Here is a 57,671-nt window from a genome sequence, read left to right as displayed (position 1 = left end):
CGCCGTCGACCGCGACCTGCGCACACGCATGGACGACGGCGTCGACCTGCTCAGCGATCTGTATCGCCCGGTCGGGGCCGACGGATCACTGCCGACCATCGTGGTGCGCGGTCCCTACGGGCGGCGCGGGCTGCTGGGCGGTGCCGCCCGAGCCCTGGCCTACGAGGGATTGACCGTGCTGTTCCAGAGCAGCCGCGGCACGTGGGGGTCACAGGGGGTGTTCACCCCGCAGATCGATGAGCAGCGCGACGGGATCGCGACGATGCGGTGGGTGCGACAGCAGCCGTGGTTCACCGGGCACCTGGCCACGTTCGGGGAAAGCTATATGGGCTACACGCAGTGGGCCGTGCTGGGCAGGATGCTGCGCGAAGACCCAGAGAACGCTCCCGAGGCCGCGGTGCTGCAGATCACCATGCCCGACTTCGGCGCCATCAGCTGGGACAACGGCGCCCTGTCGCTGCGCAACGCCCTGGGCTGGAGCCGGATGATGGACCGTATGGCCAAGGGCGGCTTGGCGATTCTGGGCATGATGCTGCCCGACCCGAAGCTCGAGAAGGCGTTCGACGTGCTGCCGCTGAGCGCGGGCGATTCGGCAGTGACGGGGCATCCCATCCACTGGTATCAGGACTGGGTGCGGCACGAGAGGCTCACCGACGAGTATTGGACGGCGCAGTCGCACACCGCCTCGGTGCCCGATGTGCGCATCCCGATCCTGATGGTCACCGGGTGGTACGACATCTTTCTGCCGTGGCAGCTGCGCAACTATGCCGCCCTGGTCGAGGCCGGCAACCCGCCGCGGCTGACGGTGGGGCCGTGGGGACACACCTCGCCGGGCAAGGCTGCCCCGGCGCACAACGACACCGTGGCGTTCTTGAAAGAGACCTTCACCGGTGCGCCCTCAGAGCGCGTCGCGCCGGTGCGCGCCTTTCAGACCGGGGCCGAGCAGTGGCACGATCTGGCGGTCTGGCCGCCGACAGGGGCGGCCGCTCAGGAGTGGCAGCTGCACTCTCCCGGTGGATTGTCGACGGATGCCGCAGCGCCGGGCATCACGCCGTACACCTACGATCCCGACCATCCGACACCCGCGGTGGGCGGGCCGAGCCTGCTGCCGAAGACCGCGCCGCTCGACAACGCCGCGCACGAGAAGCGCACCGACGTCGCCGTGTTCCGTTCCGAGGTGCTGACAGCGCCGCTGGATGTCGCCGGTGAGCCGGTCGCGCAGATCCGCATCCGCTCCTCGGCGCCGAGCTTCGACGTGTTCGTGCGTCTCACCGATGTGCACCCCGATGGCCGCTCGATGACCGTGTGCGACGGCATCCGCCGTGTCGGCTCGATCGGCACCGTCGAGAGCGATCCCGAGCCCGATGCCGACGGGTTCCGGCTCGTCGATGTGTCTCTGTGGCCGACGTTCCACCGGTTCGCTCCCGGTCACCGGGTGGGTGTGCAGGTCAGCTCGGGAGTACACCCGCGCTACGCGCGAAATCCCGGCACCGGCGAGGCCGCCTTCGAGGCGGCATCCACTCTCGTCGCCCATCAGCAGATCGCGCACGGGCCCGACGCGTCGCGCATCGTGTTGCCGGTGTGGGATCGGAAACCGGAGGAATAATGATGAACCCACCCGTGCCCACCCTCGAGCCCGCATTCGAGGTGGTCGCCGACCTCGGCCCGCTCGAAGACCATGGGATGACGCGTGCCGGCCATCGGCGGATCATCCCGGTGACGGGCGGCACCATCACCGGGATGTTCGAGGGCGAGATCCTGCAAGGCGGTGCTGACTGGCAGGTCGTGCGCGCCGACGGCTCGATCGAGATCGACGGGCGCTACAGCGCCCGCGGCGCCGATGGGTCATTCCTGTTCCTGCACGCGGTCGGCGTGCGCAGTGGTGACCCCGAGGTGCTCGAGGCGCTGCTGCGGGGGGATGACGTCGACCCGGGCGACTACTACTTTCGCGCGGTTGTGACGCTGGAGTCGGCGGCGCATCCCGAGTTCGAGAGGTCGCTGTATCTCGCCTCCTACATTCGCGAGGCGAATCGCGTGCGCTACGTCGCGTATCGCGTGACGTGATCAGGCGGACCGCGGCACGCTGTCTTGCGTGCCGCGGTTAGGGAGCGATCGCCAGGTCAGCCTCTGCGAGCTGGTCGCGAGTGAGGTGGTCGACGGGATCGCCGACGATGTACTGGATGTCGATCGAACGGATCTCACAGCGCTGCAACGGCGTCGCGAACGACGCGTGCTGCTTCTTCCGGGCTTACCGTGATGATTCCCTGATGCCCCAGGTCGTTCACCCATGCCGCGCCTGTGGGCACCTCGGCGAACGAAACCTTCGCAACGCTCGTGTACTGCCCGTGGCGGGCGTAGAGCCGCGCCGCTTCAACGTCGATGCGGCCGGACTCGGCAAGCGCCCAGAGGTCGTATAGGTCGCGTGATGCGTGCCTGTCGGTCCACGCGGCCAGCTTTGCCGCGACGAACGCCGCCGGGGTTAGCACGCGCATTCTCGCCGGCGGCGCATCGCTGTAGCGCTGCTCGATGTCGGTGACTTCCGTAGGCCACGCGGGATAGCCCTCTGCTGAGAGCAGCTGGACCCGAACGCGCGCGCGTCTCACCGCGAGCACCGAGGGGTTGGGGTGCCGACTATCGCCCAAGGGCGGAGTGAACGTCGGCTGACCGAAGCTGCGCAGGAACTGCCGCTCGATCGCCTTCTGGATCGAGGCGCCGATCTTGCCCCGGTCTCCGAGGGCAATGAGGTCGATGTCCTCGGACAGCCTGAGATCGGGAAGGAGCGTTCGAGAGAGGGCCGTGCCTCCGAAGAACACGACGCTGTCGGTGCTGAGCGTCGCGATCGCAGCCAGCGCGTGCGAAATTACGTGGTCTCGGACGACCTGCCCCGCTGGAACGCCGAACCGCGCGATGACGGCGTCGCGCTCGTCGTCGTCCAGGATGCCCGGCACAAGCGCGCGCTCACCCAACGGACAGACGATCCCGCTCGAGTTCGCGCAGCGTTCGCCGGACCGCGTCGTTGGCTCGCCCCCATAGGCCGACGACGTATTCGAATTCCTTGGCGTCGACCTGGCCCCGAAGTGATCGCGCGGCGGCGATCGCCTCGTCAGGCATGCGGCCCTGCTTTGGCTTCATCAGCAGGTCGTACATGGTCTGCGCTGGGGTGGTCACCAGGCCCTCGCCGAGCTCGGTCTCTTCGAGGGTCGCGTTCAGCTTTGTCAACTCCCGTGGGACGAGGTGCAGCGTGCCGCCCCGATCGAGCTCGACCGGCGCCCGCCCTGCTTCCGGCACCGCGACCGTGGTGACACCGATCGCGCGTGGAATCGCCGCCCAGTATCGTGCTGCGCCGATGCCCATGAGCACCGCGTTGCGGTTCCCGAACCGTGCTGTCGCGACGGCGAGACCGGCCGCCTCGAGCGTCGGATTCCATGTCCGGCCGTCCTGCCCGCCGGGGGGCACCGTGTAAACGCCCTGGCCCAGCCGGGTGACCGCACCCTGCTCGGCGAGTGCGTTGAGTGTGCGCCAGATGTTGCTTCCCAACTCGCGCAGCTCGGCGTAGCGTGCGGTGCGCATCGGAGCCCGCTCGATCGCGCGGATCAGGTCAACATCAGTGCGCATTCGCGTTCCCTCGACAACTTATTGAGTTTAAGTATACTCCCAACGTATATTGAAACTAAGTAAATGACGATGACGGTGTCATGCCTTGTAAACGCTGGGATCGTGGCTCTTCGGGGTGCGTCTCATATTGTGGTGTCGATTCCTGCCAGCGTCGCCCCGCGAGCGCGAGCGCGAGCTCATCCGGCGGGCGATGCCGTCGATCGCGCGTGTCGGCGTTCGAGTTCGTGGCTCACCGGCCGCTGGACGTCGGCTGGTTCCATACGTGGCGGTAGTCCTCGACGAACTGCCGGAAGGTCGTTGCCGGGTCGCCGGTCAGCCGCCGGATCGAGCGATTGGGAAACGCGGAGACGTTCAACCGGACGACGCGGTAGATCATCTTCTGCACGTCGATGTAGTCCCGCGGCCATCCTTCGGCCACGAGCTTGTCGAGGTACTCTCGTTCACTCGGCCGCGCGTACACGATCTCGCGGCCCAGAACATCGCTCATGATCGCGGCCACATTGCGGTAGCTGAGCGACTGCTCGCCCGACAGCGTGTACGCCTTACCGATGTGTCCGGGTTCGGTGAAGACGGTCGCCGCAACACGGCCGATGTCGCGCGCATCGATGAACGCGGTGCGGGAGCGACCGGCTGGCACGACGATGTGGCCGGTGCGACGGATTTCGTCGCCGTATGTCGCTGAGAGGTTCTGCATGAAGAAGTTCGGCCGCAGGAACGTGAATGGTGCGTGTCGCTCGCGCAGGTACTGTTCGACAGCGTGGTGAGGCGTGCGCCGGTTCGCCTGCACTCCCTGCAGCGACAGGAACACGATCTGACGGATTCCGCGGTCAAGCGCCGCGTCGATCACCGGGAACAGGTGCGTCTGCACGTCCTCAATTGCCGGCGGCCGCATCAGGAACAGTCGATCTGCGCCTTCGAGCGAGGCGCCGATCGCCTCGGGGTCGGCGCCGAACGCGAAGGCGCGTGGTCCGACGCCCGGGGGTAGCGACGGTGCGGCGTCGCTGTCGCGCACCGCAGCGATGACTTCGGTGCCGCGCGCGGCGAGGTGCGTGACCACCGCCGCACCAACGGTTCCGGTGGCACCGGTGACGAACACTGCGCCCATCTCAGAATCCTGCCTTCCTCATCAATCGGGTGAGGGTGGTGAGCTCGTCGTCGTCGAGGCCGTTGAACCGTGGTGCGATCACGCGAATGAAGGACTGTTCGAACATGGCGAGGCGTGCGGTCGCGTCGGGTGTGAGCGTCAGCACCCGCGACCTTGCGTCACTGGGGTGAGGAGTCTGCTCGACGAGGCGTTCGCGGCGCAGTCCGTCGACCAGCTGTGTCACGGCGCCCGGCGTGACCGCCAGTGCAGAAGCGAGCGCCCCCGGCGTCGTGGGGGTCGGGTCGTGGGCGATGAGGAACAGTGCTTCGCGCTGCGTCGACGTCAGGGCAGTCCCTTCGAAGGGGGCCGAGCCGACCTCGGCCCGTGCGCCGGCGAGCACGCGGGTCCATCGCACGAGCTGCTCGACAACAGCAGCGACACGGTCGTAGCGTCGTGCGCCCATCTCAGTCGCTCACGAAAGGAAGTTGGCGCACGAACGAGAGGTCGTCGACCTGCGTGAGGATGAAGTCGGCAAGATCGTCGCGGCTGATCTGCGTGCCTGTCCCGACGCCGACCCAACCGACCCGGTACACGCCGTCTCCCGGGGACTCGGTGAGCCGAGGCCCGCGCACCACGGTCCAGTCGAGGGTCGTCTCCTCCAGCACGGCGAGGTGTCTCTCCGCATCCGCGAGCACGTGACCCGACAGCGTCTTCAGCAAGAAGCGGATGACCTTGTCCGCCGCCTTCGGCTGATCGAAGCCCTCGGCTCGCAGCCCGCCGCCGGACAGCGTCACGATCCGGCGCACGCCATGCCTCTTCATCGCCTCGACGATCAGTCGGGTGCCGTCTGCCTGCAGCGTCGCGGGGGAGCCTTTGACGTGCCCGAAGACCGCGAGAACGGCGTCAGCTCCGGCGACAGTATGGTCGACGGATGCCTGATCCAGGACATCACCGCGGATCACTGTGAGCTGGTCCGAGGTGACTGACAGCTTCGCGGGGTCGCGAACGAGGACGCGCACACGGTGGCCGGCGGCGAGCGCGCGCTGCAGCACGCGTTTGCCCGTCTTGCCCGTGGCGCCGAACAAGGCGATCGTGATCATGTGGGTAGTTTAGTCACTAAACGATTCGAAAGGCCGAAGTTGCTGCGACGACCTCGACGCGACGGCGGGAGTCGAACCCGCTGCACGACCGGTTATGAGCCGGTGTCCGGGACCGCCCGGGTCGCCGCGATGAGCCCAGGCTACGCACGAGCGCAGGCGGTGCGAGCGAACGTGACTTCCCGTGAACCGCGGTGACCTTGCATGACGTGCGACGGCCACGATGCGGCATCCCATCGTGAGACGGCTCTCATTTGCGGTGTCGCCCATTGACGCCGGTTCAGGTTGCTCTTAGCGTTCCCTCTGGTGTCTCTCAGTTCCGCACAACGGAGTGGGAAGACCGGCACCGCTCCTCGAAGAGAAGGCAGATCTGTGTACAAACGGATACTGGCCACGGTCGGCGCGCTGGCGCTGACGATCCCGGCTACCGCCGCGATGGCCTCGACTGATCCCGATTCCGATCCGGCAGCGCGATTCACCTCGACGTCGCCCACGCACACCACCGACTACACGCCGGTGGGCGCCGACCCCTCGCGTCGTGTCAGCGTCATCGTGCAGATGACCGGCGACCCGGTCGCCGTCGTGCAGGCAGACAAGGGCCGCGACCTGACCACGAACGAGCGCTCATCGATCAAGAGCAAGCTCAAGAAGGCCCAGGATGCCGTGACCGGCACCATCCGGTCGAAGGGCGGCAAGGTCGAAGCGCAGATGCAGTCGGCGTACAACGGCATCCAGGTGAACATCCCGGCAGGGCATGTCGATGACCTCGAAGCGCTGCCCGGCGTCGAGGCCGTGCACCCTGCCCCGACCTACACGATCGACAATGCGGTGTCGGTGCCGTTCCTCGGTGTTCCCGATGTGTGGCAGAACACCGGATACACCGGCAAGCACGTCAAGGTGGCCATCATCGACACCGGCATCGACTACACGCATGCCGACTTCGGCGGCCCGGGCACGGCTGCGGCGTATGCAGCGGCGCACGCTGCCGAGACGCAGCCCGCCGACCCGGCGCTGTTCGGGCCCCGCGCCCCGCGGGTCAAGGGTGGCACCGACCTCGTCGGCGACGCGTACAACGCCAATGACCCGGCATCGGTGCCCCAGCCCGACTCCAACCCGCTCGACTGTCAGGGACACGGCAGTCACGTCGCCGGCACCGCCGCCGGTTCGGGTGTGCTCGCCGACGGCTCGACCTACACCGGTCCCTACAACTCGTCGACGGCATCGAAGAAGTGGACCGTCGGTCCGGGCGTTGCTCCGCAGGCCGATCTTTACGCGATCCGGGTCTTCGGATGCGCGGGATCGACGAGCGTCGTGGTGCCGGCCATCGACTGGGCGGTCGACCACGGCATGGACGTCATCAACATGTCGTTGGGTTCACCGTTCGGGCGCGCCGACGACCCCGATGCCGTCGCCGCGAGCAACGCCGTCGGTGCGGGCGTCGTCGTGGTCACCTCGGCCGGCAACGAAGGCCAGAACCCGTACATGAGTGGCTCACCGGGCGTGGGCGACGGCGTTGTGTCGGTCGCTGCGGTCGACAGCACTGAGACTCTTCCCGGTGCGAAGATCGCCGTCGGTGGCACGACGCTGCAGGCGGTCAACATGCTCAACGCCGACCTCTCGGGGCTGGATTCGCAGAACGTGGTCGTGCTGCAGGATGACCCGGCCACCACCGAGAACGAGGCACTGGGCTGCACGAAGGACGACTACGTCAAGGCCGGCATCACAGCCGGCGCGCACCAGGTCGCCGTCTCGCAGCGCGGCGACTGTGCGCTCGTACTCAAGGCACTCGGAGCCCAGCAGGCAGGGGCATCCAGCACCATCGTCGTGAGCAACGTGGCCGATCTGCCGCCGTATCTCGGTCCGGTGGCGGCTGACCCCGCCAACGGCATTCCCGAAGACGTCACCATCCCGTTCCTCGGTGTCGGAAGCGCCGACGGCCCGGCACTGGCGGCGGCGGACGGACAGACCCTGTCGATCACCCCCGACACGCTGCCGAACCCGACGTTCCGGCAGTACGCCGACTTCACCTCGAGCGGACCTCGCTCGGGCGACAGTGCGGTGGCGCCCGATGTGGCGGCACCGGGCGTGAGTATCGTCTCGGTCGCTGTCGGTTCGGGCAACGGCGCGGCGGCGATGTCGGGGACCTCGATGGCCTCGCCACACGTGACCGGCGTCGCGGCGCTCGCCGTGCAGTCGCACCCGAAGTGGTCGGCTGTCGATGTCGCCTCGCTGCTGAGCAGCACGGCCGACCCGTCGAAGGTCGACGGGCAGGAGAACACCGTCGGCGGCGTCGGACTGGTGGATGCCGCAGCCGTCGTGAAAGCACAGGTGACGGCATCCGGCGACACCTTCCGCACCACCAGCGGGCGTGCGTCGCAGCCGACGCTGAGCTTCGGGTTCGATGACTCGTCGCGCAGCTTCCAGCAGACGCGCACCCTCACGCTGACCAACCACGGCAAGAAGACCGTCACCTACACCGCGAAGACGTCGGCCACGGCCGCCTCGGCGAAGGCGCAGGTGTCGGTGTGGCCGTCGAAGGTCACGGTGCGTGCGGGCCACTCGGCGAAGGTGCGCGTGACGCTGTCGGCACGCGCGAGTGACATCGGTTCGTCGCTGGCCGATGAGTTCTCGTTCTACGAGATCTCGGGCGATGTGGTGTTCTCGAGCTCGTCGTCGACGGTGCGCGTGCCATACCTGCTGGTGCCGCGCGCCGACGCCAACGTGCAGCTGACGAGCAGCCACGTGTTCGGCAAGAACATCGCGAAGAAGGGCGGCACATCGACCATCACCTTGCTGAACCGGCTGGGTGCGCTCGACGCCTCGGCCGACTTCTACACCTGGGGCCTGTCTGACAAGGCCGACCTGGGCAAGAGGGTCGCCGACCCGGGAGTTGATCTGCGGGCCGCCGGCGTGCAGTCGTTCGACACCGGTGACGGCGACACGCTGATGGTGTTCGCCGTCAGCACGTACAAGCGGTGGTCGAACGCGGCCAGCGACGAGTTCGATGTGCTCATCGACACCGACCGAGACGGCACGGCCGACAAGATCGTGTTCGCCGTCGACAACGGCCTGGTCACGCTCGGTGAGGCCGACGGGCGCTCGGCGGTGTTCGTGAACGACATCAAGACGGGTGCTACGACCGGCCCGTACTTCCTGGCACAGGCGCCCACCGACAGCAGCACGATCCTGCTGCCGATGTACGCGAGCGTGCTCGGTGTCGACGGGGCGTTCAGCTACACGGTGCAGTCGGGCTCGGTGGTCGACTCGGCGATCGGCGATGAGTTCTCGGGTGCCGCGGTCTACGACCCGTCGGCTCCGGCGATCTCGAACGGCCAATACGGCGTGATCGCCAAGAACGGCAAGCGCTCGTCGTTCGAGGTGACCCTCGACCGCGCCGCCTACGCGAAGCAGAAGCCGCTGGGCACGATGATCGTCGTGCCCGACAACCAGGCCGGCGCCGATGAGGCGCTGCTGGTTCCGGTCAAGTAAGCACAGCACGTGAAGGGGCGGTCCGCAGACAGCGGGCCGCCCCTTCACGGGTTTTGCCTGCGGCATCCCGTGCCGAGAACGTCCGCGCCCGGGGCGTCAGCCCGGGGCGTCACCCAGCGGGCGTGCCCGTCCCTGTGCACAGCACCGGGGTGTCGGTCGTGCCGAAACGATAGTCGTACTGGGCGCCACCGGCTTCGACCACCACGCGCATTCCGTTCACGAGCGCCTGCGTGTACATCGCGCCCGGCTGCGGGCACCCCAGTGCGCCATTGCGCCACGTCACAGCTTCGGCTGAGACAAGCGTCGGTGCGGCGGCGACCCCGCGATCGGTCAGATCCTGCACGATGGCCGCCCATCGGGCATCCGGAACCGACGTCGGGGTCCCCGGCGGCGTCGTCGGCGAGGGCGACAGTGTCGTGAACGGCGGACGTTGCGGGGTGGATGCCTCGTCAGAGGGTGCAGTCACGGAACCTCCCGAGCATCCGGTCAGAGCCAGCAGGGCGAGTGCGGCGGCAAGTGCTGCGGCGCGTGCGCTCATGAGCGGCTCCTTCGTCTGTTCTCAGGATATGCCGGGTGGCCCGCGGGCGCCGCGCAGGCGGTGGTCAGGAACGCCGTCGGCGCGTCGCTAAAATCAATCCATGACGACGGTCGAACGACGGGGCATCCTTGCGCTCGTCGTCGCCATCGCTCTTCTGTCGTTCGGCCTCGGTGTCTGCGCGCTCGCGTCGGTGGGCTCGTCCTCTCGTCCTGTGGCGGCCGGCGCCGACGGAATGGCCATGCGCCACATCGTCGCAGACGACCGCGACACCATCGCGTGGCTCGGTTCCACGCGCACCACCATCGCCGGCACGGGTCTGAACCCGGCCGGCGATTCTCATCTGGCCACCGTGATCGCTTCGGTGCATGCGCTCGCCGATCTCGTGGCGCCCGAGGCGAACGCGTCGGCCGAGGTGCAGCCGGGTGCCCCGCTGGCGTCACGCGACCTTGAAATGGCGTGGCTGGCGCGCGTGCTGCTCGTGTTGGCGGTCGCCTGGGTCGTGATCGGCATGCTGGCGGCGCGTACGCGATTGGTGCGGCGCCCCGGTGCTGCCGCGGCACGTGCGGCGTGGCTGGCCAGCACCCGGCCGTGGCGCGCGCGAGAGTCGACGCTGGGCATGCTGGCACTCGACCGCTGGCTGCTGCTGATCGTTCCCGTCGCTCTTCTGGTGGCCACCCGTGCCGTGCAGACCTCTTTCTTCGGCTGGGTGCACCTGAGCGTCGTGATCGGTGCGTGGGGGGTGTTCGCCTTGGTGGTGCGGTTGGTCGTCTGGAAGCACTCGCCGTGGCCGGTGATCGCCGCCGTGGGTGGCGTGGTCGTGCTGCGCTGTATCGTCACGCTGATCGGACTGTCGCTGTCGGGACCGGGCGGTTCGTCGCCGGGCCTGTGGGAGAGCGTGCCATGGCGCATCGTGTTCGTCACGGTGGCCATTGCGTTGTTCGTCTGGGTTTTCGTGGCCGCGGGCTGGGCTCTGGCTGCGCAAATCGGCGCGCGGCGCGCGACCGGAGGCGTGCTGGCCGCCGTCGGGGCGGGCCTGGCCGTTCCCGCATTCGTGATCGCACTGGTGGGCACAGGCCGCATGCTGATCGCATGGACGGGACAGCTCGAGTCGCTTCCCTGGGGCCTTGGTCGTATGGCCGACGCCACGGCTCCGCTGCAGATTCCGGATGCCGCAGCCTGGTGGGCTGCCGGCCTCGGTCTGGTGATCGCCCTGGTCGGCGCGGCCCTCGCGCTGCCGGCGCGCGGCCGCGTGACGTCGACCTGAGGTGAGAAGGCCCGCCCCACGCGATCATGCCGGTCCCGTGCGATCAGGCGGCCGCGGCATCCGTGAGCACCGCATCCAGTCCCGCAGTCCAGGGAGCGAGATGGGTGACGAGGGCGTTGTGCCCGTCACTCTCGAACAAGCGCGCATCGTGACCCAGCCGATCCACCGCTGTCCGCGGGTTGCGGTGCTGCCTCCGTCAGGTGACCGGGCTGCGGTGCCGCTGCGCTGCCGCCGTCGCGACGATGTCTGCCCCGAAGGAAGAAATCGGTGAACGCCCCGAGATTTCGGGCAGCCACACGGCTCCGACGGCGGGCGCCCACTCAGGAGAGTCACGCGGGCTTGCCCCGACGGCATGCGCGGCGAAGATGCCCATGCCTCGATCGAGCAAAACGTCGAACGCCTCGACATCCCCGCCGCAATCAGTGCTTGTCCACCACAGGGTCGCCACCGTCCACGACGTGCGAGCTCAGGGTCGAGGGGACCGCGTCGCCGCGATCGCCTTCCGCACCGCTCTCAGCCCTTCAAGGGTCTGGTCGACGTCGTCCTCGTCGACGAAATCGCGCATAGCGGCGAGTATGCCGTCCTGACGCTCACACCGGCGCTTCCCGATAGTCCAGCAGGTCAGCGAGGAGAACCCGACGGTGGGTACGGACCTTCATTGCCATCAAGAAATGTGCGCGACTTGGTATGCTTTGACGATTCCGTGATGAAGTATGTGGTCTTTTCGACCGCTCCATGGGGGTGCGATGGTAGATCGTAAGATGCCGACGTTGGCGCAGAAGCGGTCTGTGGAGACCAGGGACGCATTAATTGAGGGCGCGGCCACGGTGTTCGCCCGGCTGTCGTATGGGGAAGCTCGTCTTCGCGATATCGCCGGGGACTCTGGGATCAGCGAGGGATCGATCTATTTTCACTTCGGGACGAAGGCGGAGATTGCGGGGGCAGTCATCGCCGCTCAGCAGGAGCGAATGACTGCAGTGCTTGCCGGCGTGCGGGGGAGTGCGAAGGCTCCGCGCGCTGGTCTAGAACAACTGCTGCTGTTGCTGACCCGGCTCGCGAAGTTGATCTCCAAGGACCCGGTGGTACAGGGCGGGATTCGCTTGGCGGGTGAGCCGAGCCCGGAGCTCTCGAACAATGTGAGCGAGCCGTACTTCGAATGGGTACGGATCGTGTCCTCCCTGGTCCGCCAAGGCATCGCGGACGGATCGATCCGCGCGGATGTGGACGTCGAGCGGGTGTCTGAGACGATCAACTACCTGTTCGTCGGGGCGCAGGTTCTATCGGGTCTTGCGGATTCGTGGAAGTCATTCCCGGTCCGCCTGAAGAGGGTCATCCCGACTGTTGAGGCGCTCCTTCAGCACTAGCTGCTTTCGGACAACGTGCGACGTCTCTCCCCAGGCAGGGGAGAGGCAGTGTTCTTAGTGGGTCCCGGGAGTGCAATCGGAGATGTTCTAGGGCGCGAATGATCCAGTCGACAGTGACTGCAGAAGGCCTCGTCCGTCCTGACGAGGTCCACAAGGTTCATCAGCAGAACGTCTGGATAACAGGATTCGCTGAACACGGACCATCCGTCGGATCACGTCACCGCGATGCACGTCATCTCTGCCATGGAGGAGACCGTGACACATCGTAAGCCCAGTTCGCGCCTGTCAGCATTGGAGTTGGTTTTCGAACCATACACAGAGAGTGAGCCCCGCCGGATGCTCGCCGTCAGGATCGCGAAGGACGGCAGTCTCCGAGGCAGCGTGGAACAGCTCGTGCTCACCCGTACCGTGTTTTCGGGGCGACTGGCCCCGGCAGCAGTCGCAGGCGGATCGTCGATGACGCGGGAGATCGTGGTCGTGAACGGTGCTTCTGGCGGCATCGCCCGAGTGATCGCCACAACATTAGGAGCCGGCCGCGAACATCGGAGCCTTCGCTTCATCATCAGATACCGCACCGGCTCAGGTCGCTTTCTTCCAATATCCGGGCCGTGTGGAGCTTGCCGGTTGGTTTCATGATCCGCGCTAGCACCAGCTGCCGGCACAGGCGGCGCCTCAGTGGGTCGTAATGGCGCGCCTGGTGTCTGTGATGAACCAGGTGACGGCCGCAATGAGTGCCCACAGGGCAGCGACCACGATGCCGAATTCGGCGGAGACGTGCATTATGCCGGAATCGTCGAAGTCGATGAACGGCATCTCGAGGCTCGGGTAGTAAAATTTGGCGCCTTCCAGGGGCAGGAAGCGGGCGAGGTTGCCGATGGGTGCGAGGGGGCTGTTGATGGACTTGGCGAGTCCGCCGGTGGCGTTCAGTAGTGCGGGACCGATGACCAGCAGCACGGCGACGGTGAGGATCGTGGATACGGTGCGTCGGGCGAGACCTGCGATTCCTGCGCTCATGACCGCGATTAGCAGCAGGAACACAAGGGCCTTGACGATGGTGAGGGCCCCCGCGGAGAGCATATGCGCGGTGGGCGGGTAGCCGCGGCCCGCGTAGATGACAGCGTAGAGTACGGCAGCGAGGATCATGCCAGGAAGAGCGATGCTCATGCCCAAGAGCACGGTGTTAATGAGTTTGGCCAGGACGACCTGCCACCGCCGGGGCGCCGAGATATAAGTGGTGGCGGCGGTCCCGGTGTGGAACTCGCCGGCGATCAGGATCGCTGCGATAGCACCGAGCAGCAGCGCGACGCCGGCGACACCATCGGTGATCGCGTAGGAGAACTCGTTGGCTAGCGCCTGAGCCGGAGTGGACCCCCGGTACGTGAGTTCACCTGAGGCAGCGCGGATCGCACCGTTGCCGATCAGAATAAGAACGGCGATGACGACAATCCACCGAATCGATGGCAAGCTCCACCCCTTGCGCCATTCAGAGGCGAGCAGCCGCGCCACGGTGACGCGATATGGTGCGGGCTGGTACGTCGATGTAGCCGGCGTGGTCGATGCCGCCACGAACGCCGTCTGCATCGGTGAGCGGGGTCGCGGGGAGCGGCTGGACGTGGGGGTGACGCCACGTCGCACAAATGAGAAGATGGCGATGGGCACGATCGCAGCGCACCACGCGGCGAGTACGAGTAGCGCGCCCCAGTACGGCAGGTCCGTCGTGCCGACGGTGACCGTCCCGTCTTCGAGGCGGGTGCTGAACAGGGCGGTCATGGCCGTGCCGGGTAAGAGCCGGGAAGCCCAGAGGCCGGCACCGGTTCCGGCCAGCGGCGCCATCATGATGGGCACTACGTAGAGGACGGCGATCGGCACCAGGACCGCGACCAGGCGCTGACGAGTCAGTGCCCCCAGCGCGAGTGTGAGCAGGACGAGCACAGCAGCCCCCAGTGCCAGCCCACCCGTGCCGGTCAGCCAGGCGGTCATGATCTGACTGGGCACCGGGCGTCCCAGCAGTTTTGCACAGCCGAGCAGCGCACCGCCCGAGACCAAACCGGTTCCTGCGCCCACTGCCAGCACAGCTCCGCACGCCGTCAAGGCATGCGCGGCGAACAGCATGCCGCGTTTGGGGACGACGGTCAGAGATGCGCGGATGGTGCCGCGCGCGAACTGACCGGCGATCGTATCGGAGCCGACCACGATCGCTAGCAACTGCGCGCCGATCGCAGCGAACGACATCGCGAGGTTCAGTACATCGAACATGCCGGCGGGGCCGGGGCTCTGGGTACTGCCGTCCGGATCGCGGGCAGGGAATCCGATGAGACTGGTGACGATACCGATGAGGGCGGCAAGGAAAAGGACCGTGATGACCCCCCAGATCGCCGTCGCGCCGCCGAGGAAGCCGCGCAGCGACGCATGGGCGACGTGCGGCAGTGTCAGTCGGTACGAGCGTCGGCCCGGTGTCGTCACCGTCATGATCCTGAGGCGGCGGAACTCTCGCCGGCCCGGTACTCGACGTGGTCGTCGGTCAACTCCCGGTAACTGTCCTCCAGGGAGCGGGATGTTTCCTCCAGCCCTTCCAACACGGTGCCTGTTTTCAGGGCGAGCACTCCGATCTCCTTTGCCGAAAGGCCTGTGACCGTGCACGTACGCTCGTCGATAATCGTCACCGCGGCACCGCGCTCGCTCAGCGCCCCGACGAATTCGACGGCCTGCTCGGTGATCACCTCAAACGTCGACGTCCCCCTGCGGAAGTGTCCCAGCGGTGCATCCTGGAGCACCCTGCCACGGCCAAGCACGATCACTCGGTCGGCGACCAACTCCACCTCGGACATCAGATGCGATGAGAGGAACACTGCCACACCAGAATCGGCAAGATCGCGGCATAGGCCGCGGAACCAGCGCACACCGTCGACGTCCAGGCCGTTGATCGGCTCGTCCAGAATCAATGCACGAGGCGAGCCCAGCAGCGCGGTCGCGATACCTAGCCGCTGAGTCATGCCCAGCGAGAACTTCCCGACCCGCTCAGCAGCAACCGCTTCCAGCCCCGCCTGCGAGAGCACCTCGCGCACACGCGACGTAGGGATCCCATGCGTGGTCGCCACCGTGACCAAGTGATTGAATGCGGTCCGTCGCGGGTGCGCGAACTTCGCATCCAGCAGCGCACCTACCTGACACAGTGGATCCGTATAATCCTGAAGCGCGCGCCCATCGATCAAGGCCATGCCGCTGGTGGGCCGATCTAGTCCGAGGATCAAACGCATCGTTGTCGTCTTACCCGCGCCATTGGGCCCGAGAAAACCGGTGACCTTCCCCGACTCGACCCGGAAAGACACATCGTCCAATGCCAGCCGATCACCGAAGTACTTCGTCAGATGGTCAACCTCGATCATCAATCCCCCTCAGGACACCGCTGCTTCGCGGCACGTCCAGCCTGCCAGGGAGAGGAGACGAGGGGGACAAACTTAGGCCGACGCCCAAAGGACGTCGTAGCTAGCGGGCCACGGGCAGCTCGGCCAGACGCCCGAGATCACCCGACTCTGGCCTGCACCGACGTCGTACGTGTGCCGAATCGTCCAGGGACTCCATCCCGGGATGGCGTGGCAAGAAACCGTAATGACGACGTTACCGCTGCACGATGCGGTTACGTCTCCGTTGCTCTGGTCATAGCCGACTGAAATATAGGAGCAGGCCAGCAGCGCGTTTGGAGTGGCTGGTTCCACAGCGTTTGCCGAAGTCCCGAAAAGACGCGGGGAGCCGAGGGGCGCAGCGACTCCGGCCACTCTCCCGAGGATGCTGCGCATCCGTGGTGGTGTTGATGTCGTCCTTGGTTTCGCCGATGGGGTCTGTGCACGCATCGCCGTCTCCGTTCAGAAGTGGCTTTGTCTTGAGGGGTCGACCTCTTGTCCCGCTCGCAGGCAAAGCCGCGTACTCCTCATACTCTCCTCCAAGTTTTCGGATGTCAATAGTAATTTAGGTGACTTGCTATTAAAGACGAGTCGAACGGCTGTCGACGGCGGCTGAGATCTAGAGTGTGCCTGACAAACGTTGTGGATGCTGGCTGAGAGCCTGATTCCGTGCCGCGGTCTCAGGTGCTTTCGGATGCTCAATGGTCTTTGACCGAGGGATGCTGCCCCGTCCGATGGGGCGGGGTGAGAAGTTCTGCGATGCGCGGACGATGGTCGAGGCGATCGTCTACCGGTCGGTATCGGTGGACTCGACGATTGTGTCCGCGCGCATCAGCACGCGACGAACACGCGACCCCCCGGATGTCCCTGCCGTTGATGGCGCAACTGAAGGTGGGGCGAAGCGTTGTTCGATCAACGACCCGCCCAGGCGCGGTTCGTGGCGATGAGGCGTACTCGTCTCGCGCGATCCGCGGTCACTTTCGCTCCTGCGGAATCAACGCTGTCATCGCGGAATCGGACGACCGGAAGGCACACCGCAAACGGCGCGGTCACGCAGTGGCCGGCCGGTTGCGCTTGACCCCGACGACTACAGGAACCGCAGCGTGATCGAGCGACCCTACTGCCAAATAGAGCAGTGGCACGGTCTCGCCACCCGCTTCGACAAGCATGCCATCATCTGTCGCGCTGCAGAGGTGCTCAACGCCGTCACCGTGGAGCCGCGAACTCACGAAGCAGCAGACTCCTGAGACGCCATCCCGCGGTGATTGTCTAGCGCCTGAAGAACCGGGCCGATGGCATTGCGCAGATCGCTCGCTGCTCCGCTCACGCCCGTGTACTCGCCGACATCGGCTAGGCACGTGATCAGGACCTGATTTGCAGCCGCCTGATCGACGCCATCAGGCAACTCGAACGCCAGCACGTCGAGGGTTCGCTCGTCGTACTGAGGCACCGTTGCTCTTACCCACCCGAGTTGAGGATCCTCACTCGTGACATGCAAGTACGCGCGCAACTCCGGGTCGAAGCCAGTGGCACCCACGTATGCGATCTCTCGGGTCTCGACGTCGAGCCAGACGTACAGCCAGGAGCCACCGGGCCTCATTCGCCAACCCCATTGGCCGCGCCCATCTGTCGTCAGACACGCGCTAGGAGACCACTGAATAACCTGGTGGGCCAAGGCGTGCCTGTGGTGGTTATGGCGGCAGGCCGTTAGAAGTCGCAGTGTCGGCGGCCGCGCCTAGACTCGAAGAGACATGACCGATGCCTCCACGCCCCTCGTCGTCGGCGACGTTTCCCGCGCCGCCGGCTCCCGTCCTGACGACGACCTGCTGCAGGGTCTGAACCCGCAACAGCGCGAGGCCGTCGTGTACCGGGGCAATGCCCTGCTCATCGTCGCCGGCGCGGGTTCGGGCAAGACGCGCGTGCTCACGCACCGCATAGCGTCACTGCTGCGCAACAAAGAGGCGTGGCCGAGCCAGATCCTCGCCATCACGTTCACCAACAAGGCGGCGGGCGAGATGCGCGAGCGCGTCGAGCAGCTGGTCGGCCAGCACGCGCAGGGCATGTGGATCTCGACGTTCCACTCGGCGTGCGTGCGCATTCTGCGCCGCGAGGCCGAACAGTTCGGATTCACGAAGTCGTTCACGATCTACGACTCGGGCGATTCGCGCGCCCTGGTCAAGCGGCTGGTGAAGGAATACGAGGCCGATGCCTTCGGCCTGACGCCCGCGGCGGTGCAGAGTCGCATCTCGAAGTCGAAGAACGAGCTCGTCGACGCCGAGGCATACGCGCGCGACGCGAACATGTCCGACCCGGCCGAGCGGAAGTTCGTGGAGGTGTTCGGCGCCTACCAGCGGGCGCTGCAGAAGGCCAACGCGTTCGACTTCGACGACCTCATCGGGCAGACCGTCTACCTGTTCCGTGCCTTTCCGCGCGTGGCCGACGTGTATCGCCGACGCTTCCGGCACATCCTCGTCGATGAGTATCAAGACACCAACCACGCCCAGTACGCCCTCATCCACGAGCTGACCCGGCCTGTGGTGGGCAAGGCCGCCGAGCCATATTCCGCTGGCGGCATGATGATCTTCGAGCCGGAGCACGCGCCCGAACTCGAGCCGGCCTCGCTGACCGTCGTCGGTGACTCCGACCAGTCGATCTACGCGTTCCGCGGCGCCGACATCCGCAACATCACCGAGTTCGAGCGCGACTACCCGGGCGCCAAGGTCGTGCTCCTCGAGCAGAACTATCGTTCAACGCAGAACATTCTCTCGGCCGCGAACGCCGTGATCAGCCACAACTTCGACCGCAAAGACAAGCGGTTGTGGACCGACGTCGGCGAGGGCGAGAAAATCGTCGGCTACACCGGCTACTCGCAGCATGACGAAGCACAGTTCGTCGCCGACGAGATCGACGTGCTCCGCCGCGGTGGCATGGCCTACGGGCAGATGGCGGTGTTCTACCGCACGAACTCGCAGTCCCGAGCCTTGGAAGAGATCTTCATCCGCGCGGCCATCCCGTACAAGATCATGGGCGGCACGCGATTCTACGAGCGCGCCGAGATCAAAGACGCCCTCGCATATCTCACGGCCGTCGCCAACCCGGCCGACGAGATGGCAGTGCGCCGCATCATCAATCGGCCCAAGCGTGGCATCGGCGACGTGACGGTCGAGACCATCGCGCGGTACGCGGCTGACGAAGGCATCACCTTCCGCGACGCCCTCGCAAACGCGTCGGCGCTCGGTGTCGGACCGAAGCTGCAGACATCGATCACCCGCCTCGATGCCGTTTTGGCCGAGGCATCCGCCGTCATGCTGCCCTCTTCGGGTGAGATCGCCCCGCCCACGGCGGTGGCTGAGGGGCTAAGCGTGCTGCTCGACAAGAGCGGCTACCGCGACGCGCTGCGGGCCAGCCGTGATCCGCAAGACGAGGCGCGGCTCGAGAACCTCGACGAACTCGTCGCTGTCGCACGCGAGTTCGCCCGCAACAACCCCGACGGCACACTGCTGGACTTCCTCACCGAAGTCGCGCTGGTCTCCGACGCCGACGACCTCGAAGACGCGTCGGGCACGGTGTCGCTGATGACCCTGCACACCGCAAAGGGGCTCGAATTCGAGACGGTGTTCCTGACCGGCGTCGAAGAAGACCTGCTGCCGCACCGTATCTCGGCCGGTGAGCCGGGCGGCCCGAGTGAGGAACGCCGACTGTTCTATGTGGGCGTCACCCGCGCGCGGCAGCGCCTGTACCTGACGCTGGCCATGACCCGTGCGCAGTTCGGCGAGGTGTCGGTGGCCATGCCGAGCCGCTTTCTGCAAGAAGTGCCCGCTGAGCTCATCGACTGGCGGCAATCGCCGGGCGATGTGAATTCGCGCGGCGGCACGCAATCCCGAGCATTGAACGCTCGCCGACCGTGGGGCCAGCGACGCACCGACGATCCTCCCGCGCTGAGGCCGAAGTCGACCGCGATGGAGAAGTTCCCCAACCGCATTCCGGCGAAGGTGCGCGACAACGGCGACATGGAGCTCGCCTCGGGCGACCGCATTCGGCATGAGGACTTCGGAGACGGCATCGTGGACGCCGTCACCGGTGAGGGCCCGAAACGCGTGGCGCACGTGCGTTTCGACAAGGCCGGCGCCAAGAAGCTGCTCATCAAGATCGCGCCGATCGAGAAGCTGTAGGCGGCGGCGATGGAGGGGCTCGGACGCGACCCTCATCCTGGCCCGGGTTAGGCTGGCGTAATGGCTCTTTTCTCCCGCGGCTCGAAGACGACCGGTTCCGACAACGGCGATTCCGAGGCACCTGAGGCGGCCGCCGAGGTGGAGGCCGCCAGCACATCGACCGACGCCGTCACCGCCGATTCGACGGCAGCGGATGCTGCGGGCGGGCCTGCGGCCGATGCCAACACGGCGTCTGCAGTCGATGCCGCGACCACGGCGGACGTGTCCGGCGCCCAAGACGTGCCCCAGGTAGGAATCTCCACGACGTCGTACGGCGGCTTCGGTGCCGGCGCGGCGCAGCCGGCCGCCCCTCAGGCCACGGCTTCTCAGCCCACAGGAGAGCCGCCCGCACCGGCCGAGACGATTCCCGGCCTGCCCGACAACGTCGTGCTGCGCGGATCGCTGGGCGCCCTCGGCGAGAACCCGGAACCGCACGAGATTCTCGGGGTCGCACGACAGCTGTTGCAGGGCAATGTGTACCTGCGGGTGAAGGGCAACGCGCAAGAGCTCATGAACGCCGGCGAGGCGCTGCCTTTGGCTGTTGCGACTCGCGACGAAGGCCAGTTCGTCATGCTCTACAGCTCGGGGGCAGCGCTGGCTGCGGCTGTGCAGGCCGATGGCGACACCGAGACCTCGGCGATGGGGCAGCCCGGGCCTGCCGTGCTGCAGTATGTGCTGCAGGGAGAGTTCGCCGGGGTCATGGTCGATCATGCCTCGACCCCGGCCGCCGTGGTGCTGCCGCGTGCCCTGATCGAGCGCATGGTCGCCGAGTGGGATCCGCAGTGCACCCTCAAGAAGCTCGTCAGCGGCCCGCGCACCGACGACACGGCCGCACAGGTCGCTGAGGCGCTGGCGAGCACTCCGTTGTGGATCGCGGTGAACCGCGCCTCGGACGACGACGACTGGGGAGTGGCCGAATCGCGCACCGCATCGGGTGAGCGCATTCTGCCGGTGTTCTCGCATCCGCTCGAGGTCGTCGCTCTGGGACGTAACGATCGGCCGATGCCGTTCAGCCCGGCGCAACTCGGACAAGCACTGCGCGGTGATGACGGCATCGAGGGTGTGGTCGTCGATCCCGTCGGGCCCTGGATCCGCGTGAACCGCGACGAGTTGGGCGCTGTGCTCGCACTGCCTGAGCCCGAGGCAGCGCAGCAGATCGCCGAGGAGCCGGATGCGGCAGCCGAGGAGCCGGATGCGGCAGCCGAGGAGCCGGATGCGGCAGCCGAGGAGCAGGATGCGGCAGCCGAAGCGTCCGCGAACGCTGCAGACGCGGCATCCGCCACTGAGAACGCGACCCGCGAGAGCTGATCCGCGCAGAACGCGCACCGCGAGAGCTGACCCGCGCAGAACGGCACGGGGAATCCCGTGCTCGCACCGATGAATTCAGGCAAACTGTACAGGTTGCCTGAAGAAGTGTTACGGTGTCGGATGTGACCGACATCGACGAGACTGCCGCCGCGCTGCGCGTCGTGGCCTCGCGCCTGTATCGCCGGCTGCGCGCCGAGGCGGGCAATGCCGAGTACAGTGCCGCGCAGGTCGCGGTGATCCGGCGCCTGCTCGACGAAGGCCCGGCCACGACCTCTGAGCTGGCACGTGCCGAGGGGATGCGCCCGCAGTCGATGAGCGCGACTGTGGCCTCGCTGGTCGACGCCGGCATCCTCACCCGGCAGCCCGACCCGAACGACGGGCGCGCCGTGCAGGTTTCGCTCTCCGACGACGGCGAGCGCGCCCTGCGCCAGGGGCGCAGCGCCAAGCAGGAGTGGCTTGTGCGCACCCTCTCTGAACGGTTCACCGCCGACGAACTGCACACTTTGACCGCTGCCGTCGCTCTTGTCGAGCGGATGCTGCAGCCCGACCCGAAAGATGCCCTGTGACCCTCACCACCCTTGACCCGCGCACCGCGCTGGTCATCATCGATCTGCAGGCGGGAATCGCCGGCTCCCCTCAGGCCGCCCCCGTCGTCGCCCGCGCCGTGGAGCTCGCCGACGCGTTCCGTGCACACGACCTGCCGGTCGTGCTCGTGAACGTCGTCTCCGGAGCCCCCGGACGCACCGAGCGCCCGCGGCCGGCGGCAGCGCGCCCCGAGGGATGGGCCGAGCTGCTGCCCGAATTGGGTGAGGGCATCCGCGTCACGAAGAAGACCTGGGGCGCTTTCCACGGCACCGATCTGGACGAACGGCTGCGCGAACAAGGCGTCACCCAGGTGGTGCTCAGCGGCATCGCGACGAGCAAGGGCGTCGAATCGACGGCGCGGTCGGCGCACGAACACGGGTACAACGTGACGGTGGCCGTCGATGCCGTGGCCGACACCGATCCCGACTCCCACCGCAACGCCGTGGAGCGCATTTTCCCGGCGCTGGGAGAGACGGGCACCACCGCGCAGATCATCGACCTGCTGGAGGCGACGCAGCGTTGACCCCGACCGCCGTCGGAGAGCGTCCGTTCCGGGCGAGGTTCGTCACCCCGCTGCTGTGGGGCACCTCGCTCAACCCGATCAATTCCTCGATCATCGCGACCTCGCTGGTCGCCATCGGCACCGGCTTCGGCGTCAGCGCCGGGCAGACGGCCACGCTCGTGGCCGCCGTCTACGTCGCCAGCGCGGTCGCGCAGCCGGCGATGGGTCGACTGGCGAGCCAGTTCGGGGCACGTCGGGTGTTCCTGATCGGGCTGTCGATCGTGACCCTCGCCGGCATCGTCGGCACTTTCGCGCCCTCGTTCGGCTGGCTGATCGCCTCGCGGGCCCTGATCGGCATCGGCACGGCGGCCGGCTACCCGACCGCGATGGCGATGATCAGATCCCGTGCCGAGGCGGCGGGCAGCGGCATCCCGGGCACAGTACTCGGGGGGATCTCGATCGCCGGCCAGGTGACGGCGGCCCTCGGCCTGCCGTTGGGCGGGCTGCTGGTGGGACTGTGGGGATGGCCGGCGGTGTTCGCCGTGAACATTCCGCTGGGCCTTGCCGGCATCGTGCTGGCGCTGGTGTGGCTGCCCGCCGACAAGCCCCGAGTGCGCAGTTCGGCACGGGAGCTGGCCCGCGCTCTCGATCCGCTCGGCATGGCGTTCTTCACCGCGGCGGTGATCGCCCTGATCGCGGTGCTGTCGGATGTGCGGCATCCGAATTGGTGGTTCGCCGGTGCATTCGCGGTGGCCGTGGCAGCCATGATCTGGTGGGAGCTGCGCGCGCGGCATCCCTTCATCGATCTGCGGATGCTGGCGGGCAATCATCCGCTGGTGCGCACATATCTGCGCCAAGCGCTGACCCTGATGGCCGCGTACACGGTGCTGTACGGCTATGTGCAGTGGCTCGAGGAGGGGCGCGGGCTTGCCGCCAGCGTCAGCGGGCTGGTCATGCTGCCGATGAGCGCGGTCGCCGCGATCGGCGCCGCCGTGATCGCACCGCGCGCGCAGGTGCGTGGGCCGCTGCTGATCAGCGCTGTCGCAGTCATCGCCGGCGGCGTGGCCTTGACGCTCGTCGGCGCCCACACGAACGTGGTACTTCTTGTCGCCTTGAGTCTCGTGTTCGGTGTCGTGATGGGCATGAACTCCACGGCCAATCAGGCCGCGCTCTACACCCAGACCACCTCCGATGAGATCGGCGTGGCCTCGGGCCTGCTGCGTACGTCGAGCTATCTGGGCGCTATCTTCGCCTCGGCGCTGATAGCACTCGCCTTCCCCGGGCGCGCCACCGACGCCGGTCTGCACGCTGCCGCGCTGGTGCTGGTGGGGCTGGGCGTGGCGGTGCTGCTGCTGGTGCTGCTCGACCGGCGGCTGCCGTGGCGAGGACACTGAGCCGTGGCATCCCGCCGCTGTTGTGACAGGCACGGGGCTGCGGCATCCCGCCCCTGTTGTGACAGGCACGGGGCTGCGGCATCCCGCCCCTGTTGTGACAGGCACGGGCTGCGGCATCCCGCCCCTGTTGAATGTCGGTGCTGATCGATAGCGTTGGCGCATGGCTTCACCGCGGATCACACTGACGGTGCCCGGGCCGCACGGCGACCGCGAGGTCTCTTTGTCGAGTCCCGATCGGGTGGTGTGGCCCGATGCCGGCATCACCAAGCGCGAGTTGGCCGAATATTTCATCGCCGTCGCCGAGCCGTTCCTGGCCGCCAACGGCAACCGTCCGGTTTCTTTGCAGCGGTTCCCCGACGGCATCGACGGCGAGGCGTTCTTCTCGAAGAACCCACCCAAGGGGGCTCCCGACTATGTCGAGAGCGTCACCGTGACGTACAACAGCGGGCGGCGGCATCCGCAGCTCGTGCTCACCGAGATCGCCGCGGCGGTGTGGGCCGCGCAGATGAACACGGTCGTCTTCCATCCCTGGGCGTCGCTGGCCGCCGACACCGATCACCCGGTCGAGCTGCGCATCGACCTCGACCCGCAGCCGGGCACCGACTTCGCCGACGCTGTGGCGGTGGCCCCGGCGCTGCGCGAGGTGCTGGCAGAGGCGGGGCTGGATGCCTGGGTGAAAACGAGCGGCAGCCGCGGCCTGCATGTGTTCTGCCCGATCGAGCCGATGTACGAGTTCCTCGACGTGCGGCACGCGGTCATCGCCGCCGGCCGTGAGCTGGCCCGGCGCCTGCCCGAGAAGGTCACGATGGACTGGTGGAAGGAAGAGCGCGGCGCGCGCATCTTCATCGACTTCAACCAGGCCAACCGTGACCGCACCATGGCCGGTGCGTACAGCCCCCGCGCCCTGCCCGCGGCCACCGTGTCGACGCCGGTGACGTGGAACGAACTGACCGACGTCGACCCCGCCTCGTTCACGGTGCGCACGATTCCGCGGCGGCTTGCCGAGGTGGGCGATCCGTGGCGTCAGCTGGCCGCGAAACCGGGCCGGATCGACACGCTCCTGGAGTGGTGGCAGCGCGACCTCGACGACGGACTGGGCGAACTTCCCTTCCCACCGGAGTTTCCGAAGATGCCGGGCGAGCCGCCCCGGGTGCAGCCGAGCCGGACGCGCAAGGAGGACTGATGAGGGCATCGCGCATCGACCGGGCGATCGCCGCGCTGTTAGGCACGCAGTGGCTCGTGCGTGCGCCTATCGCCCTGTATCGCGCCGGCTTCGGGTGGCTGTTCGGCACGCGCCTGGTCATGATCGAACACCTTGGTCGCGTCTCGCGCGAGCCGCGTTTCGTCGTCGTCGAGGTGGCCGAGCGCACTCGCAACCGCATCGTGGTCGCGTCGGGATTCGGCACGAAGGCCCAGTGGTACCGCAATCTCGGGGCCAACTCCGTCGCCTACCTCAGCACCGGGCGGGCGCGGCGGGTGCGTGCGCACGTGCGTCTTCTCGACCGGGATGAGTCGACCACAGCTCTGCAGCGGTATGCAGCGCAGCATCCCGTCGCCTGGAAACATCTGAAGGGGGCGATGGATGCCGCAGCCGGCGCAGACGCGTTCATCCCGCTCGTCGAGTTCACCCCGCCGCGCACGAAAGATTGAGCCATGCAGCTGCCCGTCATGCCACCCGTCGCACCGATGCTCGCCAAGTCGGTCAAGGAGATCCCCGATCTCGGGCACGCCGAGCCCAAGTGGGACGGTTTCCGCACCATCGTCTTCCGAGACGGTGACGAGGTCGTGCTCGGCAGCCGCAACGAACGGCCGCTGACCCGGTACTTTCCCGAACTCGTCGACGCGCTCAAAGCGCACACGCCAACGCGTTGCGTCATCGACGGAGAGATCGTCGTGGCCACCGACGACCACCTCGATTTCGAGGCGCTGCAGCAGCGCATTCACCCGGCCGACAGCAGGGTTCGACTGCTGGCCGCACAGACACCCGCCTCGTTCATCGGGTTCGACCTGCTCGCTCTCGACGATCTCGACCTCATGCCGCAGCCCTTCGGGCAGCGCCGTGCGCGTCTGGTCGAAGCACTGGGGGATGCCGCCGACCCGATCTTCGTCACACCGTCGACCGCCGACCTTCAGCAGGCGCGGGAGTGGTTCGACAGCTTCGAGGGTGCGGGGCTCGACGGCGTCGTGGCCAAGCCGCTTGAGGGCACGTACCAGCCGGGCAAGCGCAGCATGTTCAAGATCAAGCACGAACGCACCGCCGACTGCGTCGTCGCCGGATTCCGCTGGCACAAGACCGGCGATGTGGTCGGCTCGCTGCTGCTGGGCCTGTACAGCGACGACGGGCAGCTGCAACACGTCGGCGTGACCGCCTCGTTTCCGATGGCGCGCCGCAAGACCCTTCTCGATGAGCTCGCGCCGTACCGTGACGTCGATCTGGCGCAGCATCCCTGGGGTAGGTGGGCAGAGCACGAGGCCGGTGATCAGCGGCGCCCGGGCGCGGTGAGCAGGTGGAACGCCGGCAAGGACCTCTCGTTCGTGCCGCTGCGCCCCGAACTCGTCGTCGAGGTGGCCTATGACCACATGGAAGGCGATCGTTTTCGCCACATTCCGAGCTTTCGCCGCTGGCGTCCCGACCGTGACCCGCGCTCATGCACGTTCGATCAGCTGGAAGAGGCCACCGACTTTCGGCTGTCGGCGATTCTTCCGGGGCGGTGACGGCCAGCCGCGCCGGTGGCGGCCGGCACGGCGTGGCAGCCGGGACGGCGATGGCGGACGGCACGGCGGTGGCGGTGACGACGGCCGCGGGGCGGGGTGCGCGTGACGCCGGTGCGGGGCGGGGTGCGAGTGACGCCGGCGCGGGGCGGCGTGCGCGTGACGCCGGTGCGAGGCGACGCTCGCAGACATGTCGGGTCGCGGCATCCACCCCTCGGATTCACTCGCGCTACCCGATTCCGCGTTCGTGGGGGACGGGGTGCGGCGTGCTGATTTGCTCGCGCTATCCGGTTCTGCGTTCGCGGGTGTAAATCGCATGCGCGGATGCGGATTCGGGTAGCGCGAGCGGAGGGGTGTCGTCGAAACGAGGCGCGGGTGCGAAATGGGGTAGCGGATGCGGATTGGGGGCGCGGATGCTGATTGCGGTGGCGCGGGGGACGGTGCGAGGGGTGTCGTTCAGGTCGCGCTATCCGGTTCTGCGTTCGCGGGTGTGAATCGCATGCGCGGATGCGGATTCGGGTAGCGCGAGTGGTGGGGTGTCGTCGAAACGGGGCGCGGATGCGGGTTGGGGTAGCGGACGCGGATTGGGGGCGCGGATGCTGGTTGCGGTGGCGCGAGCGCGGGAGCGTCGAAACGAGCGCGGACGCTGAAGGGCCGCGTGGGCGCGGAATGGGGTGGCGTACGCGGATTCGGGTAGCGCGAGGGACGGGGCGCGGTGTGCTGATTCGCTCGCGCTATCCGATTCTGCGTTCGCGGGTGTGAATCGCATGCGCGGGTGCGGATTCGGGTAGCGCGAGTGGCGGGGTGTCGTCGAAATGGGGCGCGGATGCGGAATGGGGGCGCGGATGCGGAATGGGGGCGCGGATGCGGATTGGGGGCGCGGATGCGGAATGGGGTAGCGGATGCGGAATGGGGGCGCGGATGCGGAATGAGGTAGCGGATGCGGAACGGGGTAGCGGATGCGGATTCGAGCAGCGCGAGCGGGCGCGTGTGCTAGCGTGAACCACACAAACCGACCAGCCGGTATGACTCGATGAGGAGACGTGATGGCTCTCAACCGCTTCGCAGACACCGTGACGCTGATCACCGGCTCCAGCCGCGGCATCGGCTTCGCGGTGGCCAAGCGCCTGGTCGACGAAGGCGGAGCGGTCGTGATCACCGGCCGCAAGCAGGAGGCCCTGGATGCCGCGGTGGCTGAACTCGGTCCGGCCGCCTCGGGCATCGCCGGCCACGCGGATGACCCCGCGCACCGCGCCGCGGTCTACCAACACATCGCCGAGCGGCACGGACACCTCGAACACCTCGTGAACAACACCGGGATCAACCCGGTCTACGGCCCGATCGTGGATGTCGACGCGGACGCCGCCCGCAAGATCCTCGAGGTGAACGTCGTGGCCACCCTCGACTGGACCCGCGATGCGGTGGCTGCGGGACTATCGCGATCGGTCGTCAACATCGCGTCGGTGGCCGGCCTCGGCGCCAGCCCGGGCATCGCCTTCTACGGCATCTCGAAGGCGGCCGTGATCAACCTGACGATGCAACTGGCGTTCGAACTCGCGCCCGCGGTCCGTGTCAACGCCGTCGCGCCGGCGATCATCAAGACGCGGTTCGCGCGGGCCCTGTACGAAGGGCGCGAGGCGCAGGTCGCCGACGATTACCCGTTGAAGCGGCTCGGGGAACCGGCCGATGTCGCCGGGCCCGTCGCGTTCCTGCTGTCGGCGGATGCCGCGTGGATCACCGGCCACGCGCTGCCGATCGACGGCGGGTCAGGCATCCGCCCCCTCGCGTAAGCGCGAGCGCGTGAGCGTGCGTGAGCGTGAGCGAGTGGGCGTGCGTGAGCGTGAGCGTGCGTGAGGGTAAGCGTGAGCGTGAGCGAGTGGGCGTGTGTGAGCGGGTGAGCGTGCGTGAGCGTGAGCGTGTGTGAGCGTGAGCGAGTGGGCGTGCGTGAGCGTGAGCGTGCGTGAGGGTAAGCGTGAGCGTGAGCGAGTGGGCGTGTGTGAGCGGGTGAGCGTGCGTGAGCGTGAGCGTGTGTGAGCGTGAGCATGAGCATGAGCATGAGCGTGAGCGCGAGCGCCCGCGCAGTGCGAAAGGATTGACGCCATGAAGGACTCCCACGTCGCAGACGACGTCACGCGCGCTGCGGTCGAGCTTTTCGCGGTGCAGGGCTATGCCAGCACGAGCGTGCAGCAGATCGTCGAGGCGGCCGGCGTCACCAAGGGCGCGATGTACCACTACTTCGAGTCGAAGGACGACCTGCTGTTCGGCATCTACGATCGGCTGCTGTCACTGCAGAAGACGCGGCTCGACGCGATCATCACTGCGGGCGGCGACATCGATCAGGTGCTGCGCGCGGCCTGCGTCGACGTCATCGAGACCTCGATCGACGATCTGCCGGCGGCCACCGTGTTCTTTCGCAGCGCGCACCTGGTCTCGGCCTCTCGGCAGCATGAGGTCACCCGGCGCCGGCGCGCATATCACGACGCGTTCGTCGCGCTCATCGAGCAAGGCCAGGCGCAGGGTCTGTGGCGCACCGACATTCCCACCGCGGTGCTGGTTGCCCACTTCTTCAGCGACGTGCACTACCTGTCGCAGTGGTATTCGCCCGAGGGTCCCGAGAGCAAGACGCAGGTGGCCGAGCAGCTCACGGATCTTTTTCTGGCAGGAATCAGCAGACCGGATGCCGCGAGCCGGCGCGGGTGAGAGAGCTCACGATGCCCCGGGCAGGTCGGCGCGCAGCCGGCGTGCGACCTCGGCCACCGGCATCCGGCGCGGAAAGACGGCGACCACGACATCGTCGGAGGCCGGAGCGGCCGCGGTGCCGAGCACGCCGAAGCGGCGCAGCGCCTCGTCGAGGGCGGCACTGAGGACCGAGACCGGCACACGCTTGGTGCCGCGGATCAGCCGCCGCAGCACATGGTTGTGGATGGCGGTGACGACCGCGGCGAAGCTGACCGCGTCCACCGGATCAAGACCGGGCAACGCGTCGCGCAGATACTCGTCGAACAGCCGTTCGTAGCGGAACACCGTGACGATCTCACGTTCGCGCAGCGCCGGCACCTGGCGCACGACGGCGTACCGCCGCCGCGCCAGGTCGGGGTCGGCGGCGAAGTGCCGAAACACCTTGATACAGGCATCCCGCACCGCAAGCCACGGGTCGTCGTGGGGTTTGCCGAGGTATTCGCGCAGCATGTCCAGCAGCAGTTCGTGATCGGCGAAGACGACATCGTCTTTGCCACCGAACTGTCGGAAGAACGTCGACCGCGACACCCCGGCGGCCTTCGCTATCTGCTCGACCGAGGTGGCCTCGAAGCCCTGCCGGTCGAACAGGTCGAGCGCCGCGGCCATGACGGCGGTGCGCGAAGAGGTGCTCATGTTCCGAGATTAGTCGTGAGACCGCCCGGCCCGCGGCATCCATTCCAGGGATGCCGTCCCCGCAGGGTAAGGATGCACGGGGGCTCTCAGGCACCGGTAGTAGGCTGGGGGATCGGTCGATTTATCTCGACGTCGAGACGTTTTTCGCCTCATCACCCCACATTCGTCCCAACGAAGGATTGCAGTGGATCTCTACGAGTACCAGGCACGAGACCTGTTCGAACAGTATGAGGTGCCGGTGCTTCCCGGCATCATCGCCGATACCCCCGAAGAAGTGAAGGCTGCGGCCGAGAAGCTGGGCGGGGTCGTCGTCGTCAAGGCGCAGGTCAAGACCGGCGGTCGCGGAAAGGCCGGCGGCGTCAAGGTCGCAAAGACGCCCGAGGAGGCGTATGAGGCGGCCCAGGCCATTCTGGGTCTGGACATCAAGGGCCACATCGTCAAGCGCGTGATGGTCGCCGGCGGCGCCCGCATCGCGAAGGAGTTCTACTTCTCGGTGCTGCTGGATCGCGCCAACCGCTCCTACCTGTCGCTCTCCAGCGTCGAGGGCGGCATGGAGATCGAGCAGCTCGCCGTCGAGAAGCCCGAGGCGCTCGCGCGCGTCGAGGTCGACCCGCTCACCGGCATCGACCAGGCGAAGGCGCTCGAGATCGCCCAGGCTGCCGGCTTCGACGCCGATCTGGCCCCGAAGGTGGCCGAGGTGTTCGTCAAGCTCTACAACGTGTACAAGGGTGAGGACGCCACGCTCGTCGAGGTGAACCCGCTCGTGCAGACCGAAGAGGGTGACATCATCGCCCTCGACGGCAAGGTGTCGCTCGACGACAATGCGTCGTTCCGTCACCCGAACCACGAGGCGCTCGAAGACAAGTCGGCCGCTGACCCGCTCGAGGCCAAGGCCAAGCAGCACGACCTCAACTATGTGAAGCTCGACGGCCAGGTCGGCATCATCGGCAACGGTGCGGGCTTGGTCATGTCCACGCTCGACGTCGTCGCGTACGCCGGCGAGAAGCACGGCGGCGTGAAGCCGGCCAACTTCCTCGACATCGGCGGCGGGGCCTCGGCCACCGTCATGGCCGCGGGCCTCGACGTGATCCTGGGCGACGCGCAGGTCAAGAGCGTCTTCGTCAACGTGTTCGGCGGCATCACCTCGTGCGTGGCCGTGGCCGAAGGCATCGTCAAGGCGCTGGAGATTCTCGGGGATGCCGCCACCAAGCCGCTGGTCGTGCGCCTCGACGGCAACCAGGTCGAAGAGGGCCGGGCCATTCTCGCCGGTGCGAACCACCCGCTGGTGACCTTGGCTTCGAGCATGGACGAAGGCGCCGACAAGGCCGCCGAGCTGGCCAACGCCTGAGCCTGACGACGAGATAAGGACAAGAGAATGTCGATCTACCTCAACAAGGATTCCAAGGTCATCGTCCAGGGCATCACCGGCGGCGAGGGCACCAAGCACACCGCGCTCATGCTCAAGGCCGGCACCAACGTCGTCGGCGGCGTGAACGCGCGCAAGGCCGGCACCACGGTGTCGCACACCGACAAGGACGGCAACCCCGTCGAGCTGCCCGTGTTCGGCACGGTGGCCGAGGCCATCGAGAAGACGGGCGCCGACGTGTCGATCGCCTTCGTGCCGCCGGCGTTCACCAAGGACGCGATGATCGAAGCCATCGACACCGAGATTCCGCTGCTCGTGGTCATCACCGAGGGTGTGCCGGTCGGCGACACCGCCGAGGCCTGGGCCTACGCGCAGAGCAAGGGCAACAAGACCCGCATCATCGGTCCGAACTGCCCCGGCGTCATCACTCCGGGTGAGGCGCTGGTGGGCATCACGCCGGCCAACATCACCGGCAAGGGCCCGATCGGCCTGGTGTCGAAGTCGGGCACGCTGACCTACCAGATGATGTTCGAGCTGCGCGACCTGGGCTTCTCGACCGCCATCGGCATCGGCGGTGACCCGGTCATCGGCACCACCCACATCGACGCGCTGGCCGCGTTCGAGGCCGACCCCGAGACCAAGGCGATCGTCATGATCGGCGAGATCGGCGGCGACGCCGAAGAGCGCGCGGCCGAGTTCATCAAGGCGAACGTCACCAAGCCGGTCGTCGGCTACGTCGCCGGATTCACCGCGCCCGAGGGCAAGACCATGGGCCACGCCGGCGCCATCGTGTCCGGCTCGGCCGGCACCGCGCAGGCCAAGAAGGAGGCCCTCGAGGCCGCCGGCGTCAAGGTCGGCAAGACGCCCAGCGAAACCGCCGAGCTGATGCGCGAGATCATCACCGCGCTGTAAAGCACGACATGAGGGGCGGATGCCTCGACCCGCGCGATCGCGGCGGTCGAGGCATCCGCCCCTCTCGTCTGCCGCGGCGGGACTGGTGGTGGGGGAGTGCTGCGGCGGTTGCGGCGTGCGCGGGGGCGCTGCGGCGTTAGGGCGCGGGAGCGCTGCGGGGGTTGTGCCGTCTGAAGTCGTCGCTTCGCGTGGTGGGATGCGACGGTTTGGGCCGGTGTGCGCGGGGCGGTGGCGGTTCTACCGTCCGGTGTGGTCGCTTGTGGGGCCGGATGCGACGGTTTGGGGCGGCGTGCGCGGGCTGGTGGTGAACGCGGCGGTTTTGCTGTCCGAAGTGGTCGCTTGTGTGGTGGGATGCGACGGTTTGGGCCGGTGTGCGCGGGGCGGTGGTGGTTCTACCGTCCGGAGTGGTCGCTTCGTGTGGTGGGATGCGGCGGTTTGGGACGGCGTGCGCGGGCTGGCGGTGAACGCGGCGGTTCCGCCGTCCGAGGTGGTCGTTTGCGTGGCCGGATGCGACGGTTTGGGCCGGTGTGCGCGGGGTGGCGGAGGATGCGCCGTCCGGAGTGGTCGCTTCGTGTGGTGGGATGCGACGGGTTTGGGACGGCGTGCGCGGGGATGGCGTGCGCGGGGGCGCTGCGGCGGTTGTACCGTCCGGAGTGGTCGCTTGGTGTGGTGGGATGCGGCGGTTTGGGCCGGCGTGCGCGGGGCGGTGGTGGTTCTGCCGTCCGGAGTGGTCGCTTGGTGTGGTGGGATGCGGGGGTTTGGGCCGGCGTGCGCGGGGACGGCATGCGCGGGGACGGCATGCGCGGGGCCGGCGTGCGCGGGGCCGGCGTGCGCGGGGACGGCATGCGCGGGGACGGCGGAGAACTCGAGCGTCGGGCTGGGGGCAGGATGCCGCGGACCCACGTCGTGCGGGGCGGTAGCGTGAAGCCATGCCACTGACCGGAGAGTACAAGCCCAGCACCGCTGCATGGGCGCGCGAGCAAGCCGAGACATTCGAGGCGACCGCGGGCGAAGAAGCGAACACGCTGCGCGGCAAGCCCATCATCGTGCTGACCACCGTCGGGGCGAAGACCGGCGCGCTGCGCAAGACGGCGCTGATGCGCGTCGAGCACGGTGGTCGCTACGCGGTCGTCGCCTCGAAGGGCGGCGCGCCCGTCGAGCCCGCCTGGGCGGGCAACCTGCGCAAGAACCCTCAGGTCGAACTGCAGGACGGCGCTCTCACACGCGATTACACCGCGCACGAGAGCTCCGGCGCTGAACGAGACGAATGGTGGGCGCGCGCCGTGGAGGCCTGGCCCGACTACGCCGAATACCAGAAGAAGACCGACCGGGTGATCGCCCTGTTCGTGCTCGAGCCACTCGCAACAGACTCCGTCGCCGGCTGAGCCGCACTCCGATCAGCCGCTGTAGCCGATCGGCCACGTCACACCGAACCGGTCGGCGACCCGGCCGTCACGGTCGCCCATGGGCGGCGCTGCAGCGGGTCGATGATGGTTCCGCCCTGGGCAAGCGCGGTGAACCAGCCCTGCATGGTCGCTGGCGCCGCGGTGCCGAGCAGGGCGAACATGCGGCTTGCGCGCGGGATGCCGCGGCGGGCGCGCGACGCTGCCGGCTTGCGCGCGACACTACCGGTTTGCGCGCGGGATGCCGCGGCTTGCGCGCACGGCACTACCGGCTCGCATGGGATACCGCGGCGTGCGCGCGCGACACTACCGGCTCGCGCGGGATACCGCATCGCGCGTGAGGCTGCATCGCGCGGGATGCCGCGGCTCACCCGCCGATCAGCTGCTCGAGCGGTCCGCGCGCGAAGTAGATGGCGAAGCCTGCGGCCACGATCCACAGCAGCGGGCTTATCTGGCGGGCCTTGCCCGACAGCGAGCGGATGACGACCCAGGCGATGAAGCCCGCGCCGATGCCGTTGGCGATCGAGTAGGTGAACGGCATGACCGCCACCGTGATGAACACCGGGATCAGCACCGACATGTCGTGGAACTCGATGCGGCGGATCTGCGACATCATCAGCGCGCCGACCACGACCAGGGCCGCAGAGGCGACCTCACTGGGCACGATCGAGGTCAGCGGAGTGAGGAACATGGCGATCAGGAACAGTGCGCCGGTGACGAGGTTGGCCACGCCTGTGCGCGCCCCCTCGCCGATGCCCGACGCCGACTCGACGAACACGGTGTTCGACGATCCCGAGGTCGCGCCACCCATCACGGCGCCGACGCCCTCGATGATCAGCGCCGACTTCAGGCGAGGGAAGTTGCCCTTGCCGTCAGAGAGCCCGGCCTCTTCGGCCAGGCCGGTCATCGTGCCCATCGCGTCGAAGAAGTTGGTGAACACGAGGGTGAAGATCAGCATGATGCACGCGATGGCCCCGATACGGCCCCAGCTGTGCACGAGATCGACGTGACCGACCAGGCCCAGATCGGGCAGGCTCAGCCACTGCGCGGGAAGCGCGGGGATCGACATCGACCAGCCGTTGGGGTTGTCGGCGCTCTTGGCGCCCAGATGCCAGATCGCCTCGATGATCATGGCCACCACTGTGCCCGACACCAGCGCTATCAGCAGCGCGGCCTTGACCTTGCGCGCCATGAGGATTCCGGCCAGCAGCAGCGTCAGCACGAACAGCAGGGTGGGAACGGTCGCGATCGAGCCGTTCACCCCGAGGCCGACGGGCGGCGAATTCAGCCCTGTGCCGGTCACGAAGGTGCCGTCGACGAGCCCGATGAAGGCGATGAACATGCCGATGCCGACCGTGATGGCGATCTTCAGCTCCATCGGGATGGCGTCCATGATCATGCGCCGCAGTCCAGTCGCCGACAGCAGCACGATGATCAGACCGTTGATGAGCACCAGGCCCATGGCCTCGGGCCAGGTCAACTGCCCGACCACGCTCACCGCCAGGAACGAGTTGATGCCCAGGCCCGCGGCGAATGCGAAAGGCAGGCGGGAGATCAGGCCGAACAGGATCGTCATGGCACCGGCGGTCAAAGCGGTCACGGCGGCAAGCTGCTGGCCGTCGAGGATGTTGCCGGCGACGTCTTTCGTGCCCCCGAGGATGATCGGGTTGAGGATGACGATGTACGCCATGGTCACGAACGTGACGATGCCGCCGCGGATCTCGGTGCCGAGGGTCGATCCGCGCTTGCTGATCTCGAAGAACCTGTCGAACCCGTTCTTGGGCGGGCGGGCTTCTTCGGCGGTCGATTCGGGCGCAGGGGCTGTGCTCATAAGTGGGGGACCTCCGAGAGAAACATAGCGTCAGGCGACCCCATTTCACAGCATCCGTCCAGGAATGCCGGCAAACCGCGCGCGAGCACCGCCTGCCGGCGCGCGTTTGCCGCCCGCGGGCGCGCCCGCGGGGGTGGATGCCGCGGCTCTGGGTAGTCTCGACACGCCCATGCATCGCCTTCTCATCGCCCTGCTCTCTGCGTTCGACGCGCTCATCGCCGCGGCCGTCGGCCTCGCCGTGGCGCTGGCGACCCTCACGGTGCTGTGGGTGGCCGGCATCGGTGCTCCCGAGTGGTCGGCGTTGTGGCCGGTCACCGCCGGCGTGTGGCAGCTCGGGCACCTCGTGCCGTTCACCATCCACCTGTCGGCGGAGTATCTCGCCGTCACCGGAATCCCCGACGGCGCGGCATCCATCGCTCTGTCGCTCGCCCCGCTCGCCTTCGCGTGTTTCACGGCCTATCGCGGGGTGCGGTCGGGCATTCGCGCGGGGCGCAGCGGCGCCTGGATCACGGGCGTGGCCGGTGCGGCGGTCGCCTTCGCCGTCGTCGCCGCGGTCGTCGGTCTGACCTCGCGTACACCGGTGGCTGTTGCATCCCTCTGGCAGGCGGTGCTGCTGCCGACCCTCGTCTTTCTGCTGCCCTGTCTGGCCGGGGCGGTCGGGGCCGCATGGCGGTCCGACTCCGGTGTCATCGGGCGGCTGCGCGAGCTGATCGATGACCTGCCCGGGCTGTGGCCCGAGGTTCCGGCGCTCGCGCTGCGTGGGGCCGGCATCGTGCTGACCGCGGTGACCGGCATCGGCGCCCTGGGCGTGATCGCAGCCCTGCTGCTGCGCGGCGACGAGGTGATAGCGCTCTACCAGGCGGCCAACCTCGACGCGACAGGTGTGATCGTCGTCTCGCTCGCGCAGCTCGCCTACCTGCCCACGCTCATCGTGTGGGCGCTCTCGTTCATCGCCGGACCAGGGTTCGCGGTCGGTACCGCCACCGCCGTATCGCCGGCGGGCACGCAGCTGGGCGTGGTGCCGGGCATTCCGGTGCTGGGCCTGTTGCCCGAGTCGGTGTCGCCCTGGCTGCTGCTGCTGGTGCTGCTGCCGATCGGCGCCGGCGTGCTGGCGGGATGGATGCTACGCGGGCAGATGCCCCGTCCCGGTGACGTGGGGGCGGGGGAGCCGGCTGTGCGGGGGGCGTCGACATCCTGGCGCCGCGAGGACTACGGCGTGCGTGCCGGCGTCGCGGTGGGTGTGGCCGTGCTCAGCGCGGCGGGCGCGGCGCTGGCCGCGTGGGCGGCATCGGGGGCGTTCGGTCCCGGGCGCCTTGCGCTGGTGGGCCCGCACCCCGGTGCGGTGGCACTTGCCGTCGGAGTCGAGGTGCTGATCGGTGTGGGCATCCTGCTGCTGACGCCCGAGGGCGAGGGCGGGACGGATCGCGGCAGGCTCGCCGGCGGCACGCCGGGAGCGACCGGGGTGAAGACCACTTCGTCGGTCGAGGCGGACAGGGCGGCGGCCCAGGTGGATAGGGCGGTGACCTCGGACGATGACACGGCGGGCGAGGATGACATCGACACGGCGCCGATCGATCCCGGGTTCCTTGACGGCCCCGACGAGATTCGGCCCTGATCGGGGCGATCCATTCACGCGGGTAGACTGGGCGGGTGCTGACGGTCGCCGTACTCATCTCGGGCGCAGGCTCGAATCTGCGGGCTCTGCTCGACGCCGCCGACGACCCCGACTATCCGGCGCGGATCATCGCCGTCGGCGCCGATCGGCAGGCCGACGGCCTGGACCATGCCGAAGCCTTCGGCATCCCGACCTTCACGGTGCCCTACGCGCGGTTCAGTAGTCGTGAACAGTGGGGCGCCGAACTCGACGCACAGCTGCGTGTGTGGAACCCCGACCTCATCGTGCTGAGCGGGCTGATGCGGCTGCTGCCGTCGGCGACCGTGGATGCCTTCTCACCCCGCATCATCAACACCCACCCCGCCTACCTGCCCGAGTTTCCCGGTGCGCACGGGGTGCGCGACGCGCTCGCGGCCGGTGCCACGCAGACCGGCGCCAGCGTCATCGTGGTCGACAACGGTGTCGATTCGGGCCCCATCCTTGCGCAGGAGCGCGTGCCGGTGCTGCCCGGTGACGACGAGCAGTCCCTGCACGAGCGCATCAAGCCTGTCGAGCGGCGCCTGCTCATCGACGTGGTGCGCCGCGTCGCCACCGGCGACCTCGATCTTGCCGCGGCATCCGCCCCGGTGACCCAGACCCCCTGACAGCACCGAGAAGGAGCACCTATGGCCGGCCCTCACCACGATCCCTCCCTGTACCGCGAGCGCGACATCGTCCCCGTCCGCCGAGCGTTGGTCTCGGTCAGCGACAAGACCGGCCTGCTGACCCTGGCCGAAGCGCTCAGCGGTGCCGGTGTGGAGATCGTGTCGACGGGCTCGACCGCATCGACGATCCGTGACGCCGGCTTCGCCGTCACCGACGTGTCGGCGGTCACCGGGGTTCCCGAGCTGCTCGACGGACGCGTGAAGACGCTGCACCCCAAGGTGCACGGCGGGCTGCTGGCCGACCTGCGCCTGCAGTCGCACGAAGAGCAGCTCGCCGAGTTCGGCATCGAGCCGTTCGAACTGGTCGTGGTGAACCTGTACCCGTTCGTGGAGACCGTGCGTTCGGGCGCCGGCGCCGACGACGTCGTCGAACAGATCGACATCGGGGGACCGGCCATGGTGCGCGCATCGGCGAAGAACTTCGCGAACGTGGCCGTCGTGGTCTCGCCCGAGTCGTATCCGGCCATCATCGACGCTGTCACCGGTGGCGGCACGACGCTGGCCGAGCGCAAGGAACTGGCCGCCCGCGCGTTCGCGCACACGGCGAACTACGACCGGGCCGTGGCCACCTGGTTCTCAGAGGAGACCCTCGCCGAAGGCGTCGACCTGCCCCAGCATCTGACGATCAAGGCCGAACGAGTCGCGCCGCTGCGGTACGGCGAGAACGCCCACCAGCGCGCGGCCATCTACTCGCGCGTGGGCGGGCACGGCATCGCCCAGGCCGATCAGCTGCAGGGCAAGCCGATGTCGTACAACAACTACGTCGACGCCGATGCCGCCCTGCGTGCCGCGTTCGACATGGTGCTGCCGGCGGTCGCGATCATCAAGCACGCGAACCCGTGCGGCATCGCGGTGGCCGCGCCCAACGCGCTCGACCCGATCGCCAGCGCCCACCTGCGTGCGCATGAATGCGACCCGCTGTCGGCGTTCGGCGGGGTCATCGCCGCCAACCGCACGGTCACCCTGAAGATGGCCGAGAACCTGCGTGACATCTTCACCGAGGTGATCGTCGCCCCCGACTTCGAGGCAGAGGCCCTCGAGCTGTTCGCGCTCAAGAAGAACCTGCGCGTGCTGCGGCTGCCCGATGACTGGACGCAAGAGCCGATGGATGTGCGCCTGGTCTCGGGCGGGCTGCTGCTGCAAGACGCCGACCGGTTCCCCGACGACGACTTCGCCTCGGTGGCTGCCGGATGGGATCTCGTCTCGGGTGAGCAGCCCAGCGATGCCGAGATGCAGAACCTCATCTTCGCCTGGAAGTCGTGCCGTGCCGTGAAGTCGAACGCCATCGTGCTGGCCAAGGATTCGGCCACGGTCGGCATCGGCATGGGCCAGGTCAACCGGGTCGATTCGTGCAAGCTGGCGGTGGAGCGCGCCGGAGAGCGCGCGGCCGGCTCGGTCGCGGCATCCGACGCCTACTTTCCGTTCTCCGACGGCCCCGAGACGCTGATCAACGCGGGCATCACCGCCATCGTGCAGCCCGGCGGTTCGGTGCGCGACCAGGAGACGATCGATCTGGCCCGCGAGCGCGGCGTGACGATGTTCTTCACCGGAGAGCGGCACTTCTTCCACTGACGCCTGCCCCGGGAAATTCCATATGGAATTTCCCGCACCACATCAATTTTCCGGCGGTTTGATGTGGGCTGGGAGATTTGATGTGGTCTGGGTCGGGATGCCGCGGCCGCGGCATCCCCACCGCCGCGGCATCCACCGTCCTACGCCGTCGCGCGCCCGGCCTGCTCGAGCCAGCGCAGCCACACCTCGCTGATCGTCGGATACGCCGGCACGGCATGCCACAGCCGCGACAGCGGAACCTCGCCGACCACCGCTATCGTCGCCGCATGCAGCAGCTCGCCGACGTCGGGCCCGACGAAGGTCGCGCCCAGGAGCACGCCGCGCTTCTGGTCGACGACGGCGCGCGCCCGGCCGCGGTAGTGATCGGCGTACGCCGCGGCCCCCGCGATGCCCGACAGGTCGTTGTCGAGAACGCGGATGTCGCGCCCGGTCGCCCGCGCCTCGGCCTCGGTCATGCCCACCGCGGCGATCTCGGGCTCGGTGAAGACCACCTGCGGCACCGCGTCGTGATCGGCCGTCGCGGCGTGGCGGCCCCAGGGTGCGGCATCCACCGTCGCTCCGGTGGCGCGCGCGGCGATGACGTCGCCGGCAGCGCGCGCCTGGTACTTGCCCTGGTGCGTCAGCAGCGCGCGATGGTTGACGTCGCCGACCGCATACAGCCAGTCGCTGCCGACGACCCGCATCGTGTCGTCGACGTCGAGCCAATCGCCCGGGGCACATCCTGCGGCATCCAGCCCGATGTCGTCGGTGCGCGGAGCGCGGCCGGTCGCGACCAGGACCTCGCTGGCGCGCACGGTGCTGCCGTCGTCGAGCGTGAGCACGACAGCGCCGTCGGTCTCGCGGCGCACGCTCGCGGTGTTGCCCGTGCGGATGTCGACGCCGGCCTGAACAAGCGCTTCGCGCACGGCATCCTGCGCGAACGGCTCGACGCGGCCGAGAAGCCCCGAGCGCACGATCATCGTGATGCGGCTGCCGAGCCCGGCATAGGCGGTCGCCATCTCGCAGGCGACAACGCCACCGCCGATGATCGCCAGCGAGGCGGGCACCTCGTGAGCCGATGTCGCCTCGCGGCTGGTCCACGGATGCGCGTCGCGCAGCCCGGGGATGTCGGGGACGGCCGCCCGGGTTCCGGTGCACACGGCCACGGCATGACGGGCGCGCAGCGTGCGCGCCGGAGACTCAGGCGGGGTCACCGTCACCTCGCGCTCGCCGGTGATGCGGCCCTGCCCGCGCACCAGGTCGATGCCGGCGCTGCGCAGCCATTCGACCTGGCCGTCGTCGCTCCAGTCGTGCGTGAGCACGTCGCGGCGACGGAAGGCTCCTGCGGGGTCGATCGGGCCGGTCACCGCCTGCCGTGCGCCGTCGATGTCACGCGCGGCTCGCAGCGCGGCTGCCGGGCGCAGCAGTCCCTTCGAGGGCATGCATGCCCAGTACGAGCACTCCCCGCCGACGAGCTCGCTCTCCACGATCACGGCCGTGAGACCTGACTGCACGGCGCGATCCGCCACGTTCTCGCCGACGGGGCCGGCGCCGATCACGATGAGGTCGTAGGTGTCCATGGGTGACACCGTAGGCGCTTGCGCGCGTCTACGCGATGGGGTTGGACAACCGGGATGCTGCGACCCGCGCGGCCGGCTTCGGCACACCGAGCGCCGTGTGCGGACGTGTCCGGTGCCGGCGGAGCGGAATTCGACCAGCGTGAACGTGGCCCCGTGGGCCGCCCGGCAGGGGTCGCCCGGCCGGAGCCGCACGGCTGGGGCCGCCGGGATGGGGCCGCACGGCCGGAGCCGCACGGCCGGGGCCGACCCGCCGGAGCCGCTGCGTCACCGCTGTGCGTCGTGCTGATCGGTCGTCCGCCGCCTTCGTCCCCGGGCGCACCGGGGGTGCGCATCTGACGACTACCGCGGCCCCACCGAGATGGCCGATTTCCGCTATCCAGGCAGCAGTGCGCGTGTCAGGCTAGAGCTATGAGCGTGACGGCGATGACCTTCGACGAGCGCTACCGTGCCATCGACACGCGCGACGCGCGCTTCGACGGGCAGTTCATCACGGCGGTGCGCTCGACCGGCATCTACTGCCGCCCGAGCTGCCCGGCGCGCACGCCGAAGCCCGCGAATGTGACGTTCTTCCCGACGGCGGCTGCCGCGCACGAGGCCGGTTACCGCGCCTGCAAACGCTGCCTGCCCGATGCGGCGCCGGGCTCGCCCGAATGGAATCTGCGAACGGATGCCGCAGGCCGAGCTATGCGCCTGATTCAAGACGGCGTCGTCGAGCGCGAGGGCGTGCCCGGCCTTGCCCGGCGCCTCGGGTATTCGCCCCGCCAGCTCGGCCGCATCCTGACCGCAGAACTCGGCGCCGGCCCCCTCGCCCTCGCCCGCGCGCATCGTGCGCACACGGCGCGCATGCTGCTGGTGGGCACCGATCTGACGGCGGCCGATGTCGCGTTCTCGGCCGGCTTCGCCAGCATCCGCCAATTCAACGACACCGTGCGGGAAGTGTTCGGGATGCCGCCGCTGCAGCTGCGTGCGCGCCGGCACCTGCTGCCCTCGACGGGTGAGGCAGGCCGGGTGCGGCTGGTGCTCGCGCATCGCGCACCGATCGATCTCGACGGACTGTTCGCCTGGATGCGCGCGCGAGCCGTCGACGGCGTCGAAGAGGCATCCGAGACCTCCTACAGCCGCACGCTCGCCCTGCCGCGCGGGCCCGGGTGGATGCGCATCCACGCCGACGGCGACGCGCTGCGCTTGGATGCCCGGCTCGCCCACCTCGCCGATCTGCCGGCGCTGATCGCCCGAGCACGGCGCCTGTTCGACCTCGACGCCGACCCTGTCGGCATCGACGGCGCTCTTGCGCGACATCTCGAACTCGCGCCCGCCGTCGGAGCGGTGCCGGGGATGCGCGTGCCCGGGGCGGTCGATGCGGGTGAGATGCTCATCCGCGCGATGATCGGCCAGCAGATCTCGGTGGCCGCGGCCCGCACCGCACTGACCCGGCTGACGCACGCGCTGGGGGAGCGCCTGCCCGGCGGGGCACTGTTGTTCCCGACCATGGCGGCGATCGCAGAGCGGGGTGCGGAAGTGCTGCGCGGGCCGGGCGCGCGCATCCGCGCGATCACCGGTGCGGCCGCGGCGCTGGCCGACGGATCGCTTCAGCTCGGCGCCGGAGACGACCCCGTCGCCCAGCGCGCTGCGTTGCTGGCGATGCCCGGCATCGGGCCGTGGACCGCCGACTATGTGCGGATGCGGATCACCGGCGATCCCGATGTTTTCCTGCCCGGCGACGTCGCCGCCCGCGCCGGTGCCGCTCGCCTCGGGCTGCCCGGTGAAGCGAAGGCGCTGGCGGCGTGGGCCGAGCGCGCCGCGCCGTGGCGCAGTTACCTGACCGCGCACTTCTGGCGCGCGGCATCCACCCCTCTCGGCTCGCCCGAGGCGCGTGCAACAACTCAGTCTGCGGGCGCCGGCGATGCGGAGCCGCCTGCGGAAACACGCGGGGCGAGGCCGCGCGTGTCCGCGCCCAGACTGAATGAGTGACCACAGGAGAACCATGACTGCCCTCATCGAGACCCTCGAGACCCCCGACGGCCCGTTCACGATCGTCAGCGACGCCGGGAACGTGCTCGCGTCGGGCTGGACGAGCAACGCGGACGCGGTCGTCGCGCGCATCCATGTGAGCCTGCGACCTCGCGATATCGTGCCGGGTGCGACGGATGCCGCAGCCGCTGTCCGGGCGTACTACGTCGGAGACCTCTCCGCGATCGACGCGGTGCCCGTACGGCAGCACGGAACGGCGATGCAGCGTGACGGCTGGGCGGCGCTGCGCCGGATCTCGCCGGGCCGCCCGCTCTCGTACACCGAGCTCGCGGCCGCTGTGGGGCATCCGGCCGCGGTGCGGGCAGCGGCATCCATCTGCGCGCGCAATGCGCCGGCACTGTTCGTGCCGTGCCATCGCGTGCTGCGCGGCGACGGGTCGCTGGGCGGCTTCGCCTGGGGCCTGGACGTCAAGCGCCAGCTGCTCGCACGCGAGGCCGCCGCCGCCCCCCATTAGCCGCGAGTTGTCCCCTTGTGCCGCGAGTTGTCCTCGGGTTGCGCGACTTGTCCTTGTTGTGCCGCGAGTTGTCCTCGGGTTGCGCGACTTGTCCCGGGGCAACTCGGGCAACGCGGGGGCAACTCGGGCAACCCCGGGACAACTCGGGCAACGCGGGGTCAGGTCGCGCAACGCGGGGACAACTCGGCGAGCGGCGGTGTTGCACTCAGGCAACGTTCAGGCATATGCTGGTCGGCTGTCGCGTCTTGGACGCAGCAGCCCTGTTCCGCGATCCGAGGAGGAAGCCATGTACCAGGCCGTCATCGACGTCAAGCCGGTCGTCTTCCGTCCGCTCGCGGCGGGGATCATCGTCGAGGGATAGGCTGCCGCAACCGCCGTCATCCGGTTCGTCGCCACACGTTTCGCCTCTTCGGCGCCCGTTTCCCTCCGCTTCTGCGTCGCCCGCCGCGGGTGACATCTGTCTTTTTCCGCCCACCTTCTCCCTGCAAGGATCATGAGTTCTTCGTCTTCGCAACGACTGTCCACGCCGCGCGCGCTCGCGCGGCTCATCCCCTTCGTCAAACCGGTGCTGCCGCGCCTGATCGGAGGCCTTTTCACGGCACTCGCCGGCGCGCTGATGACGCTGATCATCCCTCTGGTGCTGCAGGGAGCCGTCGACGGGCCCATCGCCGACAAGAACCTGCCGCTGATCGTCTGGGTCTGCCTGGGCGTTCTGGTTCTCGGCGTGCTTGAGGCCGTGTTCGTGTTCCTGCGCCGTGCCTTCGTGCTCGGCCCGGCGACCAAGGTCGAGTACCGCATTCGCCAGGACTTCTACGAGCGGCTGCAACGGCTGCCGGTCGCCTTTCACGACCGGTGGCAGTCCGGGCAGCTGCTCAGCCGGATGATGCAGGACATCAGCCTCGTGCGCCGCTGGATAGCATTCGGCCTGATCATGCTGATCGTCAATGTGCTCACGATCATCATCGGCACGGTGCTGCTGTTCCGCTGGCACTGGGCGCTGGGAACGTCGCTGATCGTGCTCTCGATTCCGCTGTGGTTCTTCGGCTACCGCTTTGAGCAGCGCTACGGCGCTCTCACGCGGCAGAGTCAGGATCAGGCCGGTGATCTGGCCACCTCGGTGGAGGAGAGCGTGCACGGCATCCGCGTGCTCAAGGCGTTCGGGCGCGGCAAGCATGCGTTGCAGAAGTTCACGCGGCAGGCAGACACACTGCGCGGAACCGAGATGCGCAAGGCGCACGAGGTCGGGCTGCTCTGGTTCTGGCTCGACTCCGTGCCGATGCTCGCCTTCGGCGTATGTCTGCTGCTGGGAATCTGGCTGGCCAGTCTCGGCCAGTTGACCGTCGGCGAGCTGTTCGCGTTCTTCGCGATGGCGACCGCCCTGCGCTGGCCGCTCGAGTCGCTCGGCTTTCTCTTCTCATTCCTGATGGACACCCGCACCGCGACCGACCGTGTCTTCGAGGTGTTCGCCGAGCAGAACAGCATCACCGATCCAGCCGAACCGGCCACGATCACCGAGCCTCGCGGCGAACTCATCTTCCGCGGCGTGCACTTCCGCTACCCCGACTCGCGCGCAGACGAAGCCGACCTGCTCGACGGCATCGACCTCGCGCTGCGCCCCGGTGAGACCATGGCGCTGGTCGGGCTGACCGGATCGGGCAAGACGACGTTGACCACCCTTCCGGGCCGCCTGTACGACGTGACCGGCGGAGCCCTCGAACTCGACGGCGTCGACGTGCGGGAGCTGAGCCTGGGCGAGCTGCGGCGGCACATTGCGATGGCGTTCGAAGATGCCACGTTGTTCTCGGCGTCGGTGCGTGAGAACGTTCTGCTCGGACGCGACGACCTCGACATCCACAGCCCCGAAGCGCAGGCGGTTCTCGACGAGGCGCTGCAGACCGCGCAGGCGCAGTTTGCCTACGAACTGCCGGACGGCGTCGACACGACAGTGGGTGAAGAGGGCCTGAGCCTGTCGGGCGGGCAGCGCCAGCGCCTCGCGTTGGCGCGTGCGGTCGCGGCGGCACCGACGGTGATGGTGCTCGACGATCCGCTGTCGGCATTGGATGTCGACACCGAGGCGCTCGTCGAGGCGGCATTGCGGCGCGTGCTGGCCAGCACCACAGCCCTGATCGTTGCGCACCGCTCCTCGACGGTCGCATTGGCCGACCGGGTGGCGCTGCTCGAAAACGGAAGGATCAGCGCCGTGGGCACCCATGCCGAACTGCTGCACACGAGTGAGCATTACCGCTACGTGATCTCGAGCCTCGAGGTCGAGGATCAGCACGTGCGAGAAACGGAGGTGAACCTGTGAGTACGGTCGTCGGAACCCGCGGTGAAGACCGCAACGACTACACGAAGTCCGAGAGTCGCGCGATCCGGCAGCGCTCGCTGCGCCTGCTGGGCTCGCTTCTGTCGCCGATGCGCTGGCTCGTCGTGCTCTGCGGTGTGGTGGTCGTCGTCTCAACCGCGTTCCAGGTGATCGGCCCCACGCTGATCGCGTACGGGATCAACACGGCGCTGCCGCGCGCGTTGGCAGCCGATTGGATGCCGGCGTTCGGCATCACCATCGCCTATATCGTCGTCGGCGTTCTCGGGGCGCTGCTGATGGGCTGGTTCGTCGTGCTGTCGGCCAAGCTCACGCAGACGATCCTGCTCGACCTGCGCACCCGGATCTTCCGGCACACCCAGCGGCTGAGCCTGGAGTTCCACGAGACGTACACCTCAGGCCGCATCATCTCGCGGCAGACGAGCGACCTCGAGGCCATCCGCGAGTTGCTCGACGGCGGACTAACCCAGCTCGTCTCGGGGGTGCTGTTCGGCGTCTTCACGCTCATCTCGCTGTTCCTACTCGACTGGCGCAGTGGGGCTGTCATCATCGTCATGGGCGTGCCGCTTGCGTTCCTCATGCGCTGGTTCTACGGGCAGTCGCAGAAGGGATTCCGCGCATCGCGCGTGGTCTCGGCACGGCTGATCGTGCAGTTCGTCGAGACCATGACGGGCATTCGCGCTGTCAAGGCGTTCCGCAAGGAGCGCCGGAACGACGCGGAGTTCGGCGAGATCTCGTCGGAGTACCGCCGGGTGAACCTGCGTCTGGTGAACCTGTTCGGCATCTTCGAGCCGGGGCTGATCCTGCTGGCGAACATCACCATGGCGGTCGTGCTGCTGTGGGGCGCCTTCCGAGTGATCGACGGCACGCTGCTCATCGGTTCGCTGCTGGCGGCAGTGATGTACATCCGCAACTTCTTCAGCCCCCTGCAAGAGGTCGCGATGTTCCTGAACTCGTACCAGTCGGCGACCGCCGCGCTCGAGAAGGTGTCGGGTGTCCTCGAGGAGGAGCCCAGCGTTCCCGATCCGGTCAAGCCGATCGACCTGTGGGAGGCCCGTGGTCACCTCGCGTTCGACGATGTCGAGTTCGCCTACGGTGCCGGCAAGGTCATTCTGCCCGACTTCTCGCTCGACATCCCCGCGGGTCAGACGATCGCGCTGGTGGGAACCACCGGTGCCGGCAAGTCGACGCTGGCCAAGCTCGTGTCGCGGTTCTATGACCCGACCGATGGCTCGGTGCGCCTGGACGGCGTGGATCTGCGCGACCTGCACCCGAAGGACCTGCGCCGCGCGATAGTGATGGTCACGCAGGAGGCCTATCTTTTCAGCGGCACGGTCGCCGACAACATTGCGCTCGGCAAGCCCGACGCGACGCTCGACGAGATCCGCGCGGCGGCGCGGGCAGTGGGGGCGGACGTCTTCATCGAGAGCCTTCCCGACGGGTACGACACCGACGTGAACAAGCGCGGCGGTCGCGTCTCAGCCGGCCAGCGGCAGCTGATCTCGTTCGCCCGCGCGTTCTTGGCCAACCCGGCGGTGCTGATCCTCGACGAGGCGACGGCCTCGCTCGACATGCCCAGCGAGCGTCAGGTGCAAGAGGCGCTGCAGACTCTGCTGGCCGACCGCACGGCGATCATCATCGCGCACCGGCTGTCGACGGTCGCGATCGCCGACCGCGTGCTGGTCATGGAGCACGGCCGCATCATCGAGGACGATGCCCCCGACGCACTCATCGCCGGTACCGGCAAGTTCGCGCAGTTGCACGCGGCTTGGCGCGAGTCGCTGGTGTGAGGTGAGGGATGCCGCGGTGCGGCATCCCTCACCTTGAGAGGCGGGCGGATGCCGCACCGCGGCATCCCACCCCGTCAGAGACGGATCTCGGCGATGACCTCGCCGTACTCCGTTTCGCCGACGGGCGTGAAGCCGACGCGCTCGAAGAACTTCTCGGGTCCGCCGCTGCCGGCCTCGTAGATGACGTTGACGTGGTCCATGCCGCGCGAGCGGGCCTCGTCGAGCAGCCCGTCGACGGCGAACCGGCCGACGCCGCGGCCCTGCTCGTCGGCGTCGACGTTGATGCGCCAGAGCACGGACCGGAAGTGCTCCTGCGGAAAGTCGGGGTCGAAGTTCGCGCTGACGAAGCCCACGACCTCGTCGCCGTCGACCACGACGCGCTGCCACGAGGTCTGCGGATTCACCACCGTCGCGGCGATGCCGTAGCTGACCGGGGAGAGGAATTCCTCTTGACCCGGCTTCAGTGAGAAATTGTTGACCGCCACGATCGTCGTTGCTGACAGTTCCACCAAGCGCAGGTCTCCCATACCGCCAGAGTATCCACATTTGCGGCACGGATGCATGTCGAAAATCCAGAACGGCCGTCGCACCCCGCGCGGAGATATCTCGATATCAAGATATTTTCGCCGGGGCGGTAGGCTGGAGTCACCCCGATCGAAGCAAGCGAACGAAGAGGCATGCGGTGACCGATTCCACCATCATCTACACCTACACGGACGAGGCGCCCGCCCTGGCGACGGCGTCGTTCCTGCCCATTATCCGGGCCGTCACCGGCCAGGCCGGGGTCGATGTCGAGACCCGCGACATCTCGCTGGCCGGGCGCATCCTCGCCGCGTTCCCGCAGAACCTCACCCCCGAGCAGCAGGTCGGCGATGCGCTGGCCGAACTCGGCGGTCTCGCGACCCTGCCCGAGGCCAACATCATCAAGCTGCCGAACATCTCGGCTTCGATCCCGCAGCTGAAGGCAGCCATCGCCGAGCTGCAGGGCAAGGGCTACGACATCCCCGACTATCCCGACGAGCCGTCGACGGTCGAAGAGAAAGATGTCCGCGCGCGCTACGACCGGGTCAAGGGTTCGGCGGTGAACCCCGTGCTGCGCCAGGGCAACAGCGACCGCCGCGCGCCGCTGTCGGTGAAGAACTACGCGCGCAAGCACCCGCACACGAACAAGTCGTTCCCCGCAGGGTCGAAGACCCGCGTGGCGACGATGGGCCACGACGACTTCAAGACCAACGAGAAGGCCGTTGTCATCCCCAACGACGATGTCCTCACGATCCAGCATGTCGCCGACGACGGAACGGTGACCGTCCTCAAAGACGGGCTCAAGGTGCTCACCGGCGAGATCGTCGACGCGACGTTCCTTTCGGCAAAGGCCCTCGACGCGTTCCTGGCCGAGACCATCGAGCAAGCCGAGACCGACGGCATCCTCTACTCGGTGCACCTGAAGGCGACGATGATGAAGGTCAGCGACCCGATCATCTTCGGTCATGTCGTCAAGGCGTATTTCGCCGACGTCTTCGATCGCTTCGGCGAGCAGCTGGTCAAGGCCGGTCTGAGTGCGAACAACGGCCTGGGTGCGATCCTGAGCGGACTGGGCAAGGTCGACGGCGGCGACGCGATCGCCGCGGCGATCACCGCCGACCTCGAGCGCGGCCCCGCGCTGTCGTATGTCAACAGCGACAAGGGCATCACGAACCTGCACGTCCCTTCGGATGTCATCGTGGATGCCTCGATGCCCGCCCTGATCCGCAACGGCGGCAAGCTGTGGGGGGTCGAGGGTGAAGAGGCAGACACCCTCGCCGTCATCCCCGATTCCTCGTATGCGGGCGTGTACCAGGCCGTGATCGACGACGTGATCGCGAACGGTCCGCTCGACCCGGCCGTCATCGGCACCGTGCCCAACGTGGGCCTGATGGCGCAGGCCGCCGAGGAGTACGGCAGCCACGACAAGACGTTCGAGATCTCCTCGGCCGGGCGCGTGCAGGTCGTCAACGGCGATGGCGAGGTGCTCATCGAGCACGTCGTCGAAGCCGGCGACATCTGGCGTGCCACGCAGACCAAAGACATCCCGGTGCGCGATTGGGTCAAGCTCGCCGTCACCCGTGCCCGCGCCACCGGCGACCCCGCGGTGTTCTGGCTTGATGCCAACCGCGCGCACGATGCGCAGCTGATCGCCAAGGTCGCCGAGACCCTCGGCAAGCTCGACACCGCTGGGGTGACCACGACGATCCTGCCCCCGGCCGAGGCCACGCGGTACTCGCTCGCGCGCCTGCGGCAGGGGCTGGACACCATCTCGGTCACCGGCAACGTGCTGCGCGACTACCTGACCGACCTGTTTCCGATTCTCGAGGTCGGCACCAGCGCCAAGATGCTCTCGATCGTGCCGCTGCTGGCCGGCGGAGGGCTGTTCGAGACCGGTGCTGGTGGGTCGGCGCCCAAGCACGTGCAGCAGCTGCTGAGCGAGGACTATCTGCGCTGGGACTCGCTGGGCGAGTTCTTCGCGCTGGCCGCGTCACTCGAGCACTTCGCGACCACGACCGGCAACGCCAAGGCGCAGGTGTTGGCCGACACGCTCGACCGTGCGACGGGGACGTTCTTGGAGAACGACAAGTCGCCCGGACGCAAGCTCGGCACCATCGACAACCGCGGCAGCCACTTCTACCTGGCGCTGTACTGGGCGCAAGAGCTGGCCGGTCAGTCCGATGACGCTGAGCTGGCGGCCGCGTTCGCTCCGGTGGCCGAGGCGCTGGCGACGAACGAGCAGAAGATCGTCGACGAGCTGGTCGCTGTGCAGGGCGAGGCCGTCGAGCTGGGCGGCTACTACCGCCCCGATGGCGAGCTGGTCGCCCAGGCGATGCGCCCCTCCGAGACGCTAAACGCGATCATCGACGGCCTGAAGTAGAAGAGGGGGGGGATGCCGCGGCATCCCCCCTCTTCTCTCTCTGTCTCTCTCCGTCTCTCTGTCTCTCCCTCGCCCCACCCACGCGAGTTGCCCCGTTGTTGCGCGACTTGTCCTGGGGTTGCGCGACTTGTCCACTTGTTGCGCGAGCTGTCCTGGTGTTGCGCGACCTGTCCTCGGGCCAGGGGGACAGCTCGGGTAACCGGGGGACAGCTCGGGCAACCCGGGGGCAACTCGGGCAACCGGGGGACAACTCGGGCAACCCGAGGACAACTCGGGCAACCGAGGGACAACTCGGGTAACCGGGGGACAGCTCGGGCAACCGGGGGACAGCTCGGGCAACCGGGGGACAGCTCGGGCAACCCGAGGACAGCTCGGGCAACCCGAGGACAACTCGGGCAACCCGGGGGACAGCTCGGGCAACCGGGGGACAACTCGGGCAACCGGGGGACAACTCGGGCAACCCGAGGACAACTCGGGCAACCGAGGGACAACTCGGGCAACCCGGGGGCAACTCGGGCAACCCGGGGACAACTCGGGCAACCCGGGGGCAAATCGGGTAACCGGGGGACAAGTCGGGCAACCCGGGGACAACTCGGGCAACCGGGGGGCAACTCGCGCGGCGAACCGAGACGCGCCGAGGCTAGGGCTGGACGGTGACTTCCATGCCCTCGGGCGCCCAGTCGTAGATCGTCTTGGCGGTGCTGATGGGCATGTTCACGCATCCGTGGCTCATCACGTGCCCGAAGTTGTGGTGCCAGTACGTCCCGTGGAACCCGATGTCGGGGGCGAAGTAGGTCACCCACGGCACGTTCTTGGTGCAGTAGTCATACCCGGGCACGCAGCCCATGTCTTGCAGAGGCACGTGCGCGAAAACGGTGAAGTGCCCGGTGGGGGTGGCGTGCCCGGCGGCTCCGGTGGAGACGAGGTAGCTGTTCCAGAGCTTGCCGTTCTGGTAGAAGTACGCGCGCTGTTCGCTGAGATCGACCACCGCGTAGCGCGAGATCTTCGTGGTCGTCGCCTTGTCGACGTCGACCTTCAGCTTGTAGACGCTGTCTCCGGCGGCCAGCTGCGAAGCGAAGGCGGCGGCGATGCCGGTGGTGTCGCCGAGTTTGCGTCCGTCGAGCGTCTGCTGGTCAGTGCGCAGCACGGTGCCCGCGGTGTTGGTGATCGCGGTGCCGTTCTGCGGGGCACGGTCGACCTTCTTCGCCAGGGTGGCCACGACCTTGTCGATGGCCGAAGCGTCGGCGGTGATGTCGAACGATCCATCGCGGGGACTGACGATGAGCCAGGATGCCGCAACCGCGCGATCGACGGGCACGGTGCGCTCGTCGCCCACGTAGAAGCCGACCTTGTCGAGAAGAGTGTTGAGCTGCTTCGCCGTCTTGTTCGCGGTGTCGGTGGAGATCGCGGGGTCGGTGGGCACCTGAGTCGCCGCCACGGGCACCGCGGCCTTGCCGGCGGCGAACCCGTCTTGTAGGCCGGTGGCGATGGTGTCCAAGTCGACGCCGGCGCCGTTCTCGGCCTCGCCGACCACGTACTTCTCACTCTTGTCGTCGAAGGTGACCGTGGCGTCTTTGGCGTCTTCGAACAGCGCGGGCGCTGCCTTGCGCAGTGCCGCCTCGGCGGTGTCGTGGTCGAGGGTGACCTGGGCGTGCGCGGTGTCGGAGAACCACGCCCCGATCTTCCACATCGGGTGGTCGCTGTAGGCCGCGTCGGCGAGGGCGCGCGCATCGACGGTGGCGCCGAGCTGGGCGCCGGTGAGGGTCGCGTCGACCCCGTCGCCGGTCAGCTCGATGGCGGTGCGATCGAGCTGTGCCTGAATGGCGGCGGCGGCGGCCCCCGGCGTCATTCCGCCCACCTGCACGCCGGCGACAGCGGTGCCGGGGGCGATCAGCACGAGCGAGGCGGCGATCACGCCGGCCAGCGCCACGCCTGCCGGCGCCCCGATCCACAGACCGAGATGCCGCTTGCGCTTGGGTGGCGGCGTCGGCGCCCACGCATAGGTCTGCGTGCTCGCGTCGCCCTCTTCCCGTGACACTTCGCCCACGGACATCACCCCCGAAGTCTTCCCCGGTCACCATGCTAATCGACACGCTTGTCAGGAAGCCTGGAGTGAGAGCCCGAAGACGTGCTGCGACGGTCAAGAAAAGGTAACGTTTTTGTAAAGCCGCTATGCAAAATGGTGTGAAAGCTTGCGTCGGCCGTGTTCGTAAGGTGTACTAACAAACATGTCGACCTCGGAAGCGCGACGCGGCCCTTCCTCCCCGGAGCAGGGGAGCGCCGCCGGCTACGCATTGGCCGCGCCGCGGCATCCGCGTCATGGCGCGAAGGTGCTTCCCGAACACGCTCGCGCGCACAATCGGTCGCTGGTGCTGCAGACGCTTTTCCACGGTGGCGCCATGAGTCGCGCCGACCTGTCGCGTGAGACCGGGCTGACCCGGGTGACGATCTCTGACCTGGTCGCCGAGCTGATCGCCGACGGATTCGTCGCCGAAAAGGGGGTGCGCGAGATCTCGCGCCCCGGCAAGCCCGCGATTCTCGTCGACCTCGATCACGAGGGTCACCGCATCGTCGGCCTCGACCTTTCGGGCACCTCGTCGTTCGTGGGCGGCGTGCTCACACTCGACGGCACGATCGTGGTGCGGCGCGAGATTCCGCACCCCGGCGCCGACGGCGACGTGGTGGGCGCCATCGTCGCGTTCGCCGGCGAGCTGGTCGCCGACTCACACGCGCCGGTGCTGGGCATCGGCGTGGGCACTCCGGGCATCGTCGATGCGTCGGGCGTGGTCATCACGGCTCCGAACCTCGGGTTGAACGGCTTCGATCTCGAGGGCGCGCTGCGCGCGGCGCTCGATGTACCGATCATCGTCGCCAACGATGCGAACGCCGCGGTGCTCGCCGAGTACACGTTCGGGGGAGCCGGTGACGATGTCATGGTCGTGCGGGTCGGGCGCGGCGTCGGCTCGGGCCTGCTCTCGGGCGGCCGCCCGATGGTCGGCAGCCGTTTCGCCGCCGGTGAGATCGGCCATGTGACGGTGGCCACCGACGGTGGTCCGCGCTGCTCGTGCGGGAAGGTGGGATGCCTCGAGGCATGGATCTCGGTGCCCACTCTGACCGCACGGCTGGCCGAGGCATCCACCCCCTCCGCCCGTGAGGGCGTGCTGCGCGACGCCGGCGAGCGGCTGGGCATCGCCCTGGCGCCGGTCGTGGGCGCGCTTGACCTGTCGGAGGTCATCCTCTCCGGCCCCAGCGATCTTCTCGACGGCCCGTTCTCTGCGGCCACGGTCGAGACTCTTCGAACCCGTACCCTCGCGAAGATCCACGAGGGCATTCGGGTGCGCATGACCGCACAAGGCGAGGACATCGTCCTGCGCGGCGCCGCGGTCATGGTCCTGTCCGCACAACTCGGGGTGTCCTAGCCGCCCCGCAGATCCCCCCGGGTAGGTCGCCCGACCCACCCACTACCAAGAGAAGCAAACAAGGAGACAGAATGCGCACATCACGCATCGTTGCGGTCGGCGCCGCCGGCATCGCAGCCGCGCTGGCGCTCAGCGCGTGCTCGAGCGCCGGCAACGGCGGCAACGGCGGCGACACCAGCACGCCCGACACGAGCAAGACCATCGGCACCGTCGACGGCAGCGGTCGCACGCTGACCGTCTGGGCGATGACCGGGGATTACTCGGACGAGGTGATGAAGAAGGTCAACGACGAGTTCGAGGCACAGACCGGCGCGAAGGTCGACGTTCAGGTGCAGGCCTGGGACGGCATCACCACGAAGCTGACCACGGCGCTGGGCACCACGACGCCCCCCGATGTCGTCGACATCGGCAACACGCAGGTTGCGGGCTACGCGAACACCGGTGGCCTGATGGACCTGAGCGCCTACAAGGACGAGCTGCAGCAGGGCGGCACCTGGGTCGACTCGCTGGCCGGCCCCGCCACCTTCGACGGCAAGCTCTACGCCGTGCCGTCGTTCGTGGGCAACCGCGCCGTCATCTACAACAAGAAGATGTGGGCGGATGCCGGTGTCACGACGGCACCGACCACCTACGACGAGCTCAAGAGCGATCTTGACAAGATCAAGGCGAAGAACTCCGCCAGCGACTTCTCGCCGTTCTACCTGCCCGGACAGTTCTGGTACGCCGGAATGAGCTGGGTCTGGGACGCCGGTGGGGACATCGCCACGAGCGACGACGGCACCTGGAAGGGCGCGTTCTCGAGCACCGAGGCGCAGAAGGGCCTCGACGAGTTCAAGGCCTTCCAGAACGCGTACTCGAGCAAGGCGAGCCAGACGCTGAACACCGACAAGCCGAACGAAGACCAGATCATGGCCGACGGCAAGACCGCGACCATCATCGGTGCGCTGTGGGACGCCGGACTGGTCGTGTCGGGCTCGAACGGCAAGATCACCGAGGACGACCTGGGCACGTTCGCCCTGCCGAACACGGCAGGTGGATCCGGCCCGGCGTACAACTTCGGTGGTGGTGAGGTCTGGGGCATCGCTCAGAAGTCGCCCAACCAGGATCTCGCGCTGGTGTGGACCAAGATCGCGGCAAGCCCCGACATCCAGAACGCGCTGGCTGCGCAGCCCTGGATTCCGAACACCAAGGAACTCGCTGCGGAGTGGGCCACGAAGGCGACCACCCTCACCCAGGGCTTCTACGACGCCTCCGGTGTGACCCGCGCCACACCGGGTGCCGCCGGCTGGGGCACCATCGAGGGCAACAAGAACATGGAGCAGTTCTTCTCCTCGGTGGCCAGCGGCAGCAAGTCGGTCGCTGATGCGGCGAAGGACATGGATGCCACGCTCGACAGCACGCTGAACGGCTGACGCACAGTCAGCCTCGATTCGGTTCCCTTCGGAACCCAGGAGGAATACCGATGAACACCCCGACTGCGGCTCTGGCCGCAGGCGAGGGCACGGCTGCCGCGGCGCTCGACGCGCCGCGGCAGCCCGGCGGCCCTCGCCGGCGACGGCGCAAGCGGATAGCACCCTGGGTGATGCTCACCCCGGCGGGGCTCGTGATGATCGCGCTGACGGTCGTGCCCATCGCCCTGCTTGTGCTCTTCTCCTTCACCGACGCCAACGCGCGCACGGTGATCACCGGCGCCTACGACTCGGTCGGCGTTGCCAATTACACCAAGATCTTCACCGACCCGGAGTTCTGGGCATCGCTGTGGCGCACCCTGTGGTTCACCGCGGCGATGGTGGCCGGCTCGGTTCTCATCGGACTCGTGTTGGCGAACCTGCTCACACGGCTGGGTACGGTGATGCGTTACGTGCTCACCATCGCGCTGATCTTCGCCTGGGCGATGCCGACGGTGGCCTCGTCTCAGGTGTGGAACTGGCTGTTCCAGCCGGGGTACGGCGTGATCAACTGGCTGCTCACACAGCTGCGCATCTTCGGCGACCTGACCCAGACGAACTGGGCCGCCAACACGTGGTTGGGCTTCTTGTGCATCTGGCTGCTGATCGTGTGGCAGGCGGTGCCGTTCATCGCGCTGACGGTCTATGCGGCCCAGACCCAGGTGGATCCGGCCTACTACGAGGCGGCGCGCCTGGACGGCGCGAGCGAGTGGCGCATCTACCGCAACGTCACGCTGCCCTTCATCGCCCCGAGCCTCATCCTCATCACGATCTTGTCGGTGATCTGGGACTTCAACGTCTTCAACCAGATCTGGCTGGTCACCCAGGGTGGGCCTGACAACACGACCGCGACACTGGGCGTGTTCACTTTCAAGCAGGCCTTCGTCAGCTTCAAGATCGGAACGGGCGCGGCCATCTCGGTCGTGACCACACTCATTCTTCTCATCATCACCGGCTTCTACATCCGCCGGCTTCTGCGCTCCGGGGAGGACCTGTGACCGCCCTGACCACCGACGAACCCGTCGGCACCGCCCCTACCGGCGCGACTCCGGTGCGCCGCCGGCGGCGACGCAAGCACCGCACCGGCAGCAACATCCTGGCCATCGTCGTCTCGGTGATCTGGATCTTCCCCGTCTACTGGATGGTGCTGACCTCGTTCAAGCAGCCGTGGAACGTGCTGAATGCGACTCCCGAGTTTCTGCCGAAGAACCCGAGCCTGCAGAACTACGTCAACGCCCTCACGCAGACGACGTTCTTCACGAATCTGAAGAACTCGGTGATCGTGGTCGCCGTGACGTTGGTGTTCGCCATCGTGCTGGCGATGTTCGCCTCGGCGGCGCTCTCGCGCTTCCGCTTCCGCGGGCGCCGCGTCATCCTCGTGCTCATCCTGGCCGTGCAGATGCTGCCGGGCACGGCGCTGCTGATCCCGCAGTTCCTGGTGTTCAACCGGCTGGGCCTGCTCAACCACTACATCGGACTGATTCTGGCCTATGTGGCCCTGACGCTGCCGTTCTCCATATGGGTGATGCGCGGGTTCTTCCTGGCGATTCCGAAAGAGGTCGAAGAGGCCGCCGAGGTCGACGGCGCGAACACGTGGACGGTGATGTGGCGGGTGCTGTTTCCGCTCGTAGCCCCCGGCGTGATCGCATCGAGCGTGTTCTCGTTCATCGCTGCCTGGAACGACTATCTGGTCGCCTATGTGTTCATGAAGGACCAGACGATGTACACCCTGCCGGTCTGGCTGGCCTCGTTCGCGGTGCCCAACCAGCCGATCGACTACGCCGCGCAGATGGCGGCGTCGGTGATCTTCTCGTTGCCGGCGGTCATCTTCTTCCTGATCATCCAGCGCAATCTCGTCACCGGGATGTCGGCGGGGGCGGTCAAGGGCTGATGAACGAGCGTGTGAGAGCCGCCTCCTGTGGGGAGGACGGCCGATGAGAGTGGGATTGGACGTCGGCGGCACCAAGACCGACGCCGTCGCCGTCGACGCCGCCGGCACCATCACCGGCAGGGTGCGTCTGGCCACCGGGTGGGGACCCGACGGCGTGGTGCAGACGGTCGTCGACGCCGTCGAGGCCCTCGTGGCCGCGGGTGTCGAGCGTGGCGGCATCCAATCGGTGGGTGTCGGGATGCCGGGTCAAGTGCATCCCGGATCGTCGCATGTGCTGCACGCGGTGAACCTGGGCATCGCCGATCTCGACCTCGCCGCGGCGACAGCGCCGCGGTTGGGCGTGCCGGTCAGCGTCGAGAACGATGTCAAGGCGGCCGCGCTCGGCGCCGACGCGCTGCGCGGCGGGGCCGGTGGCACGATGGCCTTTCTCAACCTCGGAACCGGGGTCGCCGCGGGGATCGTCAGCGACGGCACCCTGTGGACCGGCGCCCACGGCACCGCCGGCGAAGTCGGCC

Annotated in this window: 46 protein-coding genes, 1 tRNA gene and 1 pseudogene (2 of these 48 running past the window's edge); 32 read left to right on the top strand and 16 right to left on the bottom strand. The window is 68.0% G+C overall.

The window, feature by feature from the left end:
• Positions 1–1,606: the 3' portion of a CocE/NonD family hydrolase gene (locus tag ET475_RS02520; RefSeq protein ID WP_165310701.1), read on the top strand. The gene continues 80 nt to the left of window position 1, outside the view; only the last 1,606 of its 1,686 coding nucleotides appear in the window; the start codon falls outside the window, past its left edge; it ends in the stop codon at positions 1,604–1,606.
• Positions 1,606–2,064, top strand: coding sequence for a DUF3237 family protein (locus ET475_RS02515; protein ID WP_207205394.1), 459 nt, complete (start codon positions 1,606–1,608; stop codon positions 2,062–2,064). The genes ET475_RS02520 and ET475_RS02515 overlap by 1 nt, the downstream gene beginning before the upstream one ends.
• A gap of 134 nt (positions 2,065–2,198) precedes the next feature.
• Here ET475_RS02515 and ET475_RS02510 read toward each other — a convergent pair whose 3' ends face one another.
• The 6 genes from ET475_RS02510 to ET475_RS17750 form a co-directional block, all read right to left on the bottom strand.
• On the bottom strand, positions 2,199–2,966 hold the full coding sequence (locus tag ET475_RS02510; protein ID WP_242497738.1) for a nucleotidyl transferase AbiEii/AbiGii toxin family protein: 768 nt from the start codon (positions 2,964–2,966) through the stop codon (positions 2,199–2,201).
• Positions 2,959–3,615, bottom strand: a complete 657-nt coding sequence (locus ET475_RS02505) for a hypothetical protein (protein ID WP_129385710.1) — start codon at positions 3,613–3,615, stop codon at positions 2,959–2,961. Before ET475_RS02505 ends, ET475_RS02510 begins: the two co-directional genes overlap by 8 nt.
• A gap of 229 nt (positions 3,616–3,844) precedes the next feature.
• Entirely contained in the window at positions 3,845–4,720 is an 876-nt protein-coding gene (locus tag ET475_RS02500) for an SDR family oxidoreductase (RefSeq protein ID WP_129385708.1), read from the bottom strand.
• 1 nt (position 4,721) lies between these two features.
• Positions 4,722–5,162, bottom strand: coding sequence for a MarR family winged helix-turn-helix transcriptional regulator (locus tag ET475_RS02495; protein WP_129385706.1), 441 nt, complete (start codon positions 5,160–5,162; stop codon positions 4,722–4,724).
• A 1-nt stretch (position 5,163) separates the two neighbouring features.
• Complete coding sequence (locus tag ET475_RS02490; RefSeq protein ID WP_129385704.1) at positions 5,164–5,799, bottom strand: NAD(P)-dependent oxidoreductase; 636 nt, start codon at positions 5,797–5,799, stop codon at positions 5,164–5,166.
• 56 nt (positions 5,800–5,855) lie between these two features.
• Positions 5,856–5,928: transfer RNA gene (locus ET475_RS17750), tRNA-Met, on the bottom strand.
• A 240-nt stretch (positions 5,929–6,168) separates the two neighbouring features.
• Between ET475_RS17750 and ET475_RS02485 the strand changes: the two genes are divergently transcribed.
• On the top strand, positions 6,169–9,285 hold the full coding sequence (locus ET475_RS02485; RefSeq protein ID WP_242497737.1) for a S8 family peptidase: 3,117 nt from the start codon (positions 6,169–6,171) through the stop codon (positions 9,283–9,285).
• 109 nt (positions 9,286–9,394) lie between these two features.
• Here ET475_RS02485 and ET475_RS02480 read toward each other — a convergent pair whose 3' ends face one another.
• Entirely contained in the window at positions 9,395–9,823 is a 429-nt protein-coding gene (locus ET475_RS02480) for a hypothetical protein (RefSeq protein WP_129385702.1), read from the bottom strand.
• 100 nt (positions 9,824–9,923) lie between these two features.
• On the opposite strand from ET475_RS02480, the gene ET475_RS17940 reads away from it, so the two are divergent.
• The gene (locus ET475_RS17940) at positions 9,924–11,087 is read left to right on the top strand and encodes a hypothetical protein (protein ID WP_207205393.1); all 1,164 of its coding nucleotides are present in this window, start codon (positions 9,924–9,926) and stop codon (positions 11,085–11,087) included.
• 746 nt (positions 11,088–11,833) lie between these two features.
• The gene (locus ET475_RS02470; protein WP_165310699.1) at positions 11,834–12,451 is read left to right on the top strand and encodes a TetR/AcrR family transcriptional regulator; all 618 of its coding nucleotides are present in this window, start codon (positions 11,834–11,836) and stop codon (positions 12,449–12,451) included.
• A gap of 672 nt (positions 12,452–13,123) precedes the next feature.
• On the opposite strand, the gene ET475_RS02465 is transcribed toward ET475_RS02470, so the two are convergent.
• Both ET475_RS02465 and ET475_RS02460 read right to left on the bottom strand, forming a co-directional pair.
• Complete coding sequence (locus ET475_RS02465) at positions 13,124–14,920, bottom strand: ABC transporter permease (protein ID WP_165310697.1); 1,797 nt, start codon at positions 14,918–14,920, stop codon at positions 13,124–13,126.
• Positions 14,917–15,837 carry an ATP-binding cassette domain-containing protein gene (locus ET475_RS02460; protein ID WP_129385696.1) on the bottom strand — a complete coding sequence of 307 codons (921 nt, stop codon included), beginning with the start codon at positions 15,835–15,837 and terminating at the stop codon, positions 14,917–14,919. Before ET475_RS02460 ends, ET475_RS02465 begins: the two co-directional genes overlap by 4 nt.
• Before the next feature lie 684 nt (positions 15,838–16,521).
• Between ET475_RS02460 and ET475_RS18370 the strand changes: the two are divergent.
• Positions 16,522–16,896, top strand: a pseudogene (locus tag ET475_RS18370) (transposase family protein); the annotation flags it as partial.
• A 181-nt stretch (positions 16,897–17,077) separates the two neighbouring features.
• Here the strand turns inward: ET475_RS18370 and ET475_RS17745 are convergent.
• Positions 17,078–17,452 (bottom strand): hypothetical protein, encoded by a 375-nt coding sequence (locus ET475_RS17745; protein ID WP_165310695.1) that lies wholly within the window; start codon positions 17,450–17,452, stop codon positions 17,078–17,080.
• 151 nt (positions 17,453–17,603) lie between these two features.
• On the opposite strand from ET475_RS17745, the gene ET475_RS02445 reads away from it, so the two are divergent.
• The 10 genes from ET475_RS02445 to ET475_RS02400 all read left to right on the top strand — a co-directional run bounded on the left by ET475_RS02445 (position 17,604) and on the right by ET475_RS02400 (position 29,264).
• Positions 17,604–20,024, top strand: a complete 2,421-nt coding sequence (locus tag ET475_RS02445) for an ATP-dependent helicase (RefSeq protein ID WP_129385692.1) — start codon at positions 17,604–17,606, stop codon at positions 20,022–20,024.
• A gap of 60 nt (positions 20,025–20,084) precedes the next feature.
• Positions 20,085–21,371 carry an SseB family protein gene (locus ET475_RS17740; RefSeq protein WP_165310693.1) on the top strand — a complete coding sequence of 429 codons (1,287 nt, stop codon included), beginning with the start codon at positions 20,085–20,087 and terminating at the stop codon, positions 21,369–21,371.
• 113 nt (positions 21,372–21,484) lie between these two features.
• Positions 21,485–21,937 carry a MarR family winged helix-turn-helix transcriptional regulator gene (locus ET475_RS02435; RefSeq protein WP_129385690.1) on the top strand — a complete coding sequence of 151 codons (453 nt, stop codon included), beginning with the start codon at positions 21,485–21,487 and terminating at the stop codon, positions 21,935–21,937.
• Positions 21,934–22,479, top strand: a complete 546-nt coding sequence (locus ET475_RS02430) for an isochorismatase family protein (protein ID WP_129385688.1) — start codon at positions 21,934–21,936, stop codon at positions 22,477–22,479. The genes ET475_RS02435 and ET475_RS02430 overlap by 4 nt, the downstream gene beginning before the upstream one ends.
• Positions 22,476–23,852, top strand: coding sequence for an MFS transporter (locus ET475_RS02425; protein WP_129385686.1), 1,377 nt, complete (start codon positions 22,476–22,478; stop codon positions 23,850–23,852). The genes ET475_RS02430 and ET475_RS02425 overlap by 4 nt, the downstream gene beginning before the upstream one ends.
• A 160-nt stretch (positions 23,853–24,012) precedes the next feature.
• Complete coding sequence (ligD, locus tag ET475_RS02420; RefSeq protein ID WP_129385684.1) at positions 24,013–25,035, top strand: non-homologous end-joining DNA ligase; 1,023 nt, start codon at positions 24,013–24,015, stop codon at positions 25,033–25,035.
• Positions 25,035–25,502: a nitroreductase family deazaflavin-dependent oxidoreductase gene (locus ET475_RS02415; protein ID WP_129385682.1), complete on the top strand. Its 468-nt coding sequence runs from the start codon at positions 25,035–25,037 to the stop codon at positions 25,500–25,502. Before ligD ends, ET475_RS02415 begins: the two co-directional genes overlap by 1 nt.
• Before the next feature lie 3 nt (positions 25,503–25,505).
• Positions 25,506–26,567: an ATP-dependent DNA ligase gene (locus tag ET475_RS02410; RefSeq protein ID WP_129385680.1), complete on the top strand. Its 1,062-nt coding sequence runs from the start codon at positions 25,506–25,508 to the stop codon at positions 26,565–26,567.
• A gap of 1,043 nt (positions 26,568–27,610) precedes the next feature.
• On the top strand, positions 27,611–28,354 hold the full coding sequence (locus ET475_RS02405; RefSeq protein WP_129385678.1) for an SDR family oxidoreductase: 744 nt from the start codon (positions 27,611–27,613) through the stop codon (positions 28,352–28,354).
• 310 nt (positions 28,355–28,664) lie between these two features.
• The gene (locus ET475_RS02400) at positions 28,665–29,264 is read left to right on the top strand and encodes a TetR/AcrR family transcriptional regulator (RefSeq protein WP_129385676.1); all 600 of its coding nucleotides are present in this window, start codon (positions 28,665–28,667) and stop codon (positions 29,262–29,264) included.
• A gap of 6 nt (positions 29,265–29,270) precedes the next feature.
• On the opposite strand, the gene ET475_RS02395 is transcribed toward ET475_RS02400, so the two are convergent.
• On the bottom strand, positions 29,271–29,936 hold the full coding sequence (locus ET475_RS02395; protein WP_129385674.1) for a TetR/AcrR family transcriptional regulator: 666 nt from the start codon (positions 29,934–29,936) through the stop codon (positions 29,271–29,273).
• Positions 29,937–30,120: 184 nt separating this feature from the next.
• Between ET475_RS02395 and sucC the strand changes: the two genes are divergently transcribed.
• From sucC to ET475_RS02375, 3 genes are all read left to right on the top strand, one after another.
• Complete coding sequence (gene sucC / locus ET475_RS02390) at positions 30,121–31,284, top strand: ADP-forming succinate--CoA ligase subunit beta (RefSeq protein WP_129385672.1); 1,164 nt, start codon at positions 30,121–30,123, stop codon at positions 31,282–31,284.
• Positions 31,285–31,311: 27 nt separating this feature from the next.
• Positions 31,312–32,214, top strand: coding sequence for a succinate--CoA ligase subunit alpha (sucD, locus tag ET475_RS02385; protein WP_129385670.1), 903 nt, complete (start codon positions 31,312–31,314; stop codon positions 32,212–32,214).
• Positions 32,215–33,143: 929 nt separating this feature from the next.
• Positions 33,144–33,599: a nitroreductase family deazaflavin-dependent oxidoreductase gene (locus ET475_RS02375; protein WP_129385668.1), complete on the top strand. Its 456-nt coding sequence runs from the start codon at positions 33,144–33,146 to the stop codon at positions 33,597–33,599.
• Between the two features lie 38 nt (positions 33,600–33,637).
• Here the strand turns inward: ET475_RS02375 and ET475_RS17735 are convergent, their stop codons facing one another.
• Together ET475_RS17735 and ET475_RS02370 are read right to left on the bottom strand one after the other, a co-directional pair.
• Positions 33,638–33,781, bottom strand: a complete 144-nt coding sequence (locus ET475_RS17735; RefSeq protein WP_165310691.1) for a hypothetical protein — start codon at positions 33,779–33,781, stop codon at positions 33,638–33,640.
• A gap of 203 nt (positions 33,782–33,984) precedes the next feature.
• Positions 33,985–35,448: an NCS2 family permease gene (locus tag ET475_RS02370; RefSeq protein ID WP_129385666.1), complete on the bottom strand. Its 1,464-nt coding sequence runs from the start codon at positions 35,446–35,448 to the stop codon at positions 33,985–33,987.
• Positions 35,449–35,617: 169 nt separating this feature from the next.
• On the opposite strand from ET475_RS02370, the gene ET475_RS02365 reads away from it, so the two are divergent.
• Genes ET475_RS02365 through purH form a run of 3 tightly spaced genes read left to right on the top strand, consistent with a single transcriptional unit; the run spans position 35,618 to position 39,339 of the window.
• Entirely contained in the window at positions 35,618–37,063 is a 1,446-nt protein-coding gene (locus ET475_RS02365) for a cell division protein PerM (protein WP_207205392.1), read from the top strand.
• Between the two features lie 35 nt (positions 37,064–37,098).
• Entirely contained in the window at positions 37,099–37,707 is a 609-nt protein-coding gene (purN, locus tag ET475_RS02360; RefSeq protein ID WP_129385664.1) for a phosphoribosylglycinamide formyltransferase, read from the top strand.
• Positions 37,708–37,728: 21 nt separating this feature from the next.
• The gene (gene purH / locus ET475_RS02355; RefSeq protein ID WP_129385662.1) at positions 37,729–39,339 is read left to right on the top strand and encodes a bifunctional phosphoribosylaminoimidazolecarboxamide formyltransferase/IMP cyclohydrolase; all 1,611 of its coding nucleotides are present in this window, start codon (positions 37,729–37,731) and stop codon (positions 39,337–39,339) included.
• 140 nt (positions 39,340–39,479) lie between these two features.
• Here the strand turns inward: purH and ET475_RS02350 are convergent, their stop codons facing one another.
• Positions 39,480–40,898 (bottom strand): dihydrolipoyl dehydrogenase family protein, encoded by a 1,419-nt coding sequence (locus tag ET475_RS02350; RefSeq protein ID WP_129385659.1) that lies wholly within the window; start codon positions 40,896–40,898, stop codon positions 39,480–39,482.
• 408 nt (positions 40,899–41,306) lie between these two features.
• Between ET475_RS02350 and ET475_RS02345 the strand changes: the two genes are divergently transcribed.
• The 4 genes from ET475_RS02345 (at position 41,307) to ET475_RS02330 (ending at position 47,496) form a co-directional block, all read left to right on the top strand.
• A complete protein-coding gene (locus tag ET475_RS02345) occupies positions 41,307–42,869 on the top strand; it encodes a DNA-3-methyladenine glycosylase 2 family protein (RefSeq protein ID WP_129385657.1) in 1,563 nt (520 codons plus the stop codon).
• A 13-nt stretch (positions 42,870–42,882) separates the two neighbouring features.
• Positions 42,883–43,383, top strand: a complete 501-nt coding sequence (locus tag ET475_RS02340; RefSeq protein WP_129385655.1) for a methylated-DNA--[protein]-cysteine S-methyltransferase — start codon at positions 42,883–42,885, stop codon at positions 43,381–43,383.
• Positions 43,384–43,876: 493 nt separating this feature from the next.
• On the top strand, positions 43,877–45,691 hold the full coding sequence (locus tag ET475_RS02335; protein ID WP_129385652.1) for an ABC transporter ATP-binding protein: 1,815 nt from the start codon (positions 43,877–43,879) through the stop codon (positions 45,689–45,691).
• Entirely contained in the window at positions 45,688–47,496 is a 1,809-nt protein-coding gene (locus ET475_RS02330) for an ABC transporter ATP-binding protein (protein ID WP_129385650.1), read from the top strand. Before ET475_RS02335 ends, ET475_RS02330 begins: the two co-directional genes overlap by 4 nt.
• Before the next feature lie 74 nt (positions 47,497–47,570).
• Here ET475_RS02330 and ET475_RS02325 read toward each other — a convergent pair whose 3' ends face one another.
• Positions 47,571–48,023, bottom strand: coding sequence for a GNAT family N-acetyltransferase (locus ET475_RS02325; protein WP_129385648.1), 453 nt, complete (start codon positions 48,021–48,023; stop codon positions 47,571–47,573).
• Positions 48,024–48,178: 155 nt separating this feature from the next.
• On the opposite strand from ET475_RS02325, the gene ET475_RS02320 reads away from it, so the two are divergent.
• On the top strand, positions 48,179–50,398 hold the full coding sequence (locus ET475_RS02320) for an NADP-dependent isocitrate dehydrogenase (RefSeq protein ID WP_129385646.1): 2,220 nt from the start codon (positions 48,179–48,181) through the stop codon (positions 50,396–50,398).
• 640 nt (positions 50,399–51,038) lie between these two features.
• Here ET475_RS02320 and ET475_RS02315 read toward each other — a convergent pair.
• A complete protein-coding gene (locus ET475_RS02315; protein ID WP_242497826.1) occupies positions 51,039–52,451 on the bottom strand; it encodes a L,D-transpeptidase family protein in 1,413 nt (470 codons plus the stop codon).
• A 175-nt stretch (positions 52,452–52,626) separates the two neighbouring features.
• On the opposite strand from ET475_RS02315, the gene ET475_RS02310 reads away from it, so the two are divergent.
• From ET475_RS02310 to ET475_RS02290, 5 genes are all read left to right on the top strand, one after another.
• Positions 52,627–53,817 (top strand): ROK family transcriptional regulator, encoded by a 1,191-nt coding sequence (locus ET475_RS02310; RefSeq protein ID WP_129385642.1) that lies wholly within the window; start codon positions 52,627–52,629, stop codon positions 53,815–53,817.
• 71 nt (positions 53,818–53,888) lie between these two features.
• Positions 53,889–55,229, top strand: a complete 1,341-nt coding sequence (locus tag ET475_RS02305; protein WP_129385640.1) for an extracellular solute-binding protein — start codon at positions 53,889–53,891, stop codon at positions 55,227–55,229.
• Positions 55,230–55,279: 50 nt separating this feature from the next.
• On the top strand, positions 55,280–56,263 hold the full coding sequence (locus ET475_RS02300) for a carbohydrate ABC transporter permease (RefSeq protein WP_129385638.1): 984 nt from the start codon (positions 55,280–55,282) through the stop codon (positions 56,261–56,263).
• A complete protein-coding gene (locus ET475_RS02295; protein WP_207205391.1) occupies positions 56,260–57,156 on the top strand; it encodes a carbohydrate ABC transporter permease in 897 nt (298 codons plus the stop codon). Before ET475_RS02300 ends, ET475_RS02295 begins: the two co-directional genes overlap by 4 nt.
• A gap of 43 nt (positions 57,157–57,199) precedes the next feature.
• A protein-coding gene (locus ET475_RS02290; RefSeq protein WP_129385636.1) for an ROK family protein crosses the window boundary here: on the top strand, positions 57,200–57,671 show its 5' portion. 461 nt of this gene lie beyond the right edge of the window; 472 of the gene's 933 nt are visible here — the first part of the coding sequence; it begins with the start codon at positions 57,200–57,202; the stop codon falls past the right edge of the window.

Source organism: Microbacterium protaetiae, from assembly GCF_004135285.1.
In the GTDB taxonomy this organism is placed as follows: domain Bacteria; phylum Actinomycetota; class Actinomycetes; order Actinomycetales; family Microbacteriaceae; genus Microbacterium; species Microbacterium protaetiae.
Note: the sequence above shows the minus strand (reverse complement) of the source record. Positions and strands in the feature narration are given on the sequence as shown.

What these genes read in the sequence shown, in the direction of transcription:
- ET475_RS02365 (WP_207205392.1), top strand. Translation starts at nt 35,618, where the DNA reads ATGCATCGCCTTCTCATCGCCCTGCTCTCTGCGTTCGACGCGCTCATC.
- ET475_RS02480 (WP_129385702.1), bottom strand. Translation starts at nt 9,823, where the DNA reads ATGAGCGCACGCGCCGCAGCACTTGCCGCCGCACTCGCCCTGCTGGCT.
- ET475_RS02460 (WP_129385696.1), bottom strand. Translation starts at nt 15,837, where the DNA reads ATGATCGAGGTTGACCATCTGACGAAGTACTTCGGTGATCGGCTGGCA.
- ET475_RS02325 (WP_129385648.1), bottom strand. Translation starts at nt 48,023, where the DNA reads ATGGGAGACCTGCGCTTGGTGGAACTGTCAGCAACGACGATCGTGGCG.
- ET475_RS02405 (WP_129385678.1), top strand. Translation starts at nt 27,611, where the DNA reads ATGGCTCTCAACCGCTTCGCAGACACCGTGACGCTGATCACCGGCTCC.
- ET475_RS02335 (WP_129385652.1), top strand. Translation starts at nt 43,877, where the DNA reads ATGAGTTCTTCGTCTTCGCAACGACTGTCCACGCCGCGCGCGCTCGCG.
- ET475_RS02515 (WP_207205394.1), top strand. Translation starts at nt 1,606, where the DNA reads ATGATGAACCCACCCGTGCCCACCCTCGAGCCCGCATTCGAGGTGGTC.
- ET475_RS02410 (WP_129385680.1), top strand. Translation starts at nt 25,506, where the DNA reads ATGCAGCTGCCCGTCATGCCACCCGTCGCACCGATGCTCGCCAAGTCG.
- ET475_RS02375 (WP_129385668.1), top strand. Translation starts at nt 33,144, where the DNA reads ATGCCACTGACCGGAGAGTACAAGCCCAGCACCGCTGCATGGGCGCGC.
- ET475_RS02505 (WP_129385710.1), bottom strand. Translation starts at nt 3,615, where the DNA reads ATGCGCACTGATGTTGACCTGATCCGCGCGATCGAGCGGGCTCCGATG.
- ET475_RS02495 (WP_129385706.1), bottom strand. Translation starts at nt 5,162, where the DNA reads ATGGGCGCACGACGCTACGACCGTGTCGCTGCTGTTGTCGAGCAGCTC.
- ET475_RS02370 (WP_129385666.1), bottom strand. Translation starts at nt 35,448, where the DNA reads ATGAGCACAGCCCCTGCGCCCGAATCGACCGCCGAAGAAGCCCGCCCG.
- ET475_RS02315 (WP_242497826.1), bottom strand. Translation starts at nt 52,451, where the DNA reads ATGTCCGTGGGCGAAGTGTCACGGGAAGAGGGCGACGCGAGCACGCAG.
- ET475_RS02470 (WP_165310699.1), top strand. Translation starts at nt 11,834, where the DNA reads ATGGTAGATCGTAAGATGCCGACGTTGGCGCAGAAGCGGTCTGTGGAG.
- ET475_RS17940 (WP_207205393.1), top strand. Translation starts at nt 9,924, where the DNA reads ATGACGACGGTCGAACGACGGGGCATCCTTGCGCTCGTCGTCGCCATC.
- ET475_RS02490 (WP_129385704.1), bottom strand. Translation starts at nt 5,799, where the DNA reads ATGATCACGATCGCCTTGTTCGGCGCCACGGGCAAGACGGGCAAACGC.
- ET475_RS02305 (WP_129385640.1), top strand. Translation starts at nt 53,889, where the DNA reads ATGCGCACATCACGCATCGTTGCGGTCGGCGCCGCCGGCATCGCAGCC.
- ET475_RS02500 (WP_129385708.1), bottom strand. Translation starts at nt 4,720, where the DNA reads ATGGGCGCAGTGTTCGTCACCGGTGCCACCGGAACCGTTGGTGCGGCG.
- ET475_RS02465 (WP_165310697.1), bottom strand. Translation starts at nt 14,920, where the DNA reads ATGACGGTGACGACACCGGGCCGACGCTCGTACCGACTGACACTGCCG.
- ET475_RS02445 (WP_129385692.1), top strand. Translation starts at nt 17,604, where the DNA reads ATGACCGATGCCTCCACGCCCCTCGTCGTCGGCGACGTTTCCCGCGCC.
- ET475_RS02395 (WP_129385674.1), bottom strand. Translation starts at nt 29,936, where the DNA reads ATGAGCACCTCTTCGCGCACCGCCGTCATGGCCGCGGCGCTCGACCTG.
- purH (WP_129385662.1), top strand. Translation starts at nt 37,729, where the DNA reads ATGGCCGGCCCTCACCACGATCCCTCCCTGTACCGCGAGCGCGACATC.
- ET475_RS17735 (WP_165310691.1), bottom strand. Translation starts at nt 33,781, where the DNA reads ATGTTCGCCCTGCTCGGCACCGCGGCGCCAGCGACCATGCAGGGCTGG.
- ET475_RS17745 (WP_165310695.1), bottom strand. Translation starts at nt 17,452, where the DNA reads ATGAGGCCCGGTGGCTCCTGGCTGTACGTCTGGCTCGACGTCGAGACC.
- ET475_RS02345 (WP_129385657.1), top strand. Translation starts at nt 41,307, where the DNA reads ATGAGCGTGACGGCGATGACCTTCGACGAGCGCTACCGTGCCATCGAC.
- ligD (WP_129385684.1), top strand. Translation starts at nt 24,013, where the DNA reads ATGGCTTCACCGCGGATCACACTGACGGTGCCCGGGCCGCACGGCGAC.
- ET475_RS02415 (WP_129385682.1), top strand. Translation starts at nt 25,035, where the DNA reads ATGAGGGCATCGCGCATCGACCGGGCGATCGCCGCGCTGTTAGGCACG.
- ET475_RS02400 (WP_129385676.1), top strand. Translation starts at nt 28,665, where the DNA reads ATGAAGGACTCCCACGTCGCAGACGACGTCACGCGCGCTGCGGTCGAG.
- ET475_RS02340 (WP_129385655.1), top strand. Translation starts at nt 42,883, where the DNA reads ATGACTGCCCTCATCGAGACCCTCGAGACCCCCGACGGCCCGTTCACG.
- ET475_RS02310 (WP_129385642.1), top strand. Translation starts at nt 52,627, where the DNA reads ATGTCGACCTCGGAAGCGCGACGCGGCCCTTCCTCCCCGGAGCAGGGG.
- sucD (WP_129385670.1), top strand. Translation starts at nt 31,312, where the DNA reads ATGTCGATCTACCTCAACAAGGATTCCAAGGTCATCGTCCAGGGCATC.
- ET475_RS17740 (WP_165310693.1), top strand. Translation starts at nt 20,085, where the DNA reads ATGGCTCTTTTCTCCCGCGGCTCGAAGACGACCGGTTCCGACAACGGC.
- ET475_RS02350 (WP_129385659.1), bottom strand. Translation starts at nt 40,898, where the DNA reads ATGGACACCTACGACCTCATCGTGATCGGCGCCGGCCCCGTCGGCGAG.
- ET475_RS02300 (WP_129385638.1), top strand. Translation starts at nt 55,280, where the DNA reads ATGAACACCCCGACTGCGGCTCTGGCCGCAGGCGAGGGCACGGCTGCC.